Here is a 55,396-nt window from a genome sequence, read left to right as displayed (position 1 = left end):
TCGAGCTCGCGCAGCTTCGCTTCCAGCTCCGCCTTCAGCGCCACGCGATTCACCGAGCGCGCGCCGGCGGTGGCATAGCGCTCATCCTCGGCGAGGGCAGGCAGCTGCAGGTGCTCGCAAAGAATCCGGAACTGCCGGTCATTGCCGACCGCGAGGAAGATCGGGTCCGTTGCCGTGGCAACGGTGTCGTAGGGATAGATGTTCGGGTGCGCGTTGCCGGTGCGCTGCGGCGTCTTGCCGCTCATGAACCAGTTGGCCGCATGCGGATGCAACAGCGACAATCCGGAGTCATAGAGCGCCGCTTCGACGAACTGCCCGCGGCCGCTGCGCGAGCGTTCCTGCAACGCGAGCAGCACGCCGATTGCCGCGTTAAGGCCGGTCACCATGTCGACCACCGGCAAACCCACGCGCAACGGATCGCCGTCGGCTTCGCCGTTGATGCTCATGATGCCCGACATGGCCTGGATCGCGGCGTCGTAGCCGGGCAGGCCGCCGAGCGGGCCGTCGGCACCGAAGCCGGAGACGCGGCAATGCACCAGCCGCGGGAAGCGCGCCGACAGCGTGTCGTAGCCCAGCCCCCACTTCTCCATGGTGCCGGTCTTGAAGTTCTCGACCAGCACGTCGGCATCGGCGAGCAAGGCCAGCAGCACCTCGCGATCCGGCTCCTTAGCCAGGTCGAGACGCATCACGCGCTTGTTGCGGTTCAGGCCGAAGTAGTACGAGGCCACGCCGTCCCTGAACGGCGGCCCCCAGGTGCGGGTGTCGTCGCCCTGCGGCGGTTCGATCTTGAGCACGTCGGCGCCGTGGTCGCCGAGGATCTGGCCGCAATACGGGCCGCCCAGGATGCGCGACAGGTCGACCACGCGGATGCCGGCGAGCGCGCCGGGGCTGGATTGGGTCATGGCGGGTTCCTCTTTACTTAGTCGAGCTGCGCGCCCGACTTCTGCACCACGGCGCGCCACTTGCCGACCTCGGCCTTGACGAAGCCACCGAGCTGCTCCGGCGTGGTCGAGGGTGCGAACTCCAGGCCCTGCGCCTGCAGGGTCTTGCGCACCTCGGGCTGCTTGAGCGCATCGGCAAAGGCGCGGTTGAGCTTGCCGATCACTTCCGGCGGCGTGCCCGCGGGCGCGACCACGCCAAAGAACACCGAGACATCAAACCCGGGCACGCCCTGCTCCGCAACGGTCGGCACATCCGGCAGCGCCTGCGAGCGCGCCTTGGTGGTGACGCCCAGCGCGCGCACCTTGCCGCTCTTGATAAAGGGCATCGCGGTCAGCACGTCGGTGAAGGTCATGCTGACCTGGCCGCCCAGCAGGTCGTTCAGCGCTGGGCCGGTGCCTTTGTACGGGATGTGCTGGAAGTCGGTGCCGGTGACGTTGTTGAAGAGCACGCCCGCGAGGTGCGACGAGGCGCCGTTGCCGGACGAGGCGTAGGTCAGCTTGCCCGGATGCGCCTTGCCGTAGGCGATCAGTTCGGTGACATTCTTCGCCGGCACGGACGGGTTGACCACCAGCACGTTGGGCAGCTGGCCGATCTGGATCACCGGGGCGAAGCTCTTGACCGGGTCGTAGTTGATCTTGCGGTAGAGGCTGACGTTGATCGCCAGCGGCGCGGAGGTGCCGAACATCAGCGTGTAGCCATCCGGCTCGGCGCGCGCGACCACTTCGGCGCCGATATTGCCGCCGGCGCCGGCGCGGTTCTCCACCACCACGGGCTGGCCCAGGCTGGACTTGAGCGCGGCGGCGAGCGTGCGCGCCATGGCGTCGGTGGGCCCGCCCGGCGGATAGGTGACGACCATCATGATCGGCTTGGTCGGGAAATCCTTCTGGGCGAAGGCGGGGGCGATGCAGAGCGTGCAGGCGGCAATGGCCGCGAGGCGGTGCCAGAGTTTCATGGCGTTGTCTCCTGGTGTTGGACGTCTCCCGCGTGGGGCGGGATGGGGTTGCGGGGGCTTTGGGGAGAGGGGTGGTTCAGCGAGGGGCTACGCATCTGGAGGCGCGTGCCCTCTCCCCCGGCCCCTCTCCCGCAGGCGGGAGAGGGGCGCAAACAAGCGGTGGGGGTTTTTTGGTCAGAACACGTTGACCTCGTCGACCGCGCCGGCGGCGCGCACCACGCCATCGGCGGGCGGTGCCACGGTGTCGGCCAGCCATTCGGGCTCCACCTGCGCGGCGAGCGGGTCCTGCGGCAACACGCGATGCCGCAGCACCAGCTGCGCCAGCCGCATGCGGCGCACCGAGCCGATGCGGCCGGCTTCCCACGCCATCGCCACGGCGCTGGTCACGTGGTACAGCGCGGAGGCCGCCTGGCGTGCCAGCAGGTCGCCGTCGGCACCGGCCTCCGCGGCGTGCGCAGCGAGCTTCGCGGCGGCGGCGATGGCGCCTTCGAACACCACGCGCGCCTGCGCATGCATCGGCGTATCCGCCAGCAGCCCGGCCAAGTGCGCCTGCAGCACCGGCAACGCGCCTTCACGGCGAATCGCCCGCAGTACGTCCAGCGCCACGATATTGCTGGTGCCTTCCCAGATCGAGCCCAGGTGGGCGTCGCGCACCAGGCGCGGATCGCTCCATTCCTCGATATAGCCGCAGCCGCCGCGGATCTCCATGGCGTCGCCGGTGACCTTGCGCGCGTCGCGGCAGGCGCGGAACTTGATCAGCGGAGTCAGAATGCGCATCAGCGGGTAGGCATCGGCCTCGCCGGCGTCGGCGCGGCGCAGCGCTTCGGCGGTCTGGAACACCATGGTGCGCGCCTGCTCGGTGGGCAGTGTCAGCTTGAGCAGCTGGCGGCGCATCAGCGGCATGTCCTGCAGCCGTTTGCCGAAGGCCTGGCGCTCGCGGGCGATGAACAGCCCCTCGGTCAGCGCCCGGCGCATCAGGCCGGCGGCGCGCACGCCGTTGGACAGGCGCGAGTTGTTGATCATGTCGGCCATCTGCACGAAGCCGCGGCCGAGCTCGCCGACCAGGTGCGCATGCGCGCCTTCGAGCCGGATCTCGCCGCTGGCCATCGAGCGCGTGCCGAGCTTGTCCTTCAGGCGAATGATGCGGTAGTGGTTGTCGCCGCCGTCGGTCAGCTTGCGCGGCAGCAGGAACAGCGACACGCCCTTGATGCCGGGCATGGCGTTGCCGGCTTCGTCCTCGACGCGCGCCAGCACCATCGCCAGCGCGGCGTCGGGGTTGGAGCAGAACCACTTGTCGCCGGACAGGCGCCAGCCACCCTCGGCGCCCGCGTCGCGCACCGCGCGGGTGGCGATGGCGGCCACGTCGGAGCCGGCGCCCTGCTCGGTCATGAACATCGCGCCCTGGTACAGGTCTTCGAACACCTGCGTGGTCAGGTTGGGCAGGAAGCGATTGACCAGCGCCGGATCGCCGAACTTGCGCAGCGTGCGCGTCAGCGAGTCCGTCATCGACAGCGGGCAGCACAGCCCGAACTCGGCCTGCACGAAAAGATAGGTGAGTGCATACTTCGCCGCTGGCGGCATGGGCTTGTCCCAGCCGAGCACGCCGCCGCGGTGCGACGCCGCTGCCAGCCCGAACTCGGCAAAGGCCACGCGCTCCAGCTCGACATAGGCCGGATGCTTGTCGATGTGCTGCGCGTCTACGCCGGCGCGGGTGCGGTAGCTCAGCGTGGGCGCGTTGTGGTCGGCCACGCTGGCCAGCTCGTCGAGCACGCCGCCGGCCAGCGCGCCCATGCGCTCAAGGTGCGGCAGCAGGTGGTTGAACAGGTCTGCCGGCAGGTAGAGCGGCAGCAGCGCGCGCAGCTCGGGATCGGCGCTGAACAGGCTGCCGCCGTGGCGATCGGGTACCGGATGGGCGGTGGCCGGGGTTCCGGCATGGGCTTTGGGTGCGGTATCGCGCACAGCGTTGGTTGGCATGGCTGGGTCTCCTCGAGGCGGGCGGGTCGCTGCGGCCGACCCTCTGACCTCAATTATTGGAACCCCAAGGATTTGCGTCTAATTCTAAAATTGGCTTGATCCATATAATTTTTGTATCGCCATGGAATTCCGCCACCTGCGTTACTTCCTCGTGCTGGCCGAGGAACTGCACTTCGGCCGGGCCGCCCGCCGGCTGGCCATCTCGCAGCCGCCGCTGTCGCTCAATATCCAGCAGCTCGAGGCATCGCTCGGGGCGCGGCTGTTCGACCGCGATAGCCGCGGCGTGCGCCTGACCGCGGCCGGGCGGGCCTTCCGCGAATCGGCCACGGCGCTGCTGGCGCAGGCCGAAGCCGCGCGGGTGCTGGCGCGCGAGATCGAGGCCGGCGCGGTCGGCAGGCTGCGGGTGGGCTTTGTCGGGTCGATGCTGTACCGCGGGCTGCCGCAGTTCCTGCGCGATTTCGAGGCGGCGTATCCGGGCATCCAGGTGGCGCTGACCGAGCTGAACTCGCAGGAACAGATCGACGCGCTGCTGCACGACGAACTGGATGCCGCCTTTATCCATACCGGCCGCGTGCCCGAACCGCTGCAGGCAACGCTGGTGCATAGCGAGCCCTTTGTCTGCTGCCTGCCCGCCGACCATCCGATGGCCAGGCGCGACGAATTGCCGCTGGCCGAGCTGCGCGACGAGCCGTTCGTACTGTTCTCGCGCAAGGCGTCGCCGGACTACTACAGCCGCATCTTCGACATGTGCGCGGCGCAGGGCTTCTATCCGCAGATCCGGCACGAGGTGCGCCACTGGCTGTCGGTGGTGTCGCTGGTATCGCAGGGGATGGGAGTGGCGGTGGTGCCCGCGGCGCTTGCGCGCTCGGGCATGGCCGGCGCTGCGTTCCTGCCGCTGGCGGGCACCGCGGTTCGCTCGGAGGTCTATTGCGTGTGGAAGGCGGCGCCGGATCATCCGGCCCGCGACAACTTTGTCGCCATGATCCGTACAACGACAGGCCAAGCCCAGGCAAGCGCCCAAGAAAAAGCCACCGGCCCAACGGCCGATGGCTTGTGAAGTACGCGTGGAACGGGGTGTTCAGCGTGCTTGCAGCTTAACGCCACGGGCTGACGGCATCCAATAACGCAAATGTAGTAATTGCATCGCTTTGCATGAAGCCGGCAGCATTCGGCTTCGCACAGCCGAATGCTGGTGCGCCAGGCTGAATCGCCGGCACCCCAGGCCCATGCTGGAATGGCGCGCGGGAACTCCCTGGGCTGTACCAACACTCCCATCGCAAGCGGTTATCATTCGCCTCCTGCCGCGCGCCTGGGCGCGGGCAGCCGCCGGCATGCCCGCCCCCTGTGGGGCATCGCCGCGCCCCATTTGCGATACAATGAAAACGATTTTCATTTACGTACCCCGGCGGGGTCCTGCCGGCCGCATGGCGGCCCCCTGGCGGCAGACCGCGCCAACGGACTGGAAGCATGATGCGCTTGTCTGAACTTCCACGGCGCACGCCCGCCGTTGTGCAATCGGTGGACGACGCCACGCCGGGGGATCCGGTCGCGCGCCGCCTGCGGGAGCTGGGCTTCGTGCCCGGCGAAGCGGTGCAGATCATCGCCTACGGCCCCTTCGGCATGGATCCGCTGGTGGCGCAGGTGGGCTTCACCCGCTTTGCGCTGCGCCGCTCGGAAGCGGCGCGCATCGGCGTCGAGATCGCGAGCGCCACGGTCACCAGCATCGCCCCCGCCACGCAGGCGGACGACCAGCCCGGCACCACGACGGCCAAACGGACCGCCTGATCCTCCCCCGGAATATGTCTGCAGCAGCTCCCTCTACTTCTGCCCTGCGCATCGCGCTGGTCGGCAATCCCAATTGCGGCAAGACCGCGCTGTTCAACCGCCTGACCGGCAGCCGCCAGAAGGTGGCCAACTACGCCGGCGTGACCGTCGAGCGCAAGGAAGGCTATTTCGTGTCGCCGGCGGGGCGCCAGGTACGCATCCTGGACCTGCCCGGCGCCTACAGCCTGCACGCGGCCAGCCTCGATGAAGCCATCACGCGCGACGTCTGCCTGGGCGTGCGCGCGGGCGAGCAGCGCCCCGACCTGCTGGTCTCGGTGGTCGATGCGACCAACCTGCGCCTGCACCTGCGCTTCGTGCTGGAACTACGCCGCCTGGGCCTGCCGATGGTGGTGGTGCTCAATATGAGCGACGCCGCCGCGCGGCGCGGCATCCAGATCGACCGCGACAAGCTGGCGGCGGCGCTCGGCGTACCGGTGGTGAGTACCGTGGCGGTCAGGCGCGACGGCGCCGCGGCGCTGATCCAGTTGCTCGACGACACGCTGCCGCCAGCCCCGCCGTCCAGCCCGGAGCCGGCCAGCGACGTCGACGTGCATGCCGAGGTCAACCGGCTGCTCGCCGCCGCGGTCAGCATGCCGGCGCGCACCGCAGCACTGGATGACCGGCTCGACCGCATCGTGCTGCACCCGGTGTTCGGCCTGCTGCTGCTGGCCGTGCTGCTGTTCCTGATGTTCCAGGCGGTGTTCTCCTGGGCCGAGCCACTGATGGACGGCATCGAGGGCGGCGTGCACTGGGCCGGCGAGCTGCTTGGCGCCTACCTGCCCGACGGCATGCTCAAGAGCCTGCTGGTCGACGGCCTGGTGGCGGGGCTGGGCAGCGTGGTGGTGTTCCTGCCGCAGATCCTGATCCTGTTCCTGTTTATCCTGACGCTGGAAGAATCCGGCTACCTGCCGCGCGCGGCCTTCCTGCTGGATCGGCTGATGATGGGCGCGGGGCTGTCGGGGCGTTCCTTCATCCCGCTGCTGTCGAGCTTTGCCTGCGCCATCCCCGGCATCATGGCCACGCGCACGATCCAGGATCCGCGCGACCGGCTCACCACCATCCTGGTGGCGCCGCTGATGACGTGCTCGGCGCGGCTGCCGGTCTATGCGCTGCTGATCGGCGCCTTCATCCCCCAGCGCACGGTGCTGGGCCTGTTCAACCTGCAGGGGCTGGTGCTGTTCGCGCTGTACGTGGCGGGCATCGTCAGCGCGCTGGTGGTGGCCTACGCGCTCAAGTTCTTCCGCCGCGACCGTACCGATCATCCGCTGCTGATGGAGCTGCCCTCGTACCGCATCCCTAACCCGCGCGATGTGGCCATCGGCCTGTGGGAGCGTGCCCGTATCTTCCTGTCGCGCGTGGGCAAGGTGATCCTGGCGCTGACGGTGCTGCTGTGGTTCCTGTCGACCTTCCCGGCGCCGCCCGCAGGCGCGACCGGTCCCGCGATCGACTACAGCTTTGCCGGCATGATCGGCCACGCGCTGCAGAAGGTGTTCGCGCCGGTGGGCTTCAACTGGCAGATCTGCATTGCACTGGTGCCGGGCCTGGCCGCGCGCGAGGTGGCGGTGGGTGCGCTGGCGACGGTCTATGCGCTGTCGGGCAGCGAAGACACCGTCGCCACGCAGCTGGCGCCGATGATCGCGGCGCAATGGTCGCTGGCCACCGCGCTGTCGCTGCTGGCGTGGTTCGTGTTCGCGCCGCAGTGCATCTCCACGCTGGCGGTGATCCGGCGCGAGACCAACTCGTGGAAGGTGATGGCGGTGTCGGCCGCCTACCTGACCGGGCTGGCCTACCTGGCGTCGTTCCTGACCTACCGCATCGCGCTGCTGTTCAGCTGACGCTGCTACGTCTTCATTTGCTGCCATGACTCCCTACCACGCCATCGAAACGCTGCTGGTCCCGCTGATCGTGCTGGCGTGCGCGCTGTCGGTGCTCGCGCGCTACGCGCCGCGCACGCGCGAGCGGGTCAAGGCGGCGCTGGCGGCGCGCCTGGGCGGGGCTGCCGCCACCGGCCTGCGTGGCCGGCTGGTGCGCTGGCTGGCGCCGCAGGCGGCCGCGGGCTGCGCCAGCGGCTGCGACGATGGCGGCTGCAATACCTGCGGCTCCAATACCGCGAACACCACCGAGACGCAGCAGGGCAAGCCTGCCGAGCAGGTGGTGCGCTTCGTGCGCAAGCGCTGAATCGCGCGCTTTTCTTCCCTCACGCTTTCACGCAGAAACGGGTACGCCCGCTGCTTCCGCCCGGCGCGGAAGCAGCGGTTTGCACTCGCTTGTACGAGCCATGGTGGCTGTCCGGCGTCGCCCGGGTGCGCGTGCGAAGGCTTATGCCGACGCACGCAGAAATGGGTACGCATGGCATGTCGCGCGTGTGGTGCCATGAGATTGCAGGGGCCGGCAAAGGTCGGCGCATGCCTGTCTTGTCGGCTTGTATCGGGCTGCGCCCGGCATCGGAAATGCGCTTCGTGGCGTCACGCAGAAATGGGTACGCTTTGCCCTCATCCCTCTCCCGCAAGCGAGAGAGACGGGAGCAAAACCGCGCAGCGAGAGTCCGGCCCCAAACGCAAACGCCCTCCATCCGGAGGGCGTTTTGCATGGCGCGGGAGACCTGATGCTTACTTGACGGTGCCGAAATAAACCAGCTTCAGCGCCGTGTTGTCCGCCACCGCGTTACAGGTCACGGTGATGGTGAAAGCGCCGGGCGCCGTGCCAGAAACGTAGTTCTGGTTCGGCGTAAAGCCCGGCGTCAGCTGCACAGGGCCGGTGCTGGCCCACGCCCAGTTGGCGCACGCGGTGTACTGCGCGTCGTTGCCCAGGTTCTTCATGCGTGCCGTCACGGGGATGCTCATCGGCGGCATCAGCAGCAGTGCCATCGGCTGCTGGTTGTCGCCGACCAGCGCCCACTTGGGATGCTCGGTCACTGACAGGCCGGCGCTCGGACGAGCGGCAAGCTTGGTGCTCACCGCAGTCACTGTCAGTGTGCTCTGCACCGGGCCGGTGTCCTTGGCAAGGCTGGTCTGGACCGTCGCGTCATGCGTGCCGGCCGCTTCCGACGCGGACAGCGTGGGCGACGTGGCGGTGTAGGTCCAGGTGCCGTCAAACTCCGCTGTCACGTCCTGGCCGTCATTGCGCAGCACGCGCGAGGTGATGGTCGCCGGGCGGTCGTTGAACACCTGCAGCGCGTCCACGGGCTGGCCATTCTGCGTGGTCACCACGCGATACGTGGCCGTACCGTTCTTCTGCACCGTCACCGCGATCACCCCGCCGAGCGCGCGGCCATCGGGCGCCGTGACCGACACCGTGACGTTGGCCGTGGCCGCGGTGGTGGTCGAGCTGTTGCTCGCCTGCAGCGTGGCGCTGTTCTGGTTGGCCGTGACCTGGACCGCGGCGCCGCTGCTGGCCCATGCCCAGCTGTTGACGCTCGCCGAAACGTCGCTGCCGTTGCTGTCGATCAGCGATACCTTGACCGGCAGGGTCTGCCCGTCGCTCATCGACAGGCTGGTATTCGGGATCGACAGGCTGTACGACAGCGCAGACGCCGGCACCACCGTGATGGTGGCAGATTGCGCGGGCAGCTGCACGGTCGTGTTGTCGGCCTTCTTGACGGTCGCCACCACCTGCACGGTGGTCGAGCCGGTGGCAACGCCCCGGACCACGGCGCTGCCAGGTGTGGCGGCGCTTGACTCCACGCTGGCAACGGCGCTGTCAGTGCTGGTCCAGGTAAAGGTGGTGTTGCCGCTCACGTCGACGCCGTTGTTGTCCACCGCCAGCGCGCTGATGGTGAGCGTGCGGCCCACGCCAACCGAGCCGGAGGTCACGCTCATGCTCATGGTATAGGTCAGCGGCGTGGTGCCGCCTGCGTTTGGCGTGGCGGGCGCGCTCGAACCGCCACCGCCACCGCAAGCCGCCAGAAGAAATGTCATGGCAGTGCCTGTCAGCCAGGATGCCCACGTTCTCAGTCTCATGATGTTCCCCCCAGTCATGTGTTTTTTCCCGCGCTACCAGCCTAGGCGCAATGGCGCCAGCGCTGTACCGGCCAGACGACTGAGCGGCGGCGCACGGATGGTGAGGCGCTCTCATCCTTTCAGCGCAGGGGCCACCGCCATACGGGCGAGACTCCCGCCCCCGGCGCGGCCGCGCTGGAAGCGCGCCACCACCGTTTGGCGCAGGCGCGCCTCCCGCTTCCAGCGCAGCTCCCCCGATCGGGCCACGCCGCCATCGACCGCCCTCGCTGCCCGCGCGCGCGTGCTGGCGGCCCTGGCATCGGCCCGCGCCCTGCGCGCTTCCTCGCTACTGCTAAGCCTGCCGACCGGTTGCCGGGCCTAGGGCCCCGTGGCAGTTCGGCAGCCTTTCGCCACCCCTTTTCCGTTTTTCGTTTTCTGCGTCAAGTACCAGCCCGCCGCCACCGTCGACATTCCCGACCGCACCTGGCCCAGCCAGCGCATCACGCGCGCACCGCTGTGGATGAGCACCGACCTGCGCGATGGCAACCAGGCGCTGATCGAGCCGATGAGCCCGGCGCGCAAGCTGTGCTTCTTTGAACAGCTGGTAAAGATCGGCCTGAAGGAAATCGAAGTGGCATTCGCCGCGGCGTCGCAGACTGACTTCGATTTCGTGCGCATGCTGATCGAAGAGGGGCGCATTCCCGACGACGTCAGCATCGTGGTGCTGACGCAATCGCGTGAAGACCTGATCCGCCGCACCGTCGAGTCCGTGCGCGGCGCGGCGCGCGCCACGGTGCACCTGTAGAACCCGATCGCGCCGGCGTGGCGGCGCATCGTCTTCAATGCTTCGCGCGAAGAGATCAGGGAGGTGGCGGTGTCGGGCACGCGCCTGATCAAAGCACTGACCGATGCCATGCCCGAGGCGGTATGAACCTATGAGTATTCGCCCGAGACCTTCAGCCTCGCCGAACTCGACTTCTCGCTGGAAGTGAGCGACGCCGTCTCCGCGGCCTGGCAGGCCGGCCCGAGCCGCCCGATGATCCTTAACCTGCCGACCACGGTGGAATGCAGCACGCCTAACGTGTTTGCCGACCAGGTCGAATGGATGCACGCGATCGAGGCCTGACGCATCGAACGCCGCGAGGAAAGCTGCAAGAAAACCGGTGTGCCCCGCCCCCACGGGGCACACCCGGAAAGACGCCCTTGCGGACGCCCACGACATGCCCGGTGCCAAGGCGCCCGCCGCTTGCTGCGTGCACGCGGGCGCCGATCTCCTGCACAGCGTAAGGGCCCGCGCCGCGCCGCGCCACGAATAAATCCGCATGTGTTTAGAAGCGCCACGGCAGCGGCACTACGGGCTGCGCGCGCACTAGGCACGCGCTGTGGCGCCATCGCGACGCCGCGACGCCCTGCCATGAGACTTGTTCTGCATCAAGACCGGCCCAAGGCCCCTCGGCCACACTGGGCCCGGATTTCTTACCAGACCAAGTCAGAAACATCATGAAGAAGCTCTCTCTCCGCACCCGGGTCACCTGTTCCGCCATCGCCGCCGGCGCCCTGCTCGGCGCCTTCGCCACGCCGGCCATCGCCGCCGGCGATGAAGCCCAGGGCAACTGGATGGTGCGTCTGCGCGGCACCTACCTCGACATGGCCAACAGCTCCGATCCCGTGGGCGGCGTGGGCGCGTCGGACCGCATCACGGTCAACAACAAGTGGATTCCCGAGTTCGACGTCACCTACTTCTTCACACCCAACATCGCCGCCGAACTGGTGCTGACCGTGCAGCAGAAGCAGAACGTCTACCTCGACGGGAACAAGGTCGGCACCTTCAAGCACCTGCCGCCGACGCTGCTGGTCCAGTACCACTTCATCCCTAACGGCACCTTCCGTCCGTATATCGGCGCCGGCCTGAACTTCACCCGCATCTGGGGCGAGAACATCGCCAACAACTCGCTGCAGCTGGACAGCTGGAGCGTGGGCCCGGCGCTGCAGATCGGCATGGACTACAAGCTGACCAAGAACTGGTTCCTGAACGCCGACGTCAAGAAGATCTGGCTGTCGAGCGACGTCAAGGCGGGCGACGTCAAGGTGTCCAAGGTGAGCCTGGACCCGTGGCTGTTCAGCATGGGCGTGGGCTACCGCTTCTGATCCTGAAGTCCCATGCAAAAGGCCGGCGCCATTCGGGCGCCGGCCTTTTGCTTTTGCCGGGACGCAGAACTGCGCAGGCCTAACGGAACGCCGGCTCGTCAAAGCTGCGCAGCTTGCGCGAGTGCAGCTGCTCGACACCGTTCTCGCGCAGGATGCGGATCGCTTCCAGGCCGATGGTCATATGCTGGCTGACGCGCTGGCGGTAGAAGGCATTGGCCATGCCGCGCAGCTTCAGCTCGCCGTGCAGCGGCTTGTCCGAGACGCACAGCAGCGTGCCATAGGGCACGCGCAACCGGAAGCCGTTGGCGGCCACCGCCGCGCTTTCCATGTCGATGGCGATCGCGCGCGACTGGTTGAAGCGCGCGTACAGCGACTTGGACTTGAGCTCCCAGTTGCGGTCGTCGGTGGAGACCACGGTGCCGGTGCGCATGCGGGTCTTCATCTCGTTGCCGGACAGCCCGGTCACCCGCGCCACCGCCTCCTGCAGCGCTACCTGGATCTCGGCGATCGGCGGCACCGGCACCCATGGCGGCAGGTCGTGGTCGAGCACGTGGTCGTCGCGCACATAGGCGTGCGCCAGCACGTAGTCGCCCAGCTGCTGCGAGCGGCGCAGGCCGCCGCAGTGGCCCACCATCAGCCAGCAATGCGGGCGCAGCACAGCGAGGTGGTCGGTCATGGTCTTGGCGTTGGACGGACCCACGCCGATATTGACCAGCGTCACGCCCAGCTTGTCTTCGCGCACCAGGTGGTAGGCCGGCATCTGCGGCAGCGCGCGCGGGCGCGTGGCGTCCTCAGGCTCCACGCCCCCCAGCTCCTGCACCACGTCGCCGGGCTCGACAAAGTGGGTGTAGCCGCCGCCATCGCTGCTGGCCATCAGCCCGCGTCCGAGCGCGACGAACTCGTCGACATAACGCTGGTAGTTGGTGAACAGCACGAAGCGCTGGAAATGCTGCGGCGCCGTGCCGGTGTAGTGGTACAGCCGCTGCAGCGCCAGGTCCACGCGCTCGGCGGGGAACAGCGACAGCGGCCAGGCCTCGCCCGGGATCGGCTCATAGGTGCCGTTGGCGATGCCGTCGTCGATCCGGCTCAGTTCGGGCAGCACGAACGAGGCTTCGAGCTCGCGCGCCTGGGTGTAGCTGATGTCGGTGGTCGAGGCCTCGATCACGAATGGCAGCGGGATCGGCCGCCGGCTCAGCCCCACCACCACCGGCACGCGGTGGTAGCGCATCAGCCGCTCGATCTGGTCGCGGTAGTAGTCCGCCAGCAGGTCGGGGCGCGTGACCGTGGTGCCGTACACCCCAGGGTAGGCCACCGTGCCCCATGACGGGCGGCTGTCGGTGACCATGGTTTCGATATTGACCGAGATGCCCAGGTACGGATAGCACGCGTGCGCGGCCGAGGGCAGCGGCTTGCCGCTGGCGAACGCGTCAAAGCGCGCGCGCACGGCCCCGACCGAGGCCTCGTAGATCTCGCGGATGCGCGCCAGCGCGGCGTCGGCGTCGGCGAACTCGGCCAACTGGTCGGCCGGATGGGCGGAGGAAAAGACGGGGGCGTTCATGGAGCCATGATACCGCGCCGGCGCGCGGGCGGGAGGCGCGTCCCACCCCACCACAGGCCAAATTGACGCGCCCGCGCCCGCTCGCTACACTCCGCCAATTGTGCGGCACGGGTTCCCGTGCCGTTCTCGACTCGCGGCGCCCCTGGTGGCAAGGGGCGGCGAGGGGCCGTACATGCTTTACTGGGAGAGCCGCCAATGGAAATCCGTAACCTGTTGCCCGAGGACATCGAGGCAGCCAGACAACTACTGATCGCCAACGGCTGGGCTCAACGGGTGGGCGGCCCGGACAAATTCGCGCGGCTGGTCGCCAATTCCCAGCGCGTAGCCGTTGCGGTGGAGAACGGCGAGATCGTCGGCTTCGCCCGCGCACTGTGCGACGACGTCTCTGACGGCTTCCTGTCGATGGTTGCGGTGGCACCCAGCCATCGCCGGCGCGGCATCGGCCGCGCCCTCGTGCGGCACATCATGGGCAACGACCCCGACATCACCTGGATGCTGCGCGCCGCGCGCTCCTCCGAAGCCGCGTTTTTCGGCCAGCTCGGCTTCACGCCGTCGATGGTCGCGATGGAGCGGCGCCGGCCCTGAATCGCCCCTGAAATCGCCCCTGAGCGGCCCTCCGGCGGACCGTCAGCGTCCGCCCATCTTGCGCCGGAATTCCTCGGCCGTCCCGACCTGCCGGAACAGCGGCCCACCCGGCGCAAAGCGGTCCGCGCTCGCCAGCGGCCCCACCACCACCGGTTCGAAACCCGCAGCGCGCACCAGTTGCGCGGCCACGTCGAGCGCGGCCTTGTCGTCGCCCGCGATGGGCACCGCCACCAGCCCGCCCCTGCGGTGGTGCTCGCTGGCAAACTGCGCCGCCCCCATGAAGTTGAAGGCCCGCACCACGCGCGCGCCGCGCAGGTAGCGCGCGGTGGTGAGGCCGATGCCGTCGCGCTTCGCCTCCTCGGTGATCGGGCCATCGCGGTGCTCATAGGCGTTGGTGGCATCGAGCACGATCTTGCCTTTCCAGGCATCGGCATGGTCGCGGCTGAGCTGCGGCAGCGCGCCGTAGGGCGTGGCCAGGAACAGCACGTCGGAAAACGCGATGGCCTCGGCCACCGTGCCCGCGCGCGCAAGCGGACCCAGTTCTTCCACCAGTGGCTTGAGTGCCTCAGGGTGCCGCGAAGAGAACAGGACCGGGTGCCCGGCCTTGACCCACAGCCCGCCAATGGTGCCGCCGATCCGGCCCGAGCCGATCACGCCGATGCGCTGCGCGGCGGCGCCGTCGCGGCCCGCGGCCGGGCTGCCCTGCGCGCAGGCAGCCCGCGGCAGGACGAGTACAAAGGCGGCCGCGGCGGCGCCGAGCAGCCGGCGGCGAGCGGAATTGAGCCCAGATGCGCTGGTGTGCATGGCAAATCCTCCGGCAGTGGACAGGTGATCCGCACGCCGTACGCGCCGCGCGGGGGCCACTGGATGACTCTAGGCGAAAAAGGCGGCAAGGCGAGGGAGAAGGCAACGACTAGGCAACAACAAGGCGGCCAGCACGCGTACCCGCAAACGGCAACGGCTGCGCATGCGGCCGTTGCCTTGGTCGACCGGCCGTTATCGGTCCGTACGGATCGGTCCGTACTCGGCCGGCACCCAGGTGTACCCGGCCGCGTCGCGACGCACATGGCCCAGCCCCGGGAACGGCAGGTGCGCGCCGCCCACCCACAACCGGCCCTTGGCCGCATCGGCCAGGATGCGCTTGCGCGTGATCACCGCCGCGTGGCTGTCCGTGTCGAACTCGATGGCCACCTGCGGGCGCCGGAACTGCACCGCATGGCTGTGGATGATGTCGCCCCACAGCAGCAGGCTGTCCTTGCCCGAGGTGAACACGTAGCCGCTGTGGCCGGGCGTATGGCCGTAGGCCGGCACCGCACGCACGCCCGGGATCGGCTCGGCGCCCGCGCCGCCGTTGAAGGAGCGGAAGCGGTTCGCCGCCTGGTATGGGGCGACCGCCGCACGCGCCATCGCAAACAGGCCCTGCGCGTCCTTCGGCGCGGCCGCCGCGGTGGCCTCGTTCAGCCAGTAATCGGCATCGGCCTTGTCGACATAGACCGTGGCATTGGGGAACGCCGGCTGGCCGTTGGCGGCCAGGCCGCAGGCGTGGTCGCCGTGCAGGTGAGTCAGCAGCACGGTGTCGACCTGCTCGGGCGCATATCCCGCGGCGCGCAGGTTCTCGCCGATGCGGCCCAGCGTCGGCCCGAAGCAGCCGGCCGCGCCGGTGTCGACCAGCACCAGGTTGCGGCCGGTGTTGATCAGGTACGCATTGACCGCGGTCTGCATGCCCGGCGTCGATTCGACGAACATCCGCGCCAGCAGGCTCTGTACCTCGCGCGCGCTGGTGTACTTGAGGATCTTCGGGTCCAGGTCGATGTAGCCGTCGTAGAGCGCGGTGACTTCGAGCTGGCCGACCATCATGCGGTAGTAGCCGGGCACCTGGGTCTTCTGCTGCGCGGGGGGCGTCGCCTGGGCCCTCGCCTCGCCGGCAGGCAGCACGGTGGCACCCACGGCAACAGCGATTGCGGCGCCCAGCACGGCCACCGCCGGCAGGCGGCGCTTCGCCGGGCAGGAGGTTGCGTGGCGCACGTTAGACTGCAGCTTCATTCCTGTTCCTGTTCTGGTTGGTGTTGTCGAGGAGACGGCCGATGCCACAAGGCGCGCGACGCAGCGATGCCGCGAGCGCACGGCCAGGACGTATCTTATCCGGGCCGCGCGAACAGGGTTGGAGAGCCAAAGCGTACCTACTTCTGCGTAAAAAACGGGGCCACATGGCCCCGTTTTCCATGCATGCGAGCTTGCGCTGGCCTGCGTTCACTCCGGCTGGATATTCGCCGCCTTGATGATGCGGCCCCACTTGCCCGACTCCTGCTGCTGGAATTTCGCCAGCTCGGCAGGCGTGCTGGTAAACACCTCGGTACCCGTCGACTGGTAGAAGTTGGCCGCGGTATCGCTGCGCGCGGCCTTGACCATCATCGCGTTGAGCTTGGCCACGACCGGCTGCGGCGTGCCGGCCGGCGCGTAGGCCGCGAACCAGTAGCTCATCTCGTAGCCCTTGACCCCGGCTTCGTCGATGGTCGGCACGTCCGGTGCCAGCGGCGAGCGCGACTTGCCCGACACGCCCAGCGCGCGCAGCTTGCCGCTCTTGACCTGCGGCAGGCCGGTGGCGGTGTCGGTGATCATCATCTGGATCTGGTTGCCGAGCAGGTCGGTGATCGCCAGCGGGTTGCTCTTGTACGGCACGTGCAGCAGTTCCACGTGCGCCATCTGCTGGAACAGCTCGCCGGCGATGCGCGACGACGAGCTGCCGCTGCCGAAGCTGAGCTTGCCCGGCTGCTTCCTGGCCAGCGCGATGAACTCGCCCACGGTCTTGGCCGGCACCTGGGGGTTGACCACCATGATCTGGCCGCCGCGGCCGAGCGCGGTGACCGGCACGAAGTCCTTGATCGGGTCGTACGGCAGCTTCTTGAACAGGTGCTCGTTGGCGGCGTGCGTGGTGTTGGTGCTGATCAGCACGGTGTAGCCGTCGGGCGCGGCCTTGGCCACGTCGGACGCGGCGATAAAGCCATTGGCGCCAGGCTTGTTGTCGACCACCACGGTGGTCTTGCTATCCACGGTGATGGCCTGGCCGATGGCGCGCGCGAGCTGGTCGGTTGCGCTGCCCGCGGCGAATGGCACCACGAAGCGGATGGGCTTGTCCGGGTACTCGGCCCAGGCCTGCCCCGCGGGCAGGATCAGCGCGCACAGCGCGGCGGCGGCCAGTGGCTTGAGGAATCGGTACATCGTTGTCTCCTGTTGAAATCGTTGTCGGTGTTCGAACGGTATGTCAGGCGCCGCCGGCGAGCCGCGGCGGCAGCGGTATCTGCAGTTGCAGCAGGCGGAACGACAGCGCCTTGCCGTGCGTGTCGAGGTTGAGCGCGTCGTTGACGCCGCCATCGAGCACGCCGTCGAGGACGAAGTTCATCGCCTGCAGCGACGGCACCAGGTAGCGCGTGACGGCAGTGGGCTGGCGTTCGCGGAACAGCGCGCGCACGGCGTCTTCGGTGACATGGGCGACCAGGTGGTCGAAGTCGCGCGCGTCGTAGGCGATCACGCTGATGTTGGAACGGTCGCCCTTGTCGCCGGTGCGGCCGTGGGCAAACTGGTAGAGCGCGGCGGTAGCGGTCATCTCGTCGTCCTCCTTATGCGATGAAGCTGTGCGCGGCGGTCACGGCCTCGCGCGGTACCAGGCAAGACACGGCGTTCAGGCGGGCGCGCTGCACGGTGCGCACGCCGCCGCCGCCGGCCGGGCCGCAGGTGTAGAGCGCATTGACCTCGCGCAGCAGCGCCTGCGCCACCGCAAGCTCGTCATGCGCCAGCGCCGCGCGCAGGCGCACGTCCTGCGCTTCGGCCTCATGCGGCTGGGGCTGCGCCACCATCGTGCCGGCGTCGTCGGCCAGCACGCTGAGCACGCCGATCAGGTCGAAGCGGATCGGCACGTCATGGCCCAGCAGGCGCATGCGCTGGCGCAGGATGTCGGCGGCCAGGCGCGCGCGGGCGGCGGCGTTCGGGCCGGCGTAGGAGATCTCGCCCTCGGCGAGCCAGCCGCCGTGGCTGAACACATTAGCCTTGAGCTGCGCCGGGCGCGGGTGGCCGCGCACATTGCGCACCGCCACGCGGTCGGGGGCCAGTTGAGCGACCGTGACCGTACCAATATCTGCGACCACGTCGGGCGTCAGGTACGCGGCCGGATCGTGGACCTCGTACAGCAGCTGCTCCTTGACCGTGCGCAGGTCGACGCAGCCGCCGGTGCCGGCGGCCTTGAAGATCTCGATGCCGCCGTCGTCGTCGAGCTGGGCGATCGGGAAGCCCACCGCATGCACATCGGGTACGTCCTTCATGCCGGGATCGGCAAAGTACCCGCCGGTGACCTGCGCCCCGCATTCGAGCAGGTGCCCGGTCATGGTCGCGGCGGCCAGCCGGTCCCAGTCGTCCCAGGACCAGCCGAAGTGCGCCATCGCCGGCCCCACGGCCAGCGCCGGGTCGGCCACGCGGCCGCACACCACCACCTGCGCGCCATCCGCCAGCGCCGCGGCGATGCCTTGTGCGCCAATGTAGGCGTTGGCGCAGACGAAGCGGTCGGTGTCGAAGGCCGCGCCAAGGATGCCTTGCAGCAGCGTGCGCCCGGCCTCGTGCGAGAGATCATCGCCCTCCACCACCGCCACGCGCGGCGCCGGCAGGCCCAGTTCGCCGGCCAGCTGCAGCACGCGCCGCGCCGCCGCGCGCGGATTGGCCGCGCCGAAATTGCCGACGATGGGAATGCCGTGTTGCAGGCACAAAGCCAGCACCGGCGTCAGCAGCGCGTCGAGCAGGGGCTCGTAGCCCTGCGCGGGATCGTTGCGCCGCGCCAGCTGCGCCAGCGCCAGCGTGCGTTCGGCCAGCGTCTCGAAAATCAGCGCAGCGGGCTGGCCGGCGGCGATCAGCGTGCGCACCACCGGCAGCGCGGCGTCGGTGCGGTCACCGGAGAAGCCGGCGCCGGATCCGATCAGCAAGGGAGCAGTCATGGTCGGGGGCAGGTTGGTAGCAGGGGTAGAAGCCATTCTAGGGCGGCGACGTCCAGCCAAAAAATGGATTATTTGGATTAATCTATCGACTTGCTGGATAAGTGCATTTTGCCCATGAACCTGTCGGTCAAGCACCTGCGCGCCTTTGTGGCGCTGGCTACCTACCGCAACTTCACCCGCGCGGCGCGCGCCTGCCATCTGTCGCAGTCGGCGTTCAGCGCGCTGGTGCAGACGCTGGAGGAGCAGGCCGGCAGCCGGCTGTTCGAGCGCACCACGCGGCACGTGGAGCTGAGCAGCGACGGGGTGCGCTTCGAGCAAACCGCGCGCCGGTTGCTGGCCGACTTCGAGACCGCGTTCGAAGACTTGCGTGCGCACGCCGAGCGGCGCAAGGGCCGCGTGTCGATCGCGGCATTGCCGTCGCTGGCGGGCGGCGACCTGCCGCCGCTGCTGGCGCAGTTCCACGCGCAGTATCCGGGCATCGTGCTGGAGCTGTTTGACCAGCTTGCCGACGGCTGCATCGAGCTGGTCCGACAGGGCCGCGCCGACTTTGCGCTGACCCCGGCGCCGGCACAGGACGACGACCTGCGCGTGGAACCGCTGGTGCGAGACACCTTCCACTTGGTATGCCCGGCGGACCATCCGCTGGCGCGCAAGCGACGCATCGAGCCCCAGGCGCTGGCGGGCGTGCCGTTTATCCAGCTGTCGCGCACGACCAGCGTGCGCCAGCACCTGGATGCGGCGCTGCACCCGTTGCGCCTGAACAGCGTGATGGAGGTAGAGCACCTGGCGACCGTGGCGGCGCTGGTGCAGGCCGGCCTGGGCGTCAGTGCCGTGCCCTCGCTGGCGCTGTTCCAGTTCCGGCGCGAAGGGCTGGCGATCCGGCCGCTGCAGCTGCCGTCACTGGTGCGCGATATCTGCCTGGTACGGATGAAGGACCGCGGCGACTCTGCCGCCGCGGCTGCGATGATCGAGTGCCTGCAAGCGTTCTATAGCGGCGGCAAGCCATCGGCGCGGCGCTGACAGCCCTCGGATCGGGTACGCAGAATTGGGTACGCTTTTGTTTTTTCGCCTCGTCATCGCAGGCGCCCGCCCTCTCCCCCGGCCCCTCCCGCACGCGGTAGAAGGGGGGAAAAACCGGCTGCGCTTCAGAAGTGCCCGAGGTAGCCGCCATCAACGGCCAGCACATGCCCAGTGATATAGGACGCCGCCGGCGAAGCCAGGAACACCGCTGCACCCGCCACTTCATCGGGCTGGCCCCAGCGGCCCAGCGAGGTGCGCTGGCGCAGCCATTCGGCCACGCTCTCGTCCTCGACCATCGGCTGGTTGGGCTCGGTGGCGAAGTAGCCCGGCGCGATCGCGTTGACGGTGACGCCGTAGCGGCCGAGGTCGGCGGCCATCGCGCGTGTCAGTGCGTCCAGGCCGCCCTTGGTGGCGGGATAGAGCACATCGCCGGCGCGCGCGACCTGGCCCGCGATCGAGCTGACGTTGACGATGCGGCCGTACTGCCCGCGGCGCATGCGCTGCGCGGCAAGGCGGCACAGCGTATAGGGTGCGACCAGGTTGGTCTCGAGCATGGCGCGCAGGTCGCCGGCATCCAGGTCGGCCATGGTGCTGCGATTGCGCGCGCCGGCGTTGTTGACCAGGATGTCGAGCCGGCCGTGGGTGGTGTCGATGCGCTCGAACGCGGCCGCGACCGCGACCTCGTCGGTGATGTCGAGCACCAGCGCCTCGGCGCTGGTGCCGCGCGCGGCCAGCTTGGCGACGGCATCCTGCACGCGCTGCGCATTGCGCGCCACGACCAGCACATGCGCGCCGGCATCGGCCAGCCCGGCGGCGATCGCCAGGCCCAGGCCCTGCGCGCCGCCGGTCACCAGCGCGACGCGGCCATGCAGCGAGAATTGGGTACGCGCGGCGCGGTCGGGCACGCCGGCATCGGGGGATGGAGTAGAGGTAGCCATGCGGGCGAATATACCGCAGCAGTCCGGGCAGCGCAGCGCCGCCCGGACTGCCTGCAATCGCCCCGCCGTTTCAGCGGATCAGCTTGCCGGTGGACGAGACGATCGACATCTCGACAAACGACGAGCCGGTGTGCCGCGTCGGGCTGTAGCTGATCAGGATGCCGCCGAGATCGTAGTCGCGCATGCCTTCGAGCGCATTGACCAGCCGCTCGCGCGTCAGGTCGGGACCGGCGCGGCGCAGCCCTTCGACCAGCACCTTGGCCGACATGAAGCCCTCCATGCCGGCGTTGGATGGCTCCACGCCCTGCTGCTTGGCCAGGCTGCGGTATTCGCTGGCCAGCGTCATCTGGCTGGAGTTGGTGCCCGGCACCACCTGCGTGATGATCAGCCCGCGCGCATCCGCGCCCAGTTCGCGGATAAACGAATCGGCGGCATTGTTGGACAGCGTGACGAACTGCGCCTCGCTGCCGGCACCGCGCAGCTCGCGGATGATGCGCGCCGCCTCGGAGCCCGAGCCGATCACCAGCACCGCCTGCGGGTTGGCCTTGTGGATGGCGGCCACGCCCTGGCTGATGTCGCCCATCGGCCGCGCGAAGGTTGCGGTGGCCGCCGGCTGCACGCCACGCGCCTGCAGCGCGCTGTTGAAGCCTTCGAGCACGTCCTTGCCGAAGCCGTCGCCGGCGTAGAAGATGCCAATGCGGCTCATGCCCGACGTGGCCAGGTGGTTGATCGCGCGCGCGACCTCGTCCTGGTATTTGGCGCGCACGTTGAAGACGTAGCGGTTCACCGGCCGGTGCAGCGTGATGGCGCCGGTGAGCGGCGCCACCAGCGGCACCTTGTGCTCGGCGATGATGGGCAGGATGCTTTCGTTCTGCGGCGTGCCGCGCACCATGAAGAGGGCGAACACCTTGTCCTCGTCGATCAGCTTGCGCACGTTGTCGGGGGTGCGCTTGGCATCGAAGCCGTCGTCGTAGGTCACCAGTTCAATGCGCCGGCCCGCCACGCCGCCGCTGGCGTTGACGGTGCGCAGGTAAACCTGCGCGCCGGCGATTTGCTCCTTGACCGAACCGGCCACCGGACCGGTAACGCCCGCGGACTGTCCGATGCGGATAGTGGAGCGTGTCACGCCCGGTTCCGCCAGCGCCGCCTGCGCAGCCCATCCCAGCGTGGCGGCCAGCATGCCGCACGCGATCCATTTCGCCTTCATTGTCTTGACCCCTCCGCCCTTGTGGGCTGATCTCATAGTTGTGTCGCGGCGCGCGAAGCACAGCGGTGCGCCGTCATGCAAATTACCGCATGCGCTACGTCGGGGCAAACCTGAGAAGGGGGGCTGTTGCAGCAGCATCACACCGGAACCGCCTGACGGTTCCGGCGTGAGCAGGGGCGCGCTATAGGATGCGCGTCAGAACGCGCCGCACGGGCGCGCGGAAAGACATGCAGGACAGCAAGAACAAAGCAAACCAGCGCCGATCAGGGGAAAGCCGGCACCGCCGGATCCAGCCCGGCAAAGCGTGCTTCCGGATGGGCATTCTGCAGCAGCGTTTCGACCTCCTCGACACGGCTGCGCGGCACATCCAACATCAGCAGGATCTTGCCTGCCTCGATGTCCTTCTCGAACGCGCGCAGCCGGCTGTTGGGCGCCGAGCTGCCGATCATGCTCGCGGCCCATGCGCCGAACACCGCGCCGAGCACCGCCAGCACGCCGACCAGGCCCCACTGCGGGGTGTCGCTGACAATCGGGAACATTGCCACCACGGCACCTGCCACGACGCCGACGCCGCCACCCACCACCAGGCCCATCTCGGCGGCATGCACGATGTCAGAGGTCTGGAACAGGTTGGCTTCGTGCAGGCCCGTCATATCCGCACCGTCCCGCGCCACGAAGTGTATGTGGCGGTTCTCGATGCGGGCGAGCAGCAGGTCGTCCATGGTGCGGCGGGCACTCGCCAGGTCGGGCAACAACCAGAAGATGCGTTTGCGCATGTCTCTCTCCTTTTTCAGGCCGCGGCCGCTGGTGTGGGTGAACCTGGGTCCGGAATGTACCGCTGGCGGCGCGGGGTTATTTCTTTGTACGCCGTTCATGGGGCAAGCGCAAGGCGACTCTCCGCGTGCACACACGCTGCGCGCGGATGTGACGCGCACGTGTGCCCCGCGCAGGCGGGGCACACGTCACGTCGTCTAGCCAAGGAAGGGAATTGCGGCGCCTGCGCCTCAGAAAGTGATCGGCAGGCGGAGGTTGACTTGCAGGTCTGGCGTGTCGCGGGTCAGGCCAGCACCCACCGACAGGTTCAGCGTATAGCGGTTGTTGAAGCGGTACGAATACCCCACCAGCAAGGTGCCCTGGGTTACGCGCACCGAACCCGGCACGGTCTGGCCGTTCTGCTTGGTCGGCCAGATGATGGCCTGGTCATAGCCGATACTGAACGAGGCCTTCTCGTTGAGCGACAGGCCCATGCCGAAGCTGAACTCGAAGATATCCCCCGGCGCGATCTTGCCCAGCGGTTCCTTCTCGCCGTTGAGCACGGTGCGGCTCACGTTGTCGCGCGCAAAGTTGTGCAGGTAGCTGAAGGTGCCGAAGAACACCGCCGGGTCGGTCGGCAGCAGCCAGGTGATGCCGGGCTGGATCGCCTGGAAGCCGGTGCCGGTAGGCAGCCCCAGCGGCAGGCCGGTGCCAGTGGCATTGCCCACGCAGCGCGTCACGCAATCGGTCACGACCTCGAACGGGTCCTTGCCGGTCGCGGACTTGTAGCGCAGCCAGCCGACGAAGTATGGAATCTTCTCATTGCCGTAGTTGAGCTGGTAGCGCACCGTCGCTTCGACGTCGCCGATGCCGCTGCCGCTCGCATTGAACACGCGGTCGACGGCCGTGCCGGTGAATACCTCGCGGCTGACGGTCTGGCCCGATGAATGCACGTAAGGCACCTTGGCTTCGATTTCCAGCCGCTTGGTCAAGCCGTAGCGAAACGCGACCGACGGGATGTAGGTCGAGGTCTTGACCTCGCGCACATCGATCAGGCCGATCAGGATGGCCGGGATGACCGTGTAGCCGACCAGCGCGACGCGGTTATTGGAGGAATAGCCGTACTGGAAGCCGGGCTCGATCACCAGCTTGCCCTGGGCGGTCAGCACGCCAGGCTGGTCGATGATCGGTGCGATCTCGGGCGGACGGCGGTCTTCCTCCGGCGGGCGGCCCACGGGTTCTTCCAGGGCCACGGTCTGCCCGTCGGCGGACTCGCCCGCCTGCGGACCCTGGGCCATGTCCTGCGGTGGCTGGAGAATGATCTGCTGCGGGTTGTTGACCGCGTTGGGCGCTGACTGCGTGGCGCTGGCAGCGGCCGCCGCGGTGGCGGCGTTGGTGGCATTGTCGGACGGCGACACGCCGGGCCCCGCGCGCTGGCCGCCGCGCTTGTTGGCCAGCACCTCGGTGCCGATCACGTTGCGCAGCTCGCGGATCACCGCCTCCTGTTCGGCCAGCGCCCGCTTCATGGCGTCGAGCTGGGTGGCCTGGTCGGCGAGTTCCTTCTGCAGCGCTTCCAGTCCGGCTGCGGCTGGTCCCGCATCCGGCGGCGTCTGGGCCTGCGCCAGACCGCCGAGCAACAGTAACGTCGAGCATCCCGCATTGCGAATGCCCTGCATCGACCGCTTCTTCATGACGTCTTCCTCCCCCGGGACGGCAAACTGTTGTGCAGGAGTCTGCGACCTGTACTGCCTCATGCCTCGCTACGACTACCTCATGCTTGCGGCCCGCATCAGCGCACTGTTCAGCGCGGTGTTGGCCAATTGCGACCGGAATGCCTGCAGCGTATTCACGCTTGCGTCGATTGTCATCAGGCTCCGGATGCTCTGGTTGTTCAATGTGTTCTGGATCACCGTCGTGGGCGTACCCGCCAGCGATCCGACCGCTGCCGCATTGCCCGGGCCGTTCTGGATCACGTTCAGGAGCCCGTTGGTAAGCACCTGGCCCGTGGCCGTGGTTACGGTCGTGCCCGGCAAGCCGGCCGCACCGCTGGCGCTCGAACTGGCCCCGGCCGCGCCGGCGCTGGCCGCGGCACCGCCATTGGCCGCCACCGACGCGGCGCCACTGGCGCCCGCTGCGCCGCTTGCCGACGCCGCGGCGCCTGCACTGCCCGCGCTCGCGCCATCCGCGCCCAACTGAACCCCAGCCGTCACCGGATTGGCCGCCATCGCGCTATTGACCGCGGCATTGGTGCTGGCAACGATAGCGGGCCCGAGCGCCGTGGCAAGCTGCGCGGCCTGGTCGGCGGTAATGCGGCCGACATCGGGGATGTTAATGGTGGTTGCGACGACCAGGGCCCCGTTCAGGTACACCGCGCGTTCGATACCGAACGAAACCTGCAGGCCCGGCACCTCGAAGCCGCCCCGCATCTCGTCGAGCTTCTCCTTTGCAACCGGTTTCCAGCCGGCCATGCTGCCGCGCGCGGCAGCCAGAGGGTTTTGGTCCGGGTCACGGGCGGAACTGGCCGCCTGCGACGGCAGCGCCGACGCGTCGAGGGCGTCGGGCTGTGGCAGATCGCTGGCCTGCGCCGCGCCGGCACAGACCATACCGGCGCCCAGCAGCATGGCAACGGCCGCTGAAACGGCGCTGCGAGGGGCTGCTGGGGCCGGGAAGGAAGTCTGCAACATGATGCGTTCCTCAGAAATCGCTAACGCCATGCTTGGGCATGACGGTGAAGAACAGGCTATCCCGGTTGACTCCCATCCAGTAAGGGCCGCTTGGCGCGACGCGCCAGTCGGCAGCCAGGTTGAACCGCGCCTTCTCCGTGCGGTTATGGATCACGAACAGCAGCTGGCTGTCCCAGATCGTCTCGAAATGCTCGCGTGACATGGCGCGTGTGCCGCGCGCGGGATCGCCGACCAGCACGCGATTGCCTTTCACGCCCTTGACCACCACGAAATGGTGATAGCCGTTTTCCACGATCAGCACGATGGCGGGCACCTGCGTTTCTTCCAGCTTGGACAGCGGCAGTTCATAGCCGTCGGCCTCGTAGCCGAGCGCGGCCAGGAAGCGCTTCATGTCCAGCAGCGAGAACCCCTCGGCGCGAATCTTCTGCTGGTCGCCGTTGAGGTACATGTTCTGGAACACGGTGGCCTCGTTCATCGGATGGCCGTACTGGTAAGTCAACAGCGTGGCCACCGCGGCCGAGCCGCAACTGAAATCGTATTGCTGGCGGATCGTGGACTTGAAGCGCGCCTCGCGAACACTGGTGACCCTGACGCTGTAGGGTTCGCCGACCGGGCCGTAGAGCACGGTGTCGGCCGCCTGCGCGCAAGGGATAGCCCCCGCGGCCAGCAGAAACGATACAGACGTCAACAACCTTCGCAGCGGCATCATCATTTGAACTGGACGTTGACGATGGTGGCGTTCTGGATCAGCACGTTCGAGCCCGAGTTCTGGATCGCGGTTGGAATCCCCGCCGCGTTCGCGAAAGCCCCGTCCGTGATGTTGTTCGCGCCGGACAAAATATTGACCGCGGCGTTGTCGGCCACGGTACCGTGCAGGCGCATGTCGTTCACCGTGACCTCGGCGCCACCACGGATGTCATCCAGTTTAGACGCAGGTACAGCTTTCGCCACCCTTCCGAACAAGGTGGTCTCGGCCGCTGGTGTCTGCGCGTCCGTGGCTGCCGTTACCTGGGCACTGCCCGAGGCGGTGCGCGCGGCTGCCATGGCGGCTTCCAGCCCTGGCGGCTCAGCGTGAGCCTGCAGCACTGGCCAGGCGAGTAAGACCGTCGCGAATGTCCCGACGGCGAAGCGGACCGATTGCATGGTGTCGTCTCCCTTTGCCCGCGAGCCGCTCCCATCCGGGCGGCTGCAAGGCAATTAGGCTTGCATAGGCATGACAGGGCCCGGGCGCCCGCACACAGGATGCGGGCGCCGGTCCTGCCGGCTTGACGTTGAAGCTTCAGGCCCGTCCCTTGCCCGAAGGCTCAGGACGGGCCAGGGCTGCGCGTCTTACCTGCCCGCGTTGACGTTGGCCTGCACGTTGACGCCTTGCTGCACCAGCGACGAGGCTCCGCTGTTCTGGACCGCCATCATGATGCCCGCCGCCGTCTGACCGACGCTGGTCATGGTGTTGGACATGTCGAAGGTGCCTGCGGTCACGTAGTTGTAGCCGCCAGCGCCACCAGTACCGCCCGCGCCGCCGTTGCCGACGCCGCCAGCACCACCAGTACCGCCGGTCGCCGCACCGCCGGCTCCGCCGGCACCGCCGGCGCCGCCGCTGCCCGTGGTGGCGCTGCCGTTCGAGGCTGCCGTGGTGGCCGAACCTGCGGTGGCCGAACCGCCAGCGCCACCGGCGCCGCCCGATGCGGTCTGCGTTCCGCCGGCACCGCCAGTCGCCGTGCCTGAGCCGGCCGTTGCCGACGAGCCTGCCGTGCTGCCGCCACCGGCACCGCCAGTGCCGCTGCCGGCACCGCCGGTTGCGCTCGCGCTGGAGGTTCCGGCACCGCCCGCACCGCCGCTGGCGCCCGCTGCGCCGCCCGTGCCAGTGCCTGCGCCCGCCGTGCCGGCTGCGCTCGAGGACCCTGCGCTGCCACCCGCGCCGCCATTGCCAGTGCTGTCGGCACCGCGACCGTCGGCACTGCCGCTGCTACCGCCCCCACCACCGGCCGTACCGGCAAGACCGCCCAAGGCACCGCTGGCGCCCAGGCCGCCACCGCCGATCGCACCGGCACCGCCACCCTTGCCGCCCGCGCCAAGCGAAGCGCTCAGAGCGCCGCCGCCCTTGCCAGAGGCGTCACCGCCGCTGCCGCCCTTGCTGCCCGCCGCGCTAAGCGCGCTGCCGCCCTTGCCATAGGCGTCGCCGCCATTGGCGCCCCAGTTAGAGGCCTTGCCACCGTTGCCGCCATCGCCGGCCTTGGCCCAGCCGCTCTTGGCATCACCAGCGCTGGCGCTGCCGTTGGTTGCCGTGGCGCTTCCACCGACTGCGCCGGTAGCGCCGTTTCCGCCCTCGCCGCCGTTGCCAGTGCCGCCGTTGCCACCCTCGCCACCCTTCCCGCCGAAGCCGGTCCCACCGTTGGCGTTACCGTGGTTCGAGGCATAGTTGCCGATGTTGTGGACGTAGTTGTTGGCCACCGTGCCACTCAGCTTGCTGAGGGCAATTGCCGTGGTCTTGTTGAAGGAGCTGGCGATGCTGGACGATGCGGAACCGCCCACCGCAGCGGCGGTCCCGATACCGTCAGCCGAAGCCTTCAGGCGGTTGTCGGAATTGGTCTTGGTCTTGTTGTTCGAGCTGGTCTGCGACTTGTCGACAGCAATCCCGACCGTGGTGGTCTTTGTGCTCGTCTTGGTGGTCGTGCTGCTGTCATTCTTCTGGACAGCGGTCGAATACTCGTTCGCTGCCGCGCCGCTGCCACCCTGCGACGAGGTCGCCGTAGCGGTTTGGTTGTTGTCCCCACCGCCTCTCACTTCCTTGTTGTTATTGGTCGGATTTGCCCATGCCGTTCCCGCAAATGCCATGGCGATTGCCGACGCCAGTAAGGTCTTTTTCATTCCTAACTCCCAGGAGAATGTCACAGTGTCACAGCGGCTCAGCCTCCGGCCGGCGCTCCGCGGAACGACGGCTGGAGGTTCAGGTCCGGCACCTGCCAAACCAGCCTGCCCTTGCGCATAATCGGTGCCAGCTTCGCCACCTGCGGCGGCAATCCCTTGTAATACAAGGACTGGCCGGCGACACGCGGGGAACTTTCGGGCGCCTGGCACGATCTATTGGGCCCTCGCTGCTGTGCACGGCAGACGACATGTCACACCGCTGTGACACGGCCACCCCCGCCACATCGGGGGTACGCCCGGATCACCTGAAAAAGGCCTTAGATTTCAGTGCCTTACAGCAATACTCAGGATTTGCCCGAGCCCTGCGGCCGCGTATCGACGCTGAAACATCGCTCCCGGGTGCCGTCGCCGCCGCCCATGTGAGGCGCCCCACATTGCCCGCATGTCCGTTTTGCGCCGCCCGGCGCCCAGCCCTTGCGGCGCCCCGGCAAATTCACACCCCGGGCCGACGCAGTGGCACAAGCGTTACCTCGCCCGTACCTGGCCTGTCTGTCGTTTAACCCACGAACGCAGGGATGCACCGCTGCAACACCGCGACGCACGCGTTGTGTCGGAAGGGCCTCAGCGTCTATCCTTGCTAGGCTCTATGTCTGATTTAAAGTACATTAGAGGCATTGCAGACTTGTCATCTCTCCACAAGGGAAACCATGAGTGAAGCCGTCGTTCCCCTGTATCACCAGATTTACGTGGTACTGCGCCAGCAGATCGTAGAGGGCCGCTTCGGCCAGGGTCCCTTGCCGGGCGAGATCGACCTGGCCAAGCAGTTCCACGCCTCGCGCGTGACCATGCGGCGCGTGTTCGACCGCCTGGTGCAGGAGGGCCTGGTGCGCCGCCACCGCGGGCTTGGCACCTTCGTCAACCCGCACCCGGTGCGGCCCGCGGGAGCGAGCGAGGACCGCAGCACCAGCCTGCTCGACAACATCATCGACATGGGCCAGAAGACGTCGGTGAAGGTGATCTCGATCGACGAAGTCCATGCCACGCCGGACGTCGCCGAGTCGCTGCAGATCGAGGCAGGCGACCCGGTGGTCAAGATCGTGCGCGTGCGCCACTACCGCAACCGGCCGCTGTCGCATATCACGGTCTACCTGCCGGCGGAACTGGGCCGCCCGATCACGCGCAAGGCCCTGGAAGAGACGCCGGTGCTGCGCCTGCTGGAAGCCGGCGGCGTCAAGCTGGGCCGCGCCAGCCAGGTGCTGTCGGCGCGCCTGGCCGACGTGGTGGTGGCGCCGCTGCTGGACGTGCCGGTCGGCGGCGCGCTGCTGGCGGTGCGCCGCGTGGTCAAGGACCAGGCCGGCCGCCCGGTGCAGTTGCTGCTGGGCCAGTATCGCCCCGACCGCTACGAGTACCGCATGGAACTGTCGCCGGCCGGCGTGGACAGCGCCAACGTCTGGGTGGAGAGCGAAACCCGCCCCGGCCTGCGCGACTGACATGCCCGCCCCCGGGCAGTGCCGGCGCCGGATGCGCCAGACCTCGCTGATCCGGGCGATACTGCGCATTCCTGATCACATCAAGCGAGGAGCCGCCGTCATGCCAGTGTTCCGCCTGGTCCTGTCCAATCCGACCTCCGACCCGACCGGGTTGTCATCGAGCCACCGCCGCGCCGCGGTGCGCCGCCTTGCCGGCATGGCCGGCGCTGCCGTGTGCGCGCTGGCGCTGCCGCTGCCGGCCGCGGCACAGGGCACGCAGATCGCCGGCGGCAAGCCGATCCGGATCCTGGTGGGCGCGCCGGCCGGCGGCACCACCGACACACTGGCGCGCACCATCGCCCAGGAAATGACCCAGGAACTCGGGCAACCGGTGGTGGTGGAGAACCGCCCCGGCGCCGGCGGCAATATCGCCGCCGACCTGGTCGCCAAGAGCGCGCCGGATGGCAGCACGCTGCTGATGAGCTTCACCAGCCATACCATCAACGCCACGCTGTACAAGAAGCTGCCGTTCGACCCGGTGCAGGACTTCACCCCGGTCACGCTGGTAGCGACCGTACCCAGCGTGCTGGTGGCCACACCGCGGCTGGCCGCCAACAACGTGCCCGAGCTGATCCGCCTGGCGCGCTCGCAGCCGGGCAAGCTGAACTTCGCCATCGGCTCGGTCGGCTCGTCGCTGCATATGGCCGGTGACATGTTCAAGATGATGACTGGCACCTACATCGTCAACATCCCGTACAAGGGCACGTCGCCCGCGCTCACCGACGTGCTGGCCGGCCAGTGCGACCTGATGTTCGCCAGCACCATCAACGTGCTGCCGCATGTGCGGGCCGGCAAGCTCAAGGTGCTGGGCGTGACCAGCCCCGCGCCGCTGCCGCAGTTCCCGGGCGCGGCGCCGATCGGCGCCACCGTCAAGGGCTTCGAGTCGAGCGCGTGGTTCGGCCTGTTCGGGCCCGCCGGCATGCCGGCCGAGGTCACGCAGGCGCTGTACCAGGCCGCGCGCAAGGGGCTGGAAGCGCCCGCGGTGCGCAAGCGCCTGGAGAACGACGGCGCGCAGCCGATCGGCATGCCGCCCGAGGCCTTCGCCGCGTTCGTGAAGCAGGACGTCAAGCGCTGGGCCACCGTCGTCAAGTACTCGGGGGCATCGCCGGAATGAGCGTTACCCCTGCGGCCTCACCCGAGGCCATACTCCCGGCCACGCTGGCACAGAAACTGGTGGCGCGCGCCGCCGGGTTGCCCTACGCGCAGGTCGGCACCGTGGTGATCTGCCGCGTCGACCTGGCGATGTCGCACGACTCCAGCGGCCCGCGCCGCGTGGCGCCGCTGCTGGAGGAGCTGGATGTCGGCGTCTGGGACCCGTCGCGCTACGTGGTGGTGACTGACCACTTCGTCCCCGGCGGCGATGCCCAGGCCGAATCGATCCTGCGCTTCACGCGCGACTGGACGCGGCAGTCGGGCGCGCACTTTATCGACGCCGAGGGCATCTGCCACGTAGTGCTGCCCGAGCGCGGGCATGTGCTGCCTGGCCGCCTGATCGTCGGCGGCGACAGCCACAGCCCCACCGGCGGCGCCTTCGGCGCCTACATGTTCGGCGTGGGCGCGACCGAGATGGCCGGCGTACTGGCCACCGGCGAGATCTGGCTGCGCGTGCCGGATACCATCCGGCTGCAGTGGGACGGCCAGCTCGCGCCCGGCGTCTGCGCCAAGGACATCATGCTGTTCCTGTGCGCCAGTCTGGGCCTCGGCGGCGGGCGCTACGAAGCACTCGAATTCACCGGCAGTGCCGTGGCCGCACTGCCGATGCAGGAGCGCATGACCCTGACCAACATGAGCGCCGAACTGGGCGCGCAGACCGGGCTGGTAGCGCCCGACGCCGTGACACTCGACTGGCTGGCGCAGGCCGGCGTGCCAGCGCAGACGCTGGCGGACATCGATCTCGCGCACTGGCGCAGCGACGCGGATGCGCCGGTGCTCGCCACCCACCGTTTCGACGCCGGCGCGCTGGCGCCGCAGGTCGCCGCGCCGCACTCACCCGCCAACAGCGCGCCGGTGGATGAGGCCGCCGGCGAGCCGGTGCAGATCGCCTACCTGGGCGCCTGCACCGGAGCCAAGCTGGAAGACCTGCGCATGGCCGCGCGCGTGCTGCGCGGGCGCCGCGTGGCGCCTGGCGTGACGCTGCAGGTGGCACCGGCGTCGCGCCGCGACCAGCTGCAGGCCGAGCGCGAAGGCACGCTCGGCATCCTCACCCAAGCCGGCGCCACGCTGCTGCCCAACGCCTGCGGCGCCTGCGCCGGCTATGGCGCATCGCGTTTTCCCGCGGGCAGCCGCGCCATCGCCTCAACGGCGCGCAACTTCTCCGGCCGCATGGGCGACGCCGGCAGCGCCGTCTGGCTGGGCTCGCCGATGACGGTGGCCGCCAGCGCCGTCACCGGCCGCATCACCGACCCGCGCATCCTGCTGGAGTAACGCCGCGGGCCTGAATTCGTGCCCGCCGTGCGCGGGCCAGACCTTTCTTGCATGACTTCCCCCATCGCCCCCGCTCCCGCTCCCATCGCCGCCGGCCGCATCTGGCGTTTCGGCAACAATGTCGACACCGATGCCATGGCCCCCGGCGTGCTGATGAAATCGCCCCTGGCCGTGCTGGCCCGGCATTGCCTGGCCTCGCTGCGTCCGGAATTCCCCGCGGACGTGCGCGCCGGGGATGTGCTGGTAGCGGGCACCAACTTCGGCATCGGCTCGTCGCGCGAGCAGGCGCCGCAGGCGCTGCGCGAACTGGGGGTGGGCGCGGTGGTGGCGCAGTCCTTCGGCGGGCTGTTCTATCGCAATGCCATCAACCTTGGCCTGCCGGTGCTGGTGTGCGCCGACACCGGCAGGCTGGCCGACGGCGCGCACGTCGTGCTGGACCTGGACGCGGCCCGGCTGCGCCTGGACGACGGCAGCGAGGTCGCGTGCGAGCCCATTCCCGCCTTCCTGCGCGAGATCCTGGCCGCGGGCGGGCTGGTGCCGCACCTCAAGCGGCGTCTGGGCAAGGCCTGAGCACATGCCTGAGCACCTCGCCCGCAGGCGCGCGCCTCAGCCGGTGCGCGGCATGGCGGCCTGGCGCAACAGGCTGAGCGCCTCGTCGTCGCTGGTCTGGGAGAAATCCAGGTAGAAGGCGCCGACCGCGCCGAAGTTCGGCGGCGTGTTCAGGCAGATGATCTCGTCGGCGGCCGGCTGCAGGCTGGCGAGCCCGTCCTGCGAACCCACCGGCGTGGCCGCCACCACGCGCGCGGCCCCGGCCATGCGCACGCCCTCGAGCGCGGCGCGCATGGTGGCGCCGGTGGCCACGCCGTCATCGACCACGATCACGGTACGCCCGCCGCGCGCCGGCACCGGTGCCCCCCCGCGGTAGCGCTGCTGGCGCCGTGCGATCTCATCGAGCTGGCGCCCGCGTTCGGCATCGAAACTGCCGCTTTCCACCGCGCGCCGCGCCCAGGGATCGTCGTTGACCACGGTATGCGGGCCGCCGCCCGCGGCATCGCCCTCCACCACCGCGCCGAGTGCCAGTTCCGGGTAGCCCGCCGCGCCGATCTTGCGCACCAGCAGCACGTCCAGCTGGGCATCGATCGCACGCGCGACTTCAAAGGCCACTGGCACGCCACCGCGCGGCAGTGCCAGCACCAGCGCGGGCTGCCCGAGCTGCGCGGCGCCGAAGCCAAGTTCGGCCAGCCGGCGGCCCAGATAGCGGCCAGCCTCGCGGCGATCGGCAAAGCACGGTGGCAATGTCAACATGGCGCGCTCCCGGAAGTCCGGCGCCGTGACGCCGGCTAAGTGGCTGTCGAGGCCCGCACCGCCACGGCGGCGGCGCGGCGCAGGCGGCCCTTTGCCAATATAGACCTTGCCGGAGAAGGCGTAGGCGCAACCTGACGGTATGCCGCATCCGCGTGCAATAGCGCGCAAGTCACTTAGATTGAACGCGATTTCGCAACAGTGTGTTTTGCCGGGGCCGGCTGATCTTCCTGCGCTGCAGCATTAAGATTGCCCCATGCGATTCCCCCGGGAACGCCGCCCATCCGCTGTTCGCCGGGCATGATGCCCGGCCCCTGAATGAGCCCGACATGACTTCGCAAGCCAACGCACGCGCGCACCTGGCGCACCCCGATCACAACACCGCCACGGAAGGCAACCCCGGCGCCCTGACCATGCCCGACATCCCGTTCGGCTCGCTCGAAGCCGCCGCGATGGCCGAGCTGCCGTACACCTTCCGCCCGGCCGGCACCTGCACCCGCTACTACAACGAGTTCTTCGGCTGAGCCTCGCGCCGGACCTGGTGCGGGATCTCATGCGCTGATTCGCCCGCGGGCGCCATCACGCGCTCGCACAGCGCGGCCAGCCGCGCCGCCATGTCGCGCGCCGGGGCCGGCAGGTCCGGTTGCGCGTGCAGGCTCAGCTCGATCTCCGGCACCGCGGCCGGCCAGCCGTCGTCCTCCAGCACCCGGTGATGGGCGCTGGCCAGGCGCCGTGGCAGCAGCGTGATGCCGAGCCCGTCGGCCACCGCCGCCAGGATGCTGGCCAGGCTCGCACTGACGAAGGCCACGCGCCAGCGCCGCCCGCCGGCGTCGAGCGCGTGCGTCATCTCGCCGCGGTAGAGCCCGCCCACCGGAAACGCCACCAACGGTACCGGGTCGCGCGCCACCGCCGGGCGCTGGCGGCTATCGATCCAGCACAGCGGCTCCGGCCAGCTGGCCAGGCCGGTGGCATGCCCGACGCGCTGCTTGACCAGCACCAGGTCCAGCTCGCGGTCCTGGAAGCGCTGCCACAGCTCGTGGCTCATGCCGCTGGTCACCTCCAGCCGCACCCCCGGCCAGTCGTCGGCAAACCCGGCCAGCACCGGTGTCAGCGGCCGCGCGGCAAAGTCCTCCGGCACGCCGATGCGGATCTCGCCCTGGCCCGCGCTCTGGCGCAGTTGCCCGACCGCTTCGGCCATCAGTTGCTGCAGGCGGCGCGCGTAGCCGAGCAGGCGCTCGCCCTCCGGCGTGGTGGTGACATAGCGCCCGCCGCGGTCCAGCAGTACGCAGCCGAGCTGCTCTTCCAGCCGGCGCACCTGCTGGCTGACGGTCGACTGCGTCAGGTGCACGCGCTGCGCGGCGCGGGTAAAGCTGCCGCTTTCCGCCACGGCGACAAAGCTCTGCAGCAGCACGGGATCGAGGTGAGGGTCCTGCATCGGCGGTCCATTGGGTTTTCCACTGCCGGCGATTTCATCATTTAATTTCCCAATTACCAAGCCCCGGCGTACAGTGGGCTGCCCTCGCGCGACGTTCGACCGCCTGCGGGACCTACCTGCCAAAGCCATGCCGCGCGCCCGCGCTGCGAGCATGCACTCACTTTTGTCCGGATCATGACCACTCACCAGGAATTCATGCGCGAGGCAGTCCGCCTTGCCGAAGCCAACCGTGACCGTGGCGGCCGCCCCTTCGGCGCCGTGCTGGCGCTCGACGGCAAGGCCGTCGCCACCGGTGTCAACGACATCGTCCACAGCCACGACCCGACCACCCATGCCGAGATGGAGGCCGTGCGCGCCGCCGCGCGCAAGCTCGGCCGCCCGGACCTGCGCGGCAGCGTGGTCTACGCCAGCGGCCATCCGTGCCCGATGTGCCTGACGGCGATGACCATGGCCGGCGTGCAAGCGGTCTACTACGCCTTCGACAACGACGACGCCGCGCCCTACGGCATGTCCAGCGAGGCCACCTACCAGGCGCTGCGCCTGCCGCTCGACCCGCCCCCGCTGCCGCTCACGCGCGTGCCGGTCGATCTTTCCGCCGCGCAGCTCTACGCCACGCGCGCCCCCCGTGGCTGATGCCATCGCAAACGCCCCGGCGGTCCGGGCCACGCCGCGCTGGCTGGTGCTGGCCGCGGTGGCCGGCATCGGCCTGAACCTGCGGCCGTTCCTGACCGCCGTGGGCCCGCTGGCGCCCGCGATCCGCGCCGGCACCGGTCTCAGTTACCAGGGCATGGCCTGGCTGACGCTGCTGCCGATGCTGCTGATGGGGGTGGGCGCGTTCTTCGGGCCCGCCATCCGTGCCCGGCTGGGTGCGCGTGCCGCGGTGCTCGGCGCGCTGGCGCTGCTGGGCGCGGGCTGTGCGCTGCGCCTGGGGGTGGCCGACGGCACGCTGCTGATCGCCTCGGCGGCGCTGTGCGGGCTGGGCGTGGCGGTGATGCAGGCGGCGTGCCCGGGGCTGGTCAAGCAGGAATTCCCGGAGCGCGTGGCGCCGGTGATGGGGCTGTACTCGGCCGCGCTGATGGGCGGCGGCGCGCTGGGCGCGCAGCTCTCGCCCTGGGTCAGCACGCAGGCCGGAAGCTGGCGCGAGGCGCTGGCCTTGTGGGCCGTGCCGGTGCTCGCTGCGCTGGCGCTGGCGTGGGTGGCACTGCCGCGGGCCCTGCCAGCCCGGGGCGCATCGCCGCTGCGCCCGCCAAGTGCTGCGCGCGCCCTGCTGCGGCGCCCGCGCACCTGGCTGCTGATGCTGTGCTTCGGCGTGATGAACGGTGGCTATGCCTCGCTGGTGGCGTGGCTGGCGCCCTTCTACCAGGGCCACGGCTGGAGCGCCCCGGCCAGCGGCGCACTGGTGGCGCTAATGGCGCTGGCGCAGGCCGCCGCGGCGTTGCTGCTGCCGGCACTGGCGGCGCGCCGCGCCGACCGCCGGGCGTGGATGGCCCTGGCGCTGGCCATGCAGGTGGCCGGCTTCGGCGGGCTGGCGCTGTGGCCCGATGCCGCCCCGCACGCCTGGGCAGTGATCGGCGGCGCGGGCCTGGGCGGCTGCTTTGCGCTGTACCTTGTGGTGGCGCTGGACCATTTGCCGGATCCGGACAGCGCCGGCGCGCTGAGCGCGCTGATGCAGGGCGGCGGCTTCCTGCTCGCTTCGCTGGCACCTTGGATCACCGCCATGCTGCAGGCGCGCACCGGCGGCTTTGCCGCCGGCTGGTGGTACCACCTGGGCTGCGCCGCGCTGGTGGGCGTGCTGACGCTGCGCCTGGATCCGGCGCGCTACGGCAGCGCCTATGCGATGCCGCGGGCCGCGGGATAAGCCGCGCCCGCCCCGGCTTCAGTAGGTCTTGTAGGGCAGGAACTTGCCCGACATCTCGATGCGCACCCGGTCGCCGTTGGGATCGGCTTCGCGCTGCAGGTCCATGCGGAAGTCGATCGCGCTCATGATGCCGTCGCCGAACTCCTCGTGGATCAGCGCCTTGAAGGTGGTGCCGTAGACACTGATGAGTTCATAGAAACGGTAGATCAGCGGGTCCGCGGGCACCTGCGTCGGCAACGAGCCCTTGTAGGGGACCTCGCGCAGCCACGGCTCGGCCTCGGGCGGCAGCCCGAACACCTCCATCACCGCGCGCGCCCCCGCTTCATCGAATGCCATCTGGCCCAGGCACGCGGCCGTCGTCCATTCCTTGCTGCGGCCGACGCGTTCGGCCACCTGGGCCCAGGTAATGCCGCGTGTGACCTTGGCTTCGATGATAAGGTCGGTGACGTCGCTGCGGTTCATGCTGCCTCCGTGACAATGGGGTGGTTGGGTTGAGCCACTCGGATTGCCGCGGCGGCGGGCCGCGCGAACCTCCCGACATCAGCGTGTCAGCGCTGTCTCGACGACGGCCGCGGCATCCGCGGGCGGCATCTCCTGCGGCAGCGCGAACAACGCCGCGGCGGGCGGCGACAGGCCCTGCAAAAACTGCAAGGCAAGCACGATGAGCATGACCGGCATGGCGCCTCCTTCAAGCACACGTGGCAACTTCCCGATTGGCACAGCCGGCAGCGCAAGCTTCATGCCATTGACGCGGGCGTTCCAGCGCTCGCACTCGCACCGAACACGCACCGCACCCGCACCGCACCCGCACCGTTTCCAGCGCAGCGCGAGCCATGCCGATGCAAGCCGCACCGTTATAGCGTACCCGTTTCTGCGTGCTATTTGCAGGCGCCCGCTACAGGTGCAACGCGGCGCGGGCCGGCCCGCGGAAGCGGCGCTGCCTTGCGAGAACTATTTCCGATGTAACGTCACATTACCTTCCGCCCGCCGCGTCGCAGCCGCGCCCCGGCGCCGCCACCTTACCCGCAATGCCTTGTGGCACAAGGGTTCCCGGCCGATGCCCCGGGCCGCCCCGCGCTCGCGGGCGCCCTGGGTCCATGTGAGACAGCCTTACAAGTGCAAGCACCCGGTGCCGGGTCCGCTCGCTACATTGAAGCCGTGTCCAACGCGAACCCGCAGGAGCCCGAATGAAACGCACCCTCTCCCTGATCGTGCTGCTGTCCACCACGGCCGCGCTGCTTTCCGCCTGCATCGTGGTGCCGCCGCGCGGCGGCCCGCCGCCCCGCTACCACCACTACGACCGCTACTGATTCACCACGGCTTGAACCTGCCGAGCGCAGACCCGAACCACGCCCCCCAAGGAGAACCCAAATGAAACGCCAGCTTCTGCTTGCCGCAGCCGTCCTCGCCACGGGCGGCGCCTTCGGACTGATCGCCCCCGCCGACGCGCAACCCGTGATGGTCGCGCACGGCTACGGCCCGCCACCCCCGCCGCCGCGCTACGAGCCGCACCCGGCCGCGCGCCGCGGCCAGGTCTGGGTGCCCGGCCACTGGGTCGCCAGCGACGGTCGCTATGACTGGCGCCGCGGCTACTGGCAGGCGCAGCGCCCCGGCTACCGCTATGTGCCCGAGCGCTGGGTGCGCGGCCAGCGCGGCTGGGTCATGCGCCCGGGCTACTGGGCCCGCTGAAGCGGCCCAGCGAGGCTTGCGCGGCAAGCGCGCAGGAAGCGCAACAGGGGCAGGTCAGGGCTTGCCGCCCCTGCCCCGCCGACAGTTGGTGGCAAGCCCCGCGCCGGCCAGTGCGGCCGGCGCCGCAAGGCTCATCCCGTGGTTGGAGACGCCTCTCATCCAGAAGCACTAGGCCATGCGCCCGAACTGCCGCAAAATCAGGCAGATTCATTTCGAGACCTTGTATCAGGCCCGAGTTTCATAATTGCGCCACCCGCATGCCAGATATATTACGTACACCCCACGATGGGGTTAGAAACCTCGCTAACCGGGGGCTCTGATAATGCGATCTGTTTCAATGCTGCAACCATTCAAAATCGATGTGTCACATCGATGAAACCACCGCAACCCCGCCTCAGAGCGTCGTTTGCGGAACTTTGCATGGCGCATTCGGGTGATTTCTTAAAGGATTATGACCATCCTGTCATTTCAACCCTGTCTCGTCCAAAATCCGCTCGCTTGCATTCCATTCCACCAGCCCATAAGATGAATTTAAGCCGATTTGGGAGCGAGAATCTTTCGGGTTCGGGTTCGGGTCAACCTTCCAGCCGCCGACAAGTTCCATCCAGAAGAACGGGACTGCCGGAGCATGGAAGCATGGGGGTCATCACACGCAGACAGCCACCACCGGTGGCTGCTGTTCGGTAGTGCACTCCCATACGCAAAAAGCACCCCGCGTCCGCCCCCGAGTAAACGGGGAGTGAAGTCATGAACGCGTTGCTGATCGAGGAGCATCCATTGCTCCGGCTTGGGCTGTTGCAGATGCTCGAGAACATCCAGGAATCCGCCCAGGTTGCGGCCATTGCGCCCGCGGACATCGCCAGGCTGGAGGCCCGGCACCACAATGCAGACCTGCTTGTGTTCGGCATGCCCGCCGACACGGCGCCCGGCTGGGAGCAGCTGGAACGCGCCCGTGCAGCGCTGTCACCGCAGCGCATCCTGATCCTGGCTGACGTGCTGCCCTTGCACGTGCCCAACCCTGACAGCGCGCGCGGTGTCTGCGGCTGCCTGCCCAAGTCCGCCTAGCTGGCGGTGATCGAGGCCGCCATCCGGCTGGCGGTGTCGGGCGTGCAGGGACTGCTGTTCTCGGCCGAGACCGGCGCCATGCCCTCGGCCTCGCGCTCGGCCATGCCGGCGGTGCAGTCGCTGGCGTCGGCCGCGCCGCTGCCGCTCAGCGCATCGCTCCCCACTGCCCTGCAGTCCGAACCGCTCTCGCTGGTGGCCTGCGCCGGCACGCCGCGCGGCGCGGCCCGCGCCGCGGTGGCCGTGCGCGACCTGACCGGCCTGCGCCCGGGCCAGCCGCTGTCGGCGCCGGCCGCAGCGCCAGCATCCGCTGCCAACGCCGCGCCGCTGGTCGAGGAAGAGCCCAGCTACGACGAAGCCGAGATGCTGAAGATCACGCCGCGCCAGTATGAGGTGCTGGTGCTGCTGGCGCGCGGCTACCCGATCAAGACGGTCAGCCGCATGCTCAATATCTCGGTGGCCACGGTCAAGAGCCACGCCTGCACGCTGTACCAGCGCCTGAAGGTGCGCAACAAGGGCGAGGCCGTCTACGCCGCCCTGCAGCGCGGCGCGACGCTGGAGTGGGTGAGCGGCGACGAACGCTCCACGCGCGACAGCAGTGCGCGCCCGGTGGTGGCGCCGCGCACCGGCGAGACCGCCTTCCAGGCCGCGAGCCAGGGCCTGTAACGGACAGGGCCGGCCACGACCGGCACCTGCCATTGCATCACCGTGCCGTGCCGTACCGCGCAACAGACGCGGCCGGCTCGGCACGACCGGTGAAACCAATCCGGAAGGGGGTCAACCATGCCGGCCAGTACGTTCCTGCCCACGTTCTCGGTGTGCATCTGCACGCGCGACCATCCGCAAGGGTTACACCGCACGCTGCGCTCGGTCGCCGCATCGACCATGCCGCCGCACCAGCTCATCGTGGTCGACGACAGCAGCAACTATCAGACGCGCGAGATGGTGCGCCACGGCTTTCCCGATATCCCCGACATCCCTGACGTGCTCTACCTGGAAGGCCCGCGCCGCGGCGGCGCGGCCAGCCGCAACCGCGCCCTGCGCGGGGCCACCGGCTCGCACGTGCTGTTCCTGGACGACCGCACACTGCTGGGGGCGACCTTCCTGCAGCAGATGACCGACCGCATTGCCGACGACTACGTGCACCGCGCCACCTCGGGCTGCGCCGCGCCGCTGATCCTGACCGGCACTGACGTCTGCCAGGGCCAGCGCGGCAAGCCGCGCAAGGCGGCGTTCCTGGGCTATCCGTCGCAGGACTACCGCTACGGCGAGCGGCTGTGCTCGGTGGTACTGCACAGCACCGTGTTCCCGCGCGCGTTGTTCGACCAGGTCACGTTCGACGAGCAGCTGGCGGCCGGCTATGAGATCTGCGAACTGGCCAGCCGCGCGGTGTTCGAGTTCGGGCACCGGATCGAGCTGATGCCGAGTGCGGTCAACCAGCATGCGGCGGTGCCCGCGGTGGAAGAGGCCGCGCCGGCGTGCGAGGCCTCGCGGCTCTATGTCACCTATCGACGCTACGGGCGCAGCCAGCGCCGGCATGTCAAGGCGGCGCTGTACCTGATGGTGGCGTTGCCGCATGTGCTGGCGCGCAATGTGCGCGGCGCGGGCTGGCACGGGACGGTGCCGGCCTGGGCGACCGCGCGCCAGCTGTGGGAGATGCTGCGCGCACGGGATGGGCGGTATGAGGGTGGAGGCGAACACGGCAGCCGCTTGCCCGGGTCGATGGCCTGAGCTGCCGCAGCCGTGCCGCGGCCCGGGAGCGTACCCGTTTCTGCGTGGCTCGCCGGTGGCAGGGCGTGCTTTGACGGGCGTCGGCTGAGGAGGGCGCGCTGCCGCAGGCCCATGGCAGCCACGCCTGACAGCTACCCCCTACCGCCGGTACGCCGGGAAATACCCTCTCAGATCCTCCAGCTCCCGCCCCTTCCCACCCCTGCACAACGCCGCATATCGTCGCGGATCCACGATCAACCGCTGCGTGCGGAACACGTGGGTATCCGGGGAGAACCCCCGCTTGAAGCGGAACAGCGAGTCCTGCACCTGTCCGCCGCGCCCGCCACCAAGGTTCAGCACCCGGTAGCCCTGCTCCCGCCCCCAGGCGCGCTGCGCATCGATCAGCAGCTTCAGCGGCTGCCGGTGCAGGCAGCGTTCGTCCGCGCCGTACAGGTGCCCTTGCAGGATGCCGACCGACGGCGCCACCGTCAGCAGCGCCGCGCCGATCACCGCGCCCGCCTCCTCGGCCACGAACAGCCGCAGGCACGGACCCATTTCACGGCACAGGGTCTGGTAATAGCGCTCGTCGAAGTGGTAGTACGCCGGCGCCTCGAGCCGGTGCATCGACTGGGTGTACAGCGCGACAAAGCGGCCCAGCGCGACGAACGACTCGTCAATGCGCACCGTGACCCCCGCGCGCTGTGCCTTGTTGATGTCGCTGCGGTGGCCGTGCGCGGTGTCACGCCAGTGCTCGGCCTCGCTACGGGTCAGGTCGACCGATACCGTCAGCCCCTGCTCCACTACCTCGCCCACGGCGCTGCGCCAGCCGGCATTCAGCAGCGGGTGCAGCCGGATAAACCACGACACGCAGCCGGCACTACGCAGCATTCCCACCGCCTGGCGCAGCGCCGCATCGGCAAAGTCCTGGGTCGCACTTGCGCTGAGGATCGGGCCGCCGTAGCCGTAGGGCGAGACCGCGTCCCAGCTGCCGCCGTCGAGTTCGCGCCGCACCAGCGGCACCAGCAACTCCGCATCGCCCTCGGACGCGTACAGGCCCCAGGCCGTGCCGCGGTCGCCATACTCGGCCGCGCGCAGCCAGCCGGGCGTGTGGTAGCAGTCGTGCGCGCAGCGGCGCAGCACTGCTGGCCAGGCCGGATCGGATGTCGCCAGCAGCCGGACCTTCATGCCGGGGCGTCCTGCATGCACAGGCCGGCGACCGTCTGCGCCACGCACGCGATGGCCTGCACGCCATAGCGGTAGTCGACATGGAGCGCCAGCAGCTCGCCGGACAACGCGCGGTGCGCGGCCGGCACGCCGTCGCGCTCCACCGGCCACAGCACCGCCGGATAGATGCGCGCGGCGATCAGCGCGGCGCGGCAGGCCTCGCGCGCGGCGCGCGTGGCGAAGCGCAGCATGGGGTAGGCCGGTGTGCGCAACAGCGTCACGGGGCGGTCGGGTCCGCACAGTGCGGCGAGGCGTGCGCTGAAGATGGCGCCGTTCTCCAGCCGGCGGCGCCGCAGATGGTGCAGGTCGATCGCCGGCGCCAGCGCCCGCGTGAGTGCGCACGGCCCGGAGACCTCGCCCGCGCGGCCGAGCGCGGCCTCCACGTCGCGCGCCAGCGCCAGGTAGCGCGCCTTCTCCAGCGGCGCGCCGCGCAGCCACGCTTCTTTCATCGCCATGGCCGCGGCCAGACGCGCGGCCAGCGCCACGTGGGTGTCGGTCGGGCCGGGTTGCGGCAGGCGCTGCCCACCGGCCGCGCACGCAATACCGCCGTCGGGCAGCGGCAGCGTCTTGCGCAGCGAGGCAAACACATAGTCGGGCGTGCGCGCGTAGGTCCATGGCGCCAGCCAGTCATGGGTGCGGTCCAGCACCACCGCGCCGCCGCTGACCTGCACCGTGCACGGCATGCCGAAGTACTCGACCACCACCGCGGCCTCGTCCTCGCCCAGCCGCAGCGCGGTACCGGGCTCGAACGGCGCATGCGGGTACATGCGCACGTCGATATCCTGCGCGCTGACGTCGGTCACGTCATGGCAGTAGTACGTCGGCAGGTACAGGCGCCGCCAGCCGCGGGCCTTGCCGTGCGCCACGACCGCGCGCAGCGCGTCGCGGCCGCAGCCGTAGAGCGCGGCGTCGGGCGGCACCCAGGGCGGCCCGCCCGTGGGTACGGCCGAGTCCAGCGCGAAAAATGAGCCGAATTCCGGGGCACAGTCCATATCTGTCTACCTCTCTCGTCCTCCCCGCCGGGAAGCCGCCGCGGCTTGTTCAGGTGGCGTGCCGCGACGCCTGCCGCCCCCGCGTCGACAGGCACGACCGCTTGCGCACGGTGACGCGGGTCTGGCCCGTCACCGGATCGGCATCGATCTGCCGGTAATGCCGCACCGTGCCATCCTGCCAGCGTGCCGCGTGCTCCCACATCGCGGCCTTGACCGGGTACAGCAGCCCGTGCGCATTGACAAAGACGAAGGCGCCGATGCCAAGCACCGCCACCAGCACGACCTGCGGCGCCGGCCCGCGGATACGGATACCAGCGTTCAGCCACGCCACCGCCAACCCCACCGCGCCGCCCAGCAAGGTCTCGGACAGCGTGTGGTAGTGGCCGGACACCAGTTTCAGCGCCATCGCCAGCGCCAGCGCCAGTCCCGCGAACCAGCCGATGCGTGCCACGCGCGGGCTCAGCGCCGAACCCAGCAGCATCAGCAGCACCGGGTACACCGCCGTGGTCAGCATGGCGTGGCCGCTGACGTCGTACAGGTCCAGCGCCGGCAGGTACCAGCCGCCAAAGTCAAAGGCCAGCTTGGCGCTACCCACCAGCGCCGCGCCGCAGCCGAACGACGCCAGCCACACCAGCGCGCGCCGCCATGCGCCAGCCGCCGCCAGCGCCAGCGCGATCGCCAACCCTACCGGCACCAGCCACGTGCTCTCTCCGAGCAGGATGAATGGCGGCCACTGCGTCATCGTTGCAGTGCGGCCGCTTCATCCAGCTCGACTTCGGTCGCGTGCTGCAGGGTCGCGCGGCGCATCACGTCGCACACGACCTGCGCCGTCTTGCCGATCTCCGCTTCAGTCAGCGTAGGGTGTACCAGAAACATCAGGCTGGTCTCGCCCAGCTGCCGCGCGGCCGGGAGGCGCACCGTCGGGCGCCAGCCGGTGCCGTCGAACGCCTTCTCGAGGTAGCACTCGGCGCAGCCGCCCGCATAGCAGGGCACGCCGGCGGCGTTGATCTCGGCCATGATGCGGTCGCGGCTCCAGCCTTCGGCCAGCCGCTCGGGGCGCACGAAGGCGTAGAACTTGTACCAGGCATGCTCGGCATGCGCCGGCGCCAGCGGCACGCGCAGCGCCTCGCATGCGGACAGCGCCTCGGCCAGCGCGGCGGCATGCTGTGCCCGCTGCCGGCTCCATGCCGGCAGGCGCGCCAGCTGGATGCGGCCGATCACGGCCTGCATCTCCAGCATGCGCCAGTTGGTGCCGAAGCTGTCGTGCAGCCAGCGAAAGCCGGGCGGATGCTCGCGCTCATAGACCGCCTCCCAGCTCTTGCCGTGGTCCTTGTATGACCACATGCGCAGCCACAGCTCGCGGTCGGCGGTGGTGACCATGCCGCCCTCGCCGCCGGTGGTCATGATCTTGTCCTGGCAGAACGACCAGCACCCGATATCGCCGATCGAGCCCACCGTGCGGCCGCGGTAGCGCGCGCCGTGCGCCTGCGCGCAGTCCTCGATCACCTTGAACCCGTGACGCCGCGCCAGCGCCATGATCGGGTCCATCTCGCACGGCAGGCCGCCCAGGTGCACGCAGATCACCGCGCGCGTGCGCGGGCTCAGCACGCGCTCGATGGTGGCGGCGCTCAGGTTGCCGCTGTCCGGGTCGACATCGGCGAACACCGGCACCGCGCCGGCATTGGCCACGCACGAAATGCTGGCGACAAAGGTGCGTGGCGTGACCACCACCTCATCGCCGGGTCCGATGCCCAGCGCCTTGAGCGCGACGTCCAGCGCGAGCGTGCCGTTGGCCAGCGCCACCGCATGCGGCACGCCGCACCAGGCGGCGAACTCCTGCTCGAATTCGCGGCATTGCGAACCGGTCCAGTAGTTCACGCGGTTGGACAGCAGCAGCCGGTGCACGGCATCGGCCTCTTCGGCGGTGAAGCTCGGCCAGGGCGAGAACGGGGTGTCTAGCATGGGCGTGATCGTTACCTTGGGATGAATGCAACGCGAGGGCGGGGCAGGCTCAGTTGCGGCTGCCGGTGAAAACGGTGGCTGACACTTCGCCGGCGGCGCTGATGCCATCGCGCTGCAGCACCGTGCGTACGGTCAGCCACAGGATGCGCAGGTCGAGCCATACCGACTGATGGTCGACATACCAGACGTCGAGCGCGAACTTGTCTTCCCAGCTGAGCGAGTTGCGGCCGTTGACCTGGGCCCAGCCGGTGATGCCGCTGGGCACGTCATGGCGGCGCGCCTGCTCGGGCGAATACAGCGGCAGGTATTCCATCATCAGCGGACGCGGTCCCACCAGGCTCATGTCGCCCTTGAGCACGCACCACAGCTCGGGCAGTTCATCGAGGCTGGTGCGGCGCAGGAGCCAGCCGAAGGGGGTGATGCGTTCATGGTCGGAGAGCAGCTCGCCATCCGGGCCGCGCGCGTCGGTCATGGTGCGGAACTTGAGCAGCTCGAACGGCTTGCCGTGCAGGCCTGGGCGTGTCTGGCGAAAGATGACGGGACCGCCCAGCTTGATGCGGACCATCACGGCGAGGACCAGCAGCGGCACGGCGAGCAACAGCAGCGCCAGCGACGCGAGGACAATATCGAGGATGCGCTTCATGATGTGATGGTTATGTGGCGGCAGGGACTTGCCGGGGGCCGCGAACGGGCCGGCATGGCGCGCTGCGCCTGGCTGGAAACGCCTTCATCTAATCAAAGTTCATCAGGCAAGTGAAGGCAGCCATGTGGCCTAGACCACCAGCAGGAAGGTGCGCGCAGTTGCCGGGCGAGGGCTTCCGTTTGCGTACGGCAGCGCACGCTGGCCAATTGCGCGCGCCAGGCAGAAAACAATAATGGCTGGCATGGAACACTATCTCGGAACATCGCGCCGTCACCGTGGCGCAGGCCTCCCACGGCGCCTGCACCTGGCGCGGCAAGGCATGCGCCGCGGCCATCCGCGCGCGCCGCTGGCAGGCATGGTTCGGGCAACGCTGTACGCTGGAACGGGGTCGCTGGCGGCGTCCGTCGCACCGCCGTCGCGCAGGCACGCAGGAGGGCCACGGCCATGAGCACCCCGCTGTTCCCGCTGTCGCAATGGCTGGTGTCGCTGCCGCGCCGGCGCAAGGTGGCGCTGATGGTGCTGGCCGACCTGGTGGCGCTGCCGCTGTGCTTCACGCTGGCGCTGTTTCTGCGCTCCGGCAACTTCGACCTGGTCACGCACTACGGCGTGACGCCCGCGGCGGTGATCGCGATCTGCACGATCCCGGTGTTCTCCTTCAGCGGGCTGTACCGCACCGTGGTGCGCTACTTCGACCTGAAGGTACTGTGGATCACAGGCACCAGCCTGGCCTGCCTGATCGGGCTGACCTACGGGCTGTCGTTCCTGGTCAACCTGGACCGGTTGCCGCGCACGGGCGTGCTGATCTACTGGTTTATCGCCTTCGCCTACGTGGTGGTGTCGCGCTTCGTGGCGCGCGCGCTGCTCAACCGCACGCAACAGCGGCGGCTGCCCGCGGACAGCCGCCCGGCGCTGCGCGTGGCGATCTTCGGCGCGGGCGATGCGGGCTTCCAGCTGGCCATCGCCATGCGGGCCAGCCTGAATCACAAGGCGGTGTGCTTCTTCGATGACGACATCACGCTCGACAAGAAGATCTTTGCCGACCTGCCGGTCTACCACAGCGACCAGATGCGCGAGCAGATCTACCAGCATGGCATCAACGAGGTGGTGCTGGCGATGCCCACGTTGTCGGTCGAGCGCCGGCGCATCATCGTCGACAAGCTGCACCGCTACGCGGTCAGCGTGCGCACGCTGCCGACGCTGCTGGAACTGGTGGACCGCAAGATCACCATGCAGTCGATCCGCGACATCAAGATCGAAGACCTGCTCGGGCGCGATATCGTGCCGCCGCGCGAGGAGCTGTTCGCCAAATGCACGCACCGCAAGGTGGTGCTGGTGACCGGCGCCGGCGGCTCGATCGGCAGCGAGCTGTGCCGTCAGATCGCAACGTGCGACCCGGCCCGCCTGATCCTGTTCGATCACTCCGAGTTTGCGCTCTACGTCGTGGAACAGGAACTGCGCCGCGGTTTCCCCGGGCTGGACCTGCAGGCGCGCATCGGCTCGGTGTGCGATGCGGAGGCCGTGGCCGCAGCCATGCGCGGGCAGCAGGTCGACACCATCTATCACGCGGCCGCCTACAAGCATGTGCCGCTGGTGGAAGGCAATATGTCCGAGGGCATCCGCAACAACGTGCTGGGCACGGTCAATATCGCCAACATGGCGGACCACTTCGGCGTGCGCACCTGCGTGCTGATCTCCACCGACAAGGCGGTGCGGCCCACCAACGTGATGGGCGCCAGCAAGCGCATCGCCGAGCTGGTGTTCCAGGCCGCCGCGGCGCGGTCCGGCACGCGCACCACCTTTGCCATGGTGCGCTTCGGCAACGTGCTGGGCTCGTCGGGATCGGTGGTGCCGTTGTTCCGCCGGCAGATCCGCGCGGGCGGCCCGATCACCATCACGCATCCGGACGTGATCCGCTTCTTCATGCTGATCCCCGAGGCGGCGCAGCTGGTGATCCAGGCCGGCGCGATGGCGCGCGGCGGCGAGGTGTTCGTGCTCGACATGGGCAAGCCGGTACGCATCGTCGACCTGGCGCGCTCCATGATCGAGATGTCGGGGCTGGTGGAGCGCACCCGCAAGAATCCCGCGGGCGATATCGAGATCAAGGTGGTGGGGCTGCGCCCCGGCGAGAAGCTGTACGAGGAGCTGCTGATCGGGGGCGACGTCACCCCCAGCGAGCATGAACGCATCATGTGTTCGCACGAGCCCTTCCTGGAGCAGACCGAGCTGGAACAGCGCCTGGCGCGCCTGTTTGCCGCGTGCGAGACGCGCGACGAGGTCAGCATCCAGACGCTGGTGCAGGCGGTCGTGCCGGAGTACGCGCCCTACACGTCGCTGGACAACCGCCCCGCCGCGCCCGCACGGGCGCAACCGGCAAGCCAGCAGCCCGCTGCGCAGCCCGAGAGCGTGCCGCCCGAAGGCGCGCGCCAGCCGCTGCAGGCCGCCATCCGCAAGATTGCTGGCGCGCCGCTGTTCCCGCCCGAAACCGACACCCAGCTGGAGCCGGCCAGCGCTGCGGCGCCCGGCAATTCGCCATGAGGACCTACGGCCTGCCGCACGGGCGCGCGCCGTGCACTTCAAACAGGCGTGCGAAACCGTACAGAGCACAACGCCGCACCGGCCTACGATGACGCGGTGCACACCAGAGGCGGGGCGGCGCGAGTCAGTCCCGCCTTTGCGTGGCGCCCGGCAACCGTCCCGTGCGTTCTCTACCTGAAGCCGACACCATGACCAACACTGCCAAACTGCACCGGGTTTTTGCCGACGTACTGTGCATCCAGGAAGACCGCGTGACCGACGACCTGACCTACAACACCATCCCCGAATGGGATTCGGTGGCGCACATGGCGCTGGTGGCCGAGATCGAGAACTTGTTCGAGATCATGATGGACACCGACGACATCGTCGACATGAGCTCGGTGGCCAAGGCCAAGGAAATTCTCGCGAAATACCGCGTCGTCCTGTGAGGTGCACCGTGCTGCTCGAAGACAAGATCGCACTGGTCACCGGCGCCACCCGCGGCATCGGCCTGGCCACCGCGAGGCTGTTCGCCGCCGAAGGCGCGCACGTATTCCTGTCGGGCCGCTCCGAGGAGCGCGTGGCGCAGCGCCGCGCGGAGCTGCTCGACGCCATGCCGGGCGCGAAGGTGACGCCGCTGGTGCTGGACGTCAGCCAGCCCGAGAGCGTGCGCAACGCGTTCCAGTCCGTGTTCCGGCAGGTCAAGCGCCTGGATGTGCTTGTGGCCAACGCCGGCGTGCTGGAGGACGCGCTGATCGGCATGGTGACCGAGCGCCAGATGCGCCATGTCTTCGACACCAATACCTTTGGCGTGCTGCATTGCGCGCAGTACGCCAGCCGCCTGATGGCGCGTGGCCAGGGTGGCAGCATCGTCAACCTGGCCTCGATCATGGGCACCAACGGCAATGCCGGCGAGGCGGTCTACGCCGCCAGCAAGGCCGCGGTGATCGGCATCACCAAGTCGCTGGCCAAGGAGCTGGCGCCGCAGAATATCCGCGTCAACGCGATCGCGCCCGGAGTGATAGACACCGACATGGCGCGTTCGGTCGGGCCCGAGTGCTTTGCGCGGGCCGTGGCCTCGGTCAAGATGGGCCGCGTGGGGCAGCCGCTGGACGTGGCGCGGGTCGCGGCGTTTCTCGCCTCGGACCTGTCGGCCTACGTCACCGGCCAGACCATCGGCGTGGATGGGGGGATGCTGGTTTGACCTTCGCTCATCGCCTGCAGGCATTCGGCAGCCAGACCGCGCTGGTGCTGCAAGACGGCACCCGGGTCAGCTATGCGGCACTGGCGCGCGAGGCCGATGTCACCTACACCGTCGCCGGCGCGCCGGCGCGGCGCCGCACGCTGGTTGCGATCGAATGCGCCAACAGCCTGCCGTCGCTGGCCGCCTACCTGGGCGCACTGCGTGCGGACATCCCGGCGCTGCTGGTGGATGCCGGACTCGACGTCGACCTGCGTGAAGCGCTCTACGCGCACTACGGCGTGGCGCATGTCCACACCGACGACGGCTGGCAGGCGCGCGCGCCCTCGTCGCCGCCGGTGCATCCGGACCTGGCGCTGCTGCTGTCGACCTCGGGCAGCACCGGCGCGCCCAAGCTGGTGCGGCTGAGCGCGCACAACCTGCAGGCCAACGCCAGCGCGATTGCCGGCTTCCTGGCGCTGGACGACAGCGAGCGCGCCATCACCTCGTTGCCGATGCACTATTCCTACGGCCTGTCGGTGATCAACAGCCACCTGCTGGTGGGCGCGACGCTGGTAATGACCGGCGCGCCCCTGACCGCGCGCGCATTCTGGGACCGCCTGCGCGAGCAGTCGGCCACCAGCCTGGCCGGGGTGCCGGCGCAATACGCGATCCTGCGCCAGCTGCGCTTCGAGCGCATGGCGCTGCCGTCGCTGCGCACGATGACGCAAGCCGGCGGGCGCCTGCCCGACGCGCTGCAGCGCTGGTTCGGCGAACTGGCGGCTGCGCGCGGCCAGCGCTTCTTCGTGATGTACGGACAGACCGAGGCCACCGCGCGCATCGCCTACGTGCCGCCCCACCGGCTGCTGGAGAAGATCGGCGCGATCGGCATCGCCATCCCCGGCGGCCGGCTGGAGCTGCGCCGCGAGGACGGCAGCCTCGCCAGCACGCCCGGCGAGAGCGGCGAGCTGTGCTACACCGGCCCCAACGTGATGCTGGGCTACGCTACCGAAGCCGCCGACCTGTGCGCGCCGGACCTGCAGCAGGGCTACCTGCGCACCGGCGACCTGGCGCGGCGCGACAGCGATGGCTACTTCCACGTGACCGGGCGGCTCAAGCGCTTTATCAAGGTATTCGGCAACCGCATCGGCATGGACGAGGTGGAGGCGCAGCTGCGCAACGAGCGCCATGACGTGGCCGTCACCGGGCGCGACGACCTGCTGGTGGTGGCGGTGCGCGGTGCCAACGCGGCCGCGCTGGACGAACTGGCCAACACCATCAGCAAGCGCTACCGGCTGCACCGCTCGGCCATCCGGGTGGTGGGCGTGCAGGCCTTCCCGATGTCCGGCGCGGGCAAGGTGCGCTATGCCGACCTACTGAGCGACGTGGTCCACGCACCAGCCGCAGGCTGACCCCAATCCAACGAGCCCGACGCTGCGCCCACAGGAGATCCACAGCATGGCAACCGAGCGCCCGTACTTCGACTGGCCGGTCTACGGCGTGCCGCACGCCGAGAAGTCAGCGCATCTGGGCATGCTGCTGAGCGCGCTGACCTGGCACCATGCCGAGCATTGCCCGCCCTACCGGCGCGTGCTGGAGGGGCGCGGCTACCACGGCGGCGAGCGCTTCGCGCTGGAGGAACTGCCGTTCCTGCCGGTGCGGCTGTTCAAGGAATATGAACTGCGCTCGGTCGGCGAAGCCGATGTGTTCAAGGTGCTGACTTCGTCGGGCACCACCTCGCAGCGCGTGTCGCGTATCGTGCTGGACCGCGCCACCGCCACCGCGCAGACGCGCGCGCTGGTGCTGATCGTGCAGCAGTTCCTGGGCAAGGCGCGCCTGCCGATGCTGGTGCTCGACCACCCCGCGGTGATCCGCAGCCGCGCCTCGTTCTCGGCGCGCGGCGCCGGCATCCTGGGCTTTTCCAGCTTTGGCCGCGACCACACCTATGCGCTGCGCGAGGCCGACATGGCGCCGGATCTCGGCGTGATCGCGGACTTCCTCGCACGCCACCGCGGCGAGCGCATCTTCCTGTTTGGCTTCACCTTCATGATCTGGCGGCACTTCCTGGCCGAGCTGGACCGGCAAGGCGCCGACCTGGACTTCGGCGAGGCGGTGCTGATCCACGGCGGCGGCTGGAAGAAGCTGCAGGACGAGGCGGTGGACGGCGCCACCTTCCGCCGGCGCCTGCGCGAGCGCTGCAATATCGGCGCGGTGCACGACTTCTACGGCATGGTCGAGCAGGTCGGCTCGATCTTCATGGAGTGCGAGCATGGCCGGCTGCATACGCCCGCCTTTGCCGACGTGCTGATCCGCAATGCGCGTGACTGGTCGGTGCAGCCGCCGGGCCGGCCCGGTGTGATCCAGGTGCTGTCGGCACTGCCGGGCAGCTATCCCGGCAACAGCCTGCTGACCGAGGATACCGGCACCTGCCTCGGCATCGACGACTGCCCGTGCGGGCGGCTGGGGCGCACCTTCCGCGTGCACGGCCGCATCCCGCGCGCCGAGCTGCGCGGCTGCAGCGACACCTATGCGGCCGGATTGCCGTCCATGGGCGCCAGCCATGGCGCCGTCACCGGGGGAGCCCGCGCATGAGCACCCTGGTCTTCCTCAATCCTGACGTCCCCGGCATCCCCGCGGCGGTCGCGCCCGAGGCGCTGGCCGGCGTGCCGGTGCTGCCGCCGTACAGCGACGCGGCGCTGGCGTTCGCCGCGGCCCTGTCCGAGGCGCTGCTGCATGCGCCGCAGGCGCGCGCGTATCCTGAGCTGACCGCGCTGGCCTTCTGGCTGCGCCGGGCCAACCTTACGCGGCTGCGCGACGACGTGCGCCAGCAGTGGCAGGCGCGCACCGATGCGCCGGTGATGGTGCCGCGCGGCACCGTGCTGCATATCGCGCCCGCCAATGTCGACACCATCTTCGTCTATTCATGGATGCTGGCGCTGCTCAGCGGCAACCGCAATATCGTGCGCGTGTCCACGCGCGAATCGCCGCAGGCGGCGCTCTTGGTCGACGCGGTGCGATGCCTGCTGGCCGAGCCCGCCCACCACGCCATCGCCCAGCGCACGCTGCTGGTGCGCTATGCCGCCGATGAGGCCGTGACCGCGCGGCTGTCGGCGGTGTGCGACGTGCGCGTGATCTGGGGCGGCGACGATACCGTGGCGGCGTTGCGCCGCATTGCGCTGCCGCCCACGGCCACGGAGATCTGCTTCCCGAACAAGTATTCGCTGGCGCTGGTGTCGGCCGCGGGCTGGCTGGCCGCGACGCCGGCGCGCCAGGACGAATTGGCGCACGCCTTCCACAATGACGCCTACTGGTTCGGCCAGATGGCGTGCTCTTCGCCGCGGCTGGTGCTGTGGATCGGCGAGCGCGGCGAGGCGCGCGAAGCCAGCCGCGACTTCTGGCAGCGGCTCGGCGACATCGTCGCGGCCAGGGCGCCGGCGCTGGGCGAAGCCGATTACGTCAACAAGCTGGTGGCGGCCGACGCGCTCGCGATCGAGACCCGTGCCGAAGCGCGCAACGAAGGCAGCAATGACCTGGTGCGCGTATGGCTGGACGAACCGGCGCTGCATGCCGCGCGCCATTGCGGCGCGGGGCTCTTCTTCGAATCGTCGATGCCGGCGCTGACGGACCTGCCCGCGCTGCTGGACCGCAGCGTGCAGACCGTCGCCTACGCCGGCTTCGATGCCGCCGAGCTGCGCCGCTTTATCGCGGCCAGCCTGCCTGGCGGCATCGACCGCATCGTGCCGTTCGGCAAGGCACTGGCGTTTGCGCCGGTGTGGGACGGCCTGGATCTGACCCGTGCATTCCTGCGCGAGGTCAGCGTGTACTGAAGTCGTCTCCAAGCGCCTCAGGCGCCAACCCATCATGCCGTTGCTGCATCCCGAACCCGTTTCTTCCGTCGTCATCGCCGGCGCCGGCGGCTTTGCGCTGGAGATCTTCGACTACCTGTACGAGGAGTCCCTGGCCGGCGGCCCCGCGGTGGCCGGCTTTATCGACGACGCCCCCGGCAAGGTGCCCGACGGCGTGCCGCTGCCGCACCTGTCGAGCGTGGCGGACTTTCGCGCGGCGCCCGGGCAGGTGGTGGTGGTGGCGATCGGCATGGTGCGCGCGCGGCGAGCGGTGAGCATGCGGCTGGCGGGCAACGGCGTGGCGCTGCCCGCGTATGTGCACGGCGCGGCCATCGTGTCGCGCCACGCGCGGCTGGGCACGGGCGTGCTGGTGTGCCCGCTCGGCATCATCAACCGCAACGCGATGATGGAAGACGGCACGCTTGCCGGCGTGCACTGCAGCGTCGGCCATGGCGCACGCGTGGGGGCGTACTCGATTCTTTCTCCGTTCGCGGCGCTCAACGGCGATGCTTCGGTCGGCGAGGGGTGCTTCCTCGGCACGCGCGCCACCATCTATCCGCGCATCCACATTGGCCGCGAGTGCGTGGTCGATTCGCATTGCGGCGTGCGCGCCAACGCACCGGAGCGGCAGATGATTTCCTCGCGCGGCACCTACCAGGTCAATCCGCTGCGCCTGCCCGCCTAGTGCCGGCGCGGCGTGCGTGGCAAGCGTGTGCATGCGGCGGGGCGCGCAGCCCCTCCCATGAACCGAACGCGATCGCAGTTCACTCGAGCCACCATGCAAACCAGAGTGCTGGCTCCGGTTCGATGACCTCATTGCAGCCATTGATGTCGGTGGCGACCACCGGCAGCCCCATCACGGCGCCCTGCAACTCGCGTCCCTGTTGGCGTGCGTGCACAGCCCCGCATGTTTGCGGCGTAGCGTCGGCAGCGCGGGCAGGGTCGTGTGGCCGCGTCATGGGGCCGTGCCATAGGGCCTCGCAGCACTCGGCCAGAAGGCCCTCATCCATCGGCGTGAGAGCAGGCTTTGCGCACCGCTGCGGCCCTGCGAGAGCTTGGCACAAGCGGGGTTTAAACCCATCCGATTGGGCCCGACGCAATGTGCGAGAGCGCACCGAAGCTAGACCTCCGGGTTCATACGATGAGCTCGGAAGGCATGGGCACGAGGCGCCATGTCGGCGTTGTCGACCGAGGAGACAGCCATGAGATCAGACCGGACAAGGGCCGCAAGCGGTCCGGAGGCAGCAGCACCGCAAGACAAGCACGGCGCCCGCGCGGCACGATCGCTCGGGGTGGCCGCCGCCACCCTGCTGCTTGCCGCCTGCGCCGCATCCCCCGGCATGTATTTCGAACCCAGCGGCAAGGTCAGCGCGGTGGGCGACGACGCGATCGCCACCACCACGCCGATCACGCTCGACCTGGTGCGCAAGCTGAAGGCCAAGCCAAAGGTGGATAACCTGGGCGTGGACGAACTGTACGCCAAGCCCCAGCCCTATCGCATCGGTCCGGGCGACATCATTTCGGTGGTGGTCTGGGACCACCCTGAGCTGGTGTTCCCCACGCAGACCTACAGCGTGGGCGCCACCTACGAGATCCCGCAGTCCACCGGCGGTTCCAACGTGCCGGGCTACGTGGTGAGCGCCTCGGGCGACATCCA

The 55,396-nt window shown here is 69.2% G+C and carries 53 protein-coding genes and 2 pseudogenes (2 of these 55 cut by a window edge); 27 read left to right on the top strand and 28 right to left on the bottom strand.

All coding sequences use genetic code 11. The features are described from left to right. The 3 genes from ABNX08_RS32610 to ABNX08_RS32600 all read right to left on the bottom strand — a co-directional run. Positions 1 to 902, bottom strand: the 5' portion of a protein-coding gene (locus tag ABNX08_RS32610) for a CaiB/BaiF CoA-transferase family protein (protein ID WP_022537314.1). The gene continues 220 nt to the left of window position 1, outside the view; only the first 902 of its 1,122 coding nucleotides appear in the window; the start codon lies at positions 900 to 902; the stop codon falls past the left edge of the window. Between the two features lie 17 nt (positions 903 to 919). After that, positions 920 to 1,894, bottom strand: coding sequence for a tripartite tricarboxylate transporter substrate binding protein (locus tag ABNX08_RS32605; RefSeq protein WP_022537313.1), 975 nt, complete (start codon positions 1,892 to 1,894; stop codon positions 920 to 922). 174 nt (positions 1,895 to 2,068) lie between these two features. Continuing rightward, positions 2,069 to 3,868, bottom strand: a complete 1,800-nt coding sequence (locus ABNX08_RS32600) for an acyl-CoA dehydrogenase family protein (protein ID WP_022537312.1) — start codon at positions 3,866 to 3,868, stop codon at positions 2,069 to 2,071. 121 nt (positions 3,869 to 3,989) lie between these two features. Here ABNX08_RS32600 and ABNX08_RS32595 point away from each other — a divergent pair, with 121 nt between their 5' ends. From ABNX08_RS32595 to ABNX08_RS32580, 4 genes are all read left to right on the top strand, one after another. Further along, a complete protein-coding gene (locus ABNX08_RS32595; RefSeq protein ID WP_022537311.1) occupies positions 3,990 to 4,925 on the top strand; it encodes a LysR substrate-binding domain-containing protein in 936 nt (311 codons plus the stop codon). Positions 4,926 to 5,338: 413 nt separating this feature from the next. Next, a complete protein-coding gene (locus ABNX08_RS32590) occupies positions 5,339 to 5,653 on the top strand; it encodes a FeoA family protein (protein ID WP_041681655.1) in 315 nt (104 codons plus the stop codon). A gap of 14 nt (positions 5,654 to 5,667) precedes the next feature. Continuing rightward, positions 5,668 to 7,527 (top strand): ferrous iron transport protein B, encoded by a 1,860-nt coding sequence (gene feoB / locus ABNX08_RS32585; protein WP_022537309.1) that lies wholly within the window; start codon positions 5,668 to 5,670, stop codon positions 7,525 to 7,527. A 25-nt stretch (positions 7,528 to 7,552) separates the two neighbouring features. Next, positions 7,553 to 7,870 (top strand): DUF6587 family protein, encoded by a 318-nt coding sequence (locus tag ABNX08_RS32580; protein ID WP_022537308.1) that lies wholly within the window; start codon positions 7,553 to 7,555, stop codon positions 7,868 to 7,870. Between the two features lie 431 nt (positions 7,871 to 8,301). Here the strand turns inward: ABNX08_RS32580 and ABNX08_RS32575 are convergent, their stop codons facing one another. Beyond that, positions 8,302 to 9,609: a hypothetical protein gene (locus ABNX08_RS32575; protein ID WP_041681654.1), complete on the bottom strand. Its 1,308-nt coding sequence runs from the start codon at positions 9,607 to 9,609 to the stop codon at positions 8,302 to 8,304. Positions 9,610 to 10,018: 409 nt separating this feature from the next. On the opposite strand from ABNX08_RS32575, the pseudogene ABNX08_RS32570 reads away from it, so the two are divergent. Then, a pseudogene (locus tag ABNX08_RS32570) lies at positions 10,019 to 10,741 on the top strand (2-isopropylmalate synthase); the annotation flags it as partial. A 389-nt stretch (positions 10,742 to 11,130) separates the two neighbouring features. Continuing rightward, complete coding sequence (locus ABNX08_RS32565) at positions 11,131 to 11,778, top strand: OmpW family protein (RefSeq protein WP_022537304.1); 648 nt, start codon at positions 11,131 to 11,133, stop codon at positions 11,776 to 11,778. 79 nt (positions 11,779 to 11,857) lie between these two features. On the opposite strand, the gene ABNX08_RS32560 is transcribed toward ABNX08_RS32565, so the two are convergent. Next, on the bottom strand, positions 11,858 to 13,336 hold the full coding sequence (locus ABNX08_RS32560) for an AMP nucleosidase (protein ID WP_022537303.1): 1,479 nt from the start codon (positions 13,334 to 13,336) through the stop codon (positions 11,858 to 11,860). A gap of 195 nt (positions 13,337 to 13,531) precedes the next feature. Here ABNX08_RS32560 and ABNX08_RS32555 point away from each other — a divergent pair, with 195 nt between their 5' ends. Next, complete coding sequence (locus tag ABNX08_RS32555; RefSeq protein WP_022537302.1) at positions 13,532 to 13,921, top strand: GNAT family N-acetyltransferase; 390 nt, start codon at positions 13,532 to 13,534, stop codon at positions 13,919 to 13,921. Positions 13,922 to 13,963: 42 nt separating this feature from the next. On the opposite strand, the gene ABNX08_RS32550 is transcribed toward ABNX08_RS32555, so the two are convergent. The 5 genes from ABNX08_RS32550 to ABNX08_RS32530 form a co-directional block, all read right to left on the bottom strand. Further along, the gene (locus ABNX08_RS32550) at positions 13,964 to 14,725 is read right to left on the bottom strand and encodes an NADPH-dependent F420 reductase (protein ID WP_022537301.1); all 762 of its coding nucleotides are present in this window, start codon (positions 14,723 to 14,725) and stop codon (positions 13,964 to 13,966) included. A 192-nt stretch (positions 14,726 to 14,917) separates the two neighbouring features. Beyond that, on the bottom strand, positions 14,918 to 15,964 hold the full coding sequence (locus tag ABNX08_RS32545; protein ID WP_022537300.1) for an MBL fold metallo-hydrolase: 1,047 nt from the start codon (positions 15,962 to 15,964) through the stop codon (positions 14,918 to 14,920). A 207-nt stretch (positions 15,965 to 16,171) separates the two neighbouring features. Further along, positions 16,172 to 17,140 carry a tripartite tricarboxylate transporter substrate binding protein gene (locus tag ABNX08_RS32540; protein WP_022537299.1) on the bottom strand — a complete coding sequence of 323 codons (969 nt, stop codon included), beginning with the start codon at positions 17,138 to 17,140 and terminating at the stop codon, positions 16,172 to 16,174. Positions 17,141 to 17,183: 43 nt separating this feature from the next. After that, positions 17,184 to 17,525 carry a hypothetical protein gene (locus ABNX08_RS32535; RefSeq protein WP_022537298.1) on the bottom strand — a complete coding sequence of 114 codons (342 nt, stop codon included), beginning with the start codon at positions 17,523 to 17,525 and terminating at the stop codon, positions 17,184 to 17,186. A gap of 13 nt (positions 17,526 to 17,538) precedes the next feature. Continuing rightward, on the bottom strand, positions 17,539 to 18,900 hold the full coding sequence (locus ABNX08_RS32530; RefSeq protein WP_022537297.1) for an acyclic terpene utilization AtuA family protein: 1,362 nt from the start codon (positions 18,898 to 18,900) through the stop codon (positions 17,539 to 17,541). 114 nt (positions 18,901 to 19,014) lie between these two features. On the opposite strand from ABNX08_RS32530, the gene ABNX08_RS32525 reads away from it, so the two are divergent. Further along, entirely contained in the window at positions 19,015 to 19,920 is a 906-nt protein-coding gene (locus ABNX08_RS32525) for a LysR family transcriptional regulator (RefSeq protein WP_022537296.1), read from the top strand. A gap of 125 nt (positions 19,921 to 20,045) precedes the next feature. On the opposite strand, the gene ABNX08_RS32520 is transcribed toward ABNX08_RS32525, so the two are convergent. From ABNX08_RS32520 to ABNX08_RS32485, 8 genes are all read right to left on the bottom strand, one after another. Next, complete coding sequence (locus tag ABNX08_RS32520) at positions 20,046 to 20,858, bottom strand: SDR family oxidoreductase (protein WP_051369932.1); 813 nt, start codon at positions 20,856 to 20,858, stop codon at positions 20,046 to 20,048. 70 nt (positions 20,859 to 20,928) lie between these two features. Beyond that, positions 20,929 to 22,065, bottom strand: a complete 1,137-nt coding sequence (locus tag ABNX08_RS32515; protein WP_022537294.1) for an ABC transporter substrate-binding protein — start codon at positions 22,063 to 22,065, stop codon at positions 20,929 to 20,931. A 263-nt stretch (positions 22,066 to 22,328) separates the two neighbouring features. After that, complete coding sequence (locus ABNX08_RS32510; protein WP_022537293.1) at positions 22,329 to 22,841, bottom strand: hypothetical protein; 513 nt, start codon at positions 22,839 to 22,841, stop codon at positions 22,329 to 22,331. A gap of 228 nt (positions 22,842 to 23,069) precedes the next feature. Next, positions 23,070 to 24,509, bottom strand: coding sequence for an acetate kinase (locus tag ABNX08_RS32505; protein WP_022537292.1), 1,440 nt, complete (start codon positions 24,507 to 24,509; stop codon positions 23,070 to 23,072). 75 nt (positions 24,510 to 24,584) lie between these two features. Beyond that, entirely contained in the window at positions 24,585 to 25,502 is a 918-nt protein-coding gene (locus ABNX08_RS32500; protein WP_041681652.1) for a hypothetical protein, read from the bottom strand. A 10-nt stretch (positions 25,503 to 25,512) separates the two neighbouring features. After that, the gene (locus ABNX08_RS32495; RefSeq protein WP_041681651.1) at positions 25,513 to 26,211 is read right to left on the bottom strand and encodes a C39 family peptidase; all 699 of its coding nucleotides are present in this window, start codon (positions 26,209 to 26,211) and stop codon (positions 25,513 to 25,515) included. Continuing rightward, entirely contained in the window at positions 26,211 to 26,645 is a 435-nt protein-coding gene (locus ABNX08_RS32490; RefSeq protein WP_022537289.1) for a hypothetical protein, read from the bottom strand. The genes ABNX08_RS32495 and ABNX08_RS32490 overlap by 1 nt, the downstream gene beginning before the upstream one ends. A gap of 186 nt (positions 26,646 to 26,831) precedes the next feature. Beyond that, entirely contained in the window at positions 26,832 to 28,370 is a 1,539-nt protein-coding gene (locus tag ABNX08_RS32485) for a hypothetical protein (RefSeq protein ID WP_022537288.1), read from the bottom strand. Between the two features lie 707 nt (positions 28,371 to 29,077). Here ABNX08_RS32485 and ABNX08_RS32480 point away from each other — a divergent pair. From ABNX08_RS32480 to ABNX08_RS32465, 4 genes are all read left to right on the top strand, one after another. Beyond that, positions 29,078 to 29,860 (top strand): GntR family transcriptional regulator, encoded by a 783-nt coding sequence (locus tag ABNX08_RS32480; protein ID WP_022537286.1) that lies wholly within the window; start codon positions 29,078 to 29,080, stop codon positions 29,858 to 29,860. A 100-nt stretch (positions 29,861 to 29,960) separates the two neighbouring features. Further along, entirely contained in the window at positions 29,961 to 31,013 is a 1,053-nt protein-coding gene (locus ABNX08_RS32475) for a tripartite tricarboxylate transporter substrate binding protein (RefSeq protein ID WP_022537285.1), read from the top strand. Next, positions 31,010 to 32,323 carry a 3-isopropylmalate dehydratase large subunit gene (locus tag ABNX08_RS32470; RefSeq protein WP_022537284.1) on the top strand — a complete coding sequence of 438 codons (1,314 nt, stop codon included), beginning with the start codon at positions 31,010 to 31,012 and terminating at the stop codon, positions 32,321 to 32,323. The genes ABNX08_RS32475 and ABNX08_RS32470 overlap by 4 nt, the downstream gene beginning before the upstream one ends. A 51-nt stretch (positions 32,324 to 32,374) precedes the next feature. Next, a complete protein-coding gene (locus ABNX08_RS32465) occupies positions 32,375 to 32,893 on the top strand; it encodes a 3-isopropylmalate dehydratase small subunit (protein WP_022537283.1) in 519 nt (172 codons plus the stop codon). A 36-nt stretch (positions 32,894 to 32,929) separates the two neighbouring features. Here ABNX08_RS32465 and ABNX08_RS32460 read toward each other — a convergent pair whose 3' ends face one another. Beyond that, on the bottom strand, positions 32,930 to 33,625 hold the full coding sequence (locus tag ABNX08_RS32460) for a phosphoribosyltransferase family protein (RefSeq protein WP_041681889.1): 696 nt from the start codon (positions 33,623 to 33,625) through the stop codon (positions 32,930 to 32,932). A 329-nt stretch (positions 33,626 to 33,954) separates the two neighbouring features. Between ABNX08_RS32460 and ABNX08_RS32455 the strand changes: the two genes are divergently transcribed. Further along, on the top strand, positions 33,955 to 34,149 hold the full coding sequence (locus tag ABNX08_RS32455) for a hypothetical protein (RefSeq protein WP_022537281.1): 195 nt from the start codon (positions 33,955 to 33,957) through the stop codon (positions 34,147 to 34,149). On the opposite strand, the gene ABNX08_RS32450 is transcribed toward ABNX08_RS32455, so the two are convergent. Then, positions 34,128 to 35,060 carry a LysR family transcriptional regulator gene (locus ABNX08_RS32450; RefSeq protein ID WP_022537280.1) on the bottom strand — a complete coding sequence of 311 codons (933 nt, stop codon included), beginning with the start codon at positions 35,058 to 35,060 and terminating at the stop codon, positions 34,128 to 34,130. The two genes, ABNX08_RS32455 and ABNX08_RS32450, sit on opposite strands and share 22 nt — an antisense overlap. Before the next feature lie 174 nt (positions 35,061 to 35,234). On the opposite strand from ABNX08_RS32450, the gene ABNX08_RS32445 reads away from it, so the two are divergent. Beyond that, entirely contained in the window at positions 35,235 to 35,693 is a 459-nt protein-coding gene (locus tag ABNX08_RS32445; protein WP_349605181.1) for a nucleoside deaminase, read from the top strand. Then, positions 35,686 to 36,918, top strand: coding sequence for a cyanate transporter (locus ABNX08_RS32440; protein WP_349605180.1), 1,233 nt, complete (start codon positions 35,686 to 35,688; stop codon positions 36,916 to 36,918). Before ABNX08_RS32445 ends, ABNX08_RS32440 begins: the two co-directional genes overlap by 8 nt. Positions 36,919 to 36,936: 18 nt before the next feature. On the opposite strand, the gene cynS is transcribed toward ABNX08_RS32440, so the two are convergent. Both cynS and ABNX08_RS32430 read right to left on the bottom strand, forming a co-directional pair. Further along, positions 36,937 to 37,380, bottom strand: coding sequence for a cyanase (gene cynS / locus ABNX08_RS32435; protein ID WP_022537277.1), 444 nt, complete (start codon positions 37,378 to 37,380; stop codon positions 36,937 to 36,939). Positions 37,381 to 37,458: 78 nt separating this feature from the next. Then, entirely contained in the window at positions 37,459 to 37,596 is a 138-nt protein-coding gene (locus ABNX08_RS32430) for a hypothetical protein (RefSeq protein WP_349605179.1), read from the bottom strand. A gap of 509 nt (positions 37,597 to 38,105) precedes the next feature. On the opposite strand from ABNX08_RS32430, the gene ABNX08_RS32425 reads away from it, so the two are divergent. The 4 genes and pseudogenes from ABNX08_RS32425 to ABNX08_RS32410 all read left to right on the top strand — a co-directional run bounded on the left by ABNX08_RS32425 (position 38,106) and on the right by ABNX08_RS32410 (position 41,400). After that, on the top strand, positions 38,106 to 38,228 hold the full coding sequence (locus ABNX08_RS32425) for a hypothetical protein (RefSeq protein ID WP_022537275.1): 123 nt from the start codon (positions 38,106 to 38,108) through the stop codon (positions 38,226 to 38,228). 61 nt (positions 38,229 to 38,289) lie between these two features. Further along, the gene (locus ABNX08_RS32420) at positions 38,290 to 38,607 is read left to right on the top strand and encodes a YXWGXW repeat-containing protein (protein WP_022537274.1); all 318 of its coding nucleotides are present in this window, start codon (positions 38,290 to 38,292) and stop codon (positions 38,605 to 38,607) included. Between the two features lie 747 nt (positions 38,608 to 39,354). Further along, positions 39,355 to 40,335 (top strand): annotated as a pseudogene (locus ABNX08_RS32415) (response regulator transcription factor). A 117-nt stretch (positions 40,336 to 40,452) separates the two neighbouring features. Continuing rightward, positions 40,453 to 41,400, top strand: coding sequence for a glycosyltransferase family 2 protein (locus tag ABNX08_RS32410; RefSeq protein WP_022537272.1), 948 nt, complete (start codon positions 40,453 to 40,455; stop codon positions 41,398 to 41,400). 138 nt (positions 41,401 to 41,538) lie between these two features. On the opposite strand, the gene ABNX08_RS32405 is transcribed toward ABNX08_RS32410, so the two are convergent. The 5 genes from ABNX08_RS32405 to ABNX08_RS32385 are packed head-to-tail and all read right to left on the bottom strand — an operon-like array spanning position 41,539 to position 46,200. Continuing rightward, positions 41,539 to 42,564 carry a GNAT family N-acetyltransferase gene (locus ABNX08_RS32405; RefSeq protein WP_022537271.1) on the bottom strand — a complete coding sequence of 342 codons (1,026 nt, stop codon included), beginning with the start codon at positions 42,562 to 42,564 and terminating at the stop codon, positions 41,539 to 41,541. After that, positions 42,561 to 43,595 (bottom strand): hypothetical protein, encoded by a 1,035-nt coding sequence (locus ABNX08_RS32400; RefSeq protein WP_022537270.1) that lies wholly within the window; start codon positions 43,593 to 43,595, stop codon positions 42,561 to 42,563. The genes ABNX08_RS32405 and ABNX08_RS32400 overlap by 4 nt, the downstream gene beginning before the upstream one ends. Positions 43,596 to 43,644: 49 nt before the next feature. Next, positions 43,645 to 44,337 carry a phosphatase PAP2 family protein gene (locus ABNX08_RS32395; RefSeq protein WP_022537269.1) on the bottom strand — a complete coding sequence of 231 codons (693 nt, stop codon included), beginning with the start codon at positions 44,335 to 44,337 and terminating at the stop codon, positions 43,645 to 43,647. After that, positions 44,334 to 45,557, bottom strand: a complete 1,224-nt coding sequence (locus ABNX08_RS32390) for a DegT/DnrJ/EryC1/StrS aminotransferase family protein (RefSeq protein WP_022537268.1) — start codon at positions 45,555 to 45,557, stop codon at positions 44,334 to 44,336. Before ABNX08_RS32390 ends, ABNX08_RS32395 begins: the two co-directional genes overlap by 4 nt. A 49-nt stretch (positions 45,558 to 45,606) precedes the next feature. Then, a complete protein-coding gene (locus tag ABNX08_RS32385; RefSeq protein WP_022537267.1) occupies positions 45,607 to 46,200 on the bottom strand; it encodes a sugar transferase in 594 nt (197 codons plus the stop codon). A gap of 444 nt (positions 46,201 to 46,644) precedes the next feature. Here ABNX08_RS32385 and ABNX08_RS32380 point away from each other — a divergent pair, with 444 nt between their 5' ends. The 7 genes from ABNX08_RS32380 to ABNX08_RS32350 all read left to right on the top strand — a co-directional run bounded on the left by ABNX08_RS32380 (position 46,645) and on the right by ABNX08_RS32350 (position 54,424). After that, the gene (locus ABNX08_RS32380) at positions 46,645 to 48,735 is read left to right on the top strand and encodes a nucleoside-diphosphate sugar epimerase/dehydratase (protein WP_022537266.1); all 2,091 of its coding nucleotides are present in this window, start codon (positions 46,645 to 46,647) and stop codon (positions 48,733 to 48,735) included. 188 nt (positions 48,736 to 48,923) lie between these two features. Next, positions 48,924 to 49,163, top strand: coding sequence for an acyl carrier protein (locus ABNX08_RS32375; RefSeq protein WP_022537265.1), 240 nt, complete (start codon positions 48,924 to 48,926; stop codon positions 49,161 to 49,163). Between the two features lie 8 nt (positions 49,164 to 49,171). Then, a complete protein-coding gene (locus ABNX08_RS32370) occupies positions 49,172 to 49,918 on the top strand; it encodes an SDR family NAD(P)-dependent oxidoreductase (RefSeq protein ID WP_022537264.1) in 747 nt (248 codons plus the stop codon). Continuing rightward, complete coding sequence (locus ABNX08_RS32365; RefSeq protein ID WP_022537263.1) at positions 49,915 to 51,306, top strand: AMP-binding protein; 1,392 nt, start codon at positions 49,915 to 49,917, stop codon at positions 51,304 to 51,306. The genes ABNX08_RS32370 and ABNX08_RS32365 overlap by 4 nt, the downstream gene beginning before the upstream one ends. Before the next feature lie 46 nt (positions 51,307 to 51,352). Continuing rightward, positions 51,353 to 52,486: a hypothetical protein gene (locus tag ABNX08_RS32360; RefSeq protein ID WP_022537262.1), complete on the top strand. Its 1,134-nt coding sequence runs from the start codon at positions 51,353 to 51,355 to the stop codon at positions 52,484 to 52,486. Then, complete coding sequence (locus ABNX08_RS32355; protein ID WP_022537261.1) at positions 52,483 to 53,721, top strand: acyl-CoA reductase; 1,239 nt, start codon at positions 52,483 to 52,485, stop codon at positions 53,719 to 53,721. Before ABNX08_RS32360 ends, ABNX08_RS32355 begins: the two co-directional genes overlap by 4 nt. A gap of 34 nt (positions 53,722 to 53,755) precedes the next feature. Continuing rightward, positions 53,756 to 54,424, top strand: coding sequence for an acetyltransferase (locus ABNX08_RS32350; RefSeq protein ID WP_022537260.1), 669 nt, complete (start codon positions 53,756 to 53,758; stop codon positions 54,422 to 54,424). A 79-nt stretch (positions 54,425 to 54,503) separates the two neighbouring features. Here the strand turns inward: ABNX08_RS32350 and ABNX08_RS32345 are convergent, their stop codons facing one another. Further along, positions 54,504 to 54,638, bottom strand: a complete 135-nt coding sequence (locus ABNX08_RS32345) for a hypothetical protein (protein ID WP_349605176.1) — start codon at positions 54,636 to 54,638, stop codon at positions 54,504 to 54,506. Positions 54,639 to 55,079: 441 nt separating this feature from the next. Here ABNX08_RS32345 and ABNX08_RS32340 point away from each other — a divergent pair, with 441 nt between their 5' ends. After that, a protein-coding gene (locus ABNX08_RS32340) for a polysaccharide biosynthesis/export family protein (RefSeq protein WP_349605200.1) crosses the window boundary here: on the top strand, positions 55,080 to 55,396 show its start. 730 nt of this gene lie beyond the right edge of the window; 317 of the gene's 1,047 nt are visible here — the first part of the coding sequence; the start codon lies at positions 55,080 to 55,082; its stop codon lies beyond the right edge, outside the window.

This window comes from Cupriavidus sp. DF5525 (genome assembly GCF_040149425.2).
GTDB lineage: Bacteria > Pseudomonadota > Gammaproteobacteria > Burkholderiales > Burkholderiaceae > Cupriavidus > Cupriavidus pickettii_A.
The sequence above is the reverse complement of the archived record's forward strand: the minus strand, read 5'-3'. Positions and strand labels throughout refer to the sequence as shown.

Coding starts and splice junctions, on each gene's coding strand:
- ABNX08_RS32605 (WP_022537313.1), bottom strand. CDS start 1,894: ATGAAACTCTGGCACCGCCTCGCGGCCATTGCCGCCTGCACGCTCTGC.
- ABNX08_RS32600 (WP_022537312.1), bottom strand. CDS start 3,868: ATGCCAACCAACGCTGTGCGCGATACCGCACCCAAAGCCCATGCCGGA.
- ABNX08_RS32595 (WP_022537311.1), top strand. CDS start 3,990: ATGGAATTCCGCCACCTGCGTTACTTCCTCGTGCTGGCCGAGGAACTG.
- ABNX08_RS32590 (WP_041681655.1), top strand. CDS start 5,339: ATGCGCTTGTCTGAACTTCCACGGCGCACGCCCGCCGTTGTGCAATCG.
- feoB (WP_022537309.1), top strand. CDS start 5,668: ATGTCTGCAGCAGCTCCCTCTACTTCTGCCCTGCGCATCGCGCTGGTC.
- ABNX08_RS32580 (WP_022537308.1), top strand. CDS start 7,553: ATGACTCCCTACCACGCCATCGAAACGCTGCTGGTCCCGCTGATCGTG.
- ABNX08_RS32575 (WP_041681654.1), bottom strand. CDS start 9,609: ATGACATTTCTTCTGGCGGCTTGCGGTGGCGGTGGCGGTTCGAGCGCG.
- ABNX08_RS32565 (WP_022537304.1), top strand. CDS start 11,131: ATGAAGAAGCTCTCTCTCCGCACCCGGGTCACCTGTTCCGCCATCGCC.
- ABNX08_RS32560 (WP_022537303.1), bottom strand. CDS start 13,336: ATGAACGCCCCCGTCTTTTCCTCCGCCCATCCGGCCGACCAGTTGGCC.
- ABNX08_RS32555 (WP_022537302.1), top strand. CDS start 13,532: ATGGAAATCCGTAACCTGTTGCCCGAGGACATCGAGGCAGCCAGACAA.
- ABNX08_RS32550 (WP_022537301.1), bottom strand. CDS start 14,725: ATGCACACCAGCGCATCTGGGCTCAATTCCGCTCGCCGCCGGCTGCTC.
- ABNX08_RS32545 (WP_022537300.1), bottom strand. CDS start 15,964: ATGAAGCTGCAGTCTAACGTGCGCCACGCAACCTCCTGCCCGGCGAAG.
- ABNX08_RS32540 (WP_022537299.1), bottom strand. CDS start 17,140: ATGTACCGATTCCTCAAGCCACTGGCCGCCGCCGCGCTGTGCGCGCTG.
- ABNX08_RS32535 (WP_022537298.1), bottom strand. CDS start 17,525: ATGACCGCTACCGCCGCGCTCTACCAGTTTGCCCACGGCCGCACCGGC.
- ABNX08_RS32530 (WP_022537297.1), bottom strand. CDS start 18,900: ATGACTGCTCCCTTGCTGATCGGATCCGGCGCCGGCTTCTCCGGTGAC.
- ABNX08_RS32525 (WP_022537296.1), top strand. CDS start 19,015: ATGAACCTGTCGGTCAAGCACCTGCGCGCCTTTGTGGCGCTGGCTACC.
- ABNX08_RS32520 (WP_051369932.1), bottom strand. CDS start 20,858: ATGGCTACCTCTACTCCATCCCCCGATGCCGGCGTGCCCGACCGCGCC.
- ABNX08_RS32515 (WP_022537294.1), bottom strand. CDS start 22,065: ATGAAGGCGAAATGGATCGCGTGCGGCATGCTGGCCGCCACGCTGGGA.
- ABNX08_RS32510 (WP_022537293.1), bottom strand. CDS start 22,841: ATGCGCAAACGCATCTTCTGGTTGTTGCCCGACCTGGCGAGTGCCCGC.
- ABNX08_RS32505 (WP_022537292.1), bottom strand. CDS start 24,509: ATGAAGAAGCGGTCGATGCAGGGCATTCGCAATGCGGGATGCTCGACG.
- ABNX08_RS32500 (WP_041681652.1), bottom strand. CDS start 25,502: ATGTTGCAGACTTCCTTCCCGGCCCCAGCAGCCCCTCGCAGCGCCGTT.
- ABNX08_RS32495 (WP_041681651.1), bottom strand. CDS start 26,211: ATGATGCCGCTGCGAAGGTTGTTGACGTCTGTATCGTTTCTGCTGGCC.
- ABNX08_RS32490 (WP_022537289.1), bottom strand. CDS start 26,645: ATGCAATCGGTCCGCTTCGCCGTCGGGACATTCGCGACGGTCTTACTC.
- ABNX08_RS32485 (WP_022537288.1), bottom strand. CDS start 28,370: ATGAAAAAGACCTTACTGGCGTCGGCAATCGCCATGGCATTTGCGGGA.
- ABNX08_RS32480 (WP_022537286.1), top strand. CDS start 29,078: ATGAGTGAAGCCGTCGTTCCCCTGTATCACCAGATTTACGTGGTACTG.
- ABNX08_RS32475 (WP_022537285.1), top strand. CDS start 29,961: ATGCCAGTGTTCCGCCTGGTCCTGTCCAATCCGACCTCCGACCCGACC.
- ABNX08_RS32470 (WP_022537284.1), top strand. CDS start 31,010: ATGAGCGTTACCCCTGCGGCCTCACCCGAGGCCATACTCCCGGCCACG.
- ABNX08_RS32465 (WP_022537283.1), top strand. CDS start 32,375: ATGACTTCCCCCATCGCCCCCGCTCCCGCTCCCATCGCCGCCGGCCGC.
- ABNX08_RS32455 (WP_022537281.1), top strand. CDS start 33,955: ATGACTTCGCAAGCCAACGCACGCGCGCACCTGGCGCACCCCGATCAC.
- ABNX08_RS32450 (WP_022537280.1), bottom strand. CDS start 35,060: ATGCAGGACCCTCACCTCGATCCCGTGCTGCTGCAGAGCTTTGTCGCC.
- ABNX08_RS32445 (WP_349605181.1), top strand. CDS start 35,235: ATGACCACTCACCAGGAATTCATGCGCGAGGCAGTCCGCCTTGCCGAA.
- cynS (WP_022537277.1), bottom strand. CDS start 37,380: ATGAACCGCAGCGACGTCACCGACCTTATCATCGAAGCCAAGGTCACA.
- ABNX08_RS32430 (WP_349605179.1), bottom strand. CDS start 37,596: ATGCCGGTCATGCTCATCGTGCTTGCCTTGCAGTTTTTGCAGGGCCTG.
- ABNX08_RS32425 (WP_022537275.1), top strand. CDS start 38,106: ATGAAACGCACCCTCTCCCTGATCGTGCTGCTGTCCACCACGGCCGCG.
- ABNX08_RS32420 (WP_022537274.1), top strand. CDS start 38,290: ATGAAACGCCAGCTTCTGCTTGCCGCAGCCGTCCTCGCCACGGGCGGC.
- ABNX08_RS32410 (WP_022537272.1), top strand. CDS start 40,453: ATGCCGGCCAGTACGTTCCTGCCCACGTTCTCGGTGTGCATCTGCACG.
- ABNX08_RS32405 (WP_022537271.1), bottom strand. CDS start 42,564: ATGAAGGTCCGGCTGCTGGCGACATCCGATCCGGCCTGGCCAGCAGTG.
- ABNX08_RS32400 (WP_022537270.1), bottom strand. CDS start 43,595: ATGGACTGTGCCCCGGAATTCGGCTCATTTTTCGCGCTGGACTCGGCC.
- ABNX08_RS32395 (WP_022537269.1), bottom strand. CDS start 44,337: ATGACGCAGTGGCCGCCATTCATCCTGCTCGGAGAGAGCACGTGGCTG.
- ABNX08_RS32390 (WP_022537268.1), bottom strand. CDS start 45,557: ATGCTAGACACCCCGTTCTCGCCCTGGCCGAGCTTCACCGCCGAAGAG.
- ABNX08_RS32385 (WP_022537267.1), bottom strand. CDS start 46,200: ATGAAGCGCATCCTCGATATTGTCCTCGCGTCGCTGGCGCTGCTGTTG.
- ABNX08_RS32380 (WP_022537266.1), top strand. CDS start 46,645: ATGAGCACCCCGCTGTTCCCGCTGTCGCAATGGCTGGTGTCGCTGCCG.
- ABNX08_RS32375 (WP_022537265.1), top strand. CDS start 48,924: ATGACCAACACTGCCAAACTGCACCGGGTTTTTGCCGACGTACTGTGC.
- ABNX08_RS32360 (WP_022537262.1), top strand. CDS start 51,353: ATGGCAACCGAGCGCCCGTACTTCGACTGGCCGGTCTACGGCGTGCCG.
- ABNX08_RS32355 (WP_022537261.1), top strand. CDS start 52,483: ATGAGCACCCTGGTCTTCCTCAATCCTGACGTCCCCGGCATCCCCGCG.
- ABNX08_RS32350 (WP_022537260.1), top strand. CDS start 53,756: ATGCCGTTGCTGCATCCCGAACCCGTTTCTTCCGTCGTCATCGCCGGC.